The sequence below is a fragment of the Achromobacter sp. DMS1 genome (assembly GCF_001270295.1).
Window position 1 is genome coordinate 1 of sequence record NZ_LHSJ01000005.1, and the last position, 48,271, is coordinate 48,271.

Annotated in this window: 35 protein-coding genes and 18 pseudogenes; 37 read left to right on the forward strand and 16 right to left on the reverse strand. The window is 67.4% G+C overall.

The genetic code is table 11. The annotated features are described in order from the left end of the window. The coding region (locus tag AD428_RS01170; protein WP_235488730.1) for an NAD(P)H-binding protein at nucleotides 1–418 on the reverse strand (418 nt) is incomplete at its 3' end. Nucleotides 419–874: 456 nt separating this feature from the next. On the opposite strand from AD428_RS01170, the gene AD428_RS27330 reads away from it, so the two are divergent. The 7 genes and pseudogenes from AD428_RS27330 to AD428_RS25875 all read left to right on the forward strand — a co-directional run. Beyond that, on the forward strand, nucleotides 875–1,624 hold the full coding sequence (locus tag AD428_RS27330; RefSeq protein WP_255352161.1) for a CSS-motif domain-containing protein: 750 nt from the start codon (nucleotides 875–877) through the stop codon (nucleotides 1,622–1,624). Then, entirely contained in the window at nucleotides 1,611–2,324 is a 714-nt protein-coding gene (locus AD428_RS01180) for an ABC transporter ATP-binding protein (RefSeq protein WP_053243809.1), read from the forward strand. Before AD428_RS27330 ends, AD428_RS01180 begins: the two co-directional genes overlap by 14 nt. A 3-nt stretch (nucleotides 2,325–2,327) precedes the next feature. Then, nucleotides 2,328–3,135, forward strand: a pseudogene (locus AD428_RS01185) (N-acyl homoserine lactonase family protein). Nucleotides 3,136–3,205: 70 nt separating this feature from the next. Then, nucleotides 3,206–3,903: pseudogene (locus tag AD428_RS01190) on the forward strand (glutathione S-transferase N-terminal domain-containing protein). A 193-nt stretch (nucleotides 3,904–4,096) separates the two neighbouring features. Continuing rightward, nucleotides 4,097–5,440, forward strand: coding sequence for a cytochrome c (locus AD428_RS01195; RefSeq protein ID WP_053243806.1), 1,344 nt, complete (start codon nucleotides 4,097–4,099; stop codon nucleotides 5,438–5,440). Beyond that, nucleotides 5,437–6,336 (forward strand): c-type cytochrome, encoded by a 900-nt coding sequence (locus AD428_RS01200; RefSeq protein WP_053243805.1) that lies wholly within the window; start codon nucleotides 5,437–5,439, stop codon nucleotides 6,334–6,336. Before AD428_RS01195 ends, AD428_RS01200 begins: the two co-directional genes overlap by 4 nt. 54 nt (nucleotides 6,337–6,390) lie before the next feature. Continuing rightward, nucleotides 6,391–6,493, forward strand: a pseudogene (locus tag AD428_RS25875) (LysR family transcriptional regulator); the annotation flags it as partial. Here the strand turns inward: AD428_RS25875 and AD428_RS25880 are convergent. Continuing rightward, nucleotides 6,481–6,678 (reverse strand): annotated as a pseudogene (locus AD428_RS25880) (phosphoenolpyruvate carboxylase); the annotation flags it as partial. The pseudogenes AD428_RS25875 and AD428_RS25880 sit on opposite strands and share 13 nt — an antisense overlap. Before the next feature lie 180 nt (nucleotides 6,679–6,858). Between AD428_RS25880 and queC the strand changes: the two are divergent. From queC to AD428_RS01230, 5 genes and pseudogenes are all read left to right on the forward strand, one after another. Continuing rightward, nucleotides 6,859–7,443: pseudogene (gene queC / locus AD428_RS29185) on the forward strand (7-cyano-7-deazaguanine synthase QueC); the annotation flags it as partial. 538 nt (nucleotides 7,444–7,981) lie between these two features. Beyond that, a pseudogene (locus AD428_RS29900) lies at nucleotides 7,982–9,576 on the forward strand (phosphoenolpyruvate carboxylase); the annotation flags it as partial. 293 nt (nucleotides 9,577–9,869) lie between these two features. Further along, nucleotides 9,870–10,799 carry a 3-hydroxyacyl-CoA dehydrogenase family protein gene (locus AD428_RS01220; RefSeq protein WP_053243847.1) on the forward strand — a complete coding sequence of 310 codons (930 nt, stop codon included), beginning with the start codon at nucleotides 9,870–9,872 and terminating at the stop codon, nucleotides 10,797–10,799. 190 nt (nucleotides 10,800–10,989) lie between these two features. Next, a complete protein-coding gene (locus tag AD428_RS01225; protein ID WP_053243848.1) occupies nucleotides 10,990–12,330 on the forward strand; it encodes a short-chain fatty acid transporter in 1,341 nt (446 codons plus the stop codon). Nucleotides 12,331–12,439: 109 nt separating this feature from the next. Continuing rightward, a pseudogene (locus tag AD428_RS01230) lies at nucleotides 12,440–13,167 on the forward strand (SDR family NAD(P)-dependent oxidoreductase). 44 nt (nucleotides 13,168–13,211) lie between these two features. Here the strand turns inward: AD428_RS01230 and AD428_RS01235 are convergent. Beyond that, nucleotides 13,212–13,991 carry an IclR family transcriptional regulator gene (locus tag AD428_RS01235; protein ID WP_053243849.1) on the reverse strand — a complete coding sequence of 260 codons (780 nt, stop codon included), beginning with the start codon at nucleotides 13,989–13,991 and terminating at the stop codon, nucleotides 13,212–13,214. A 195-nt stretch (nucleotides 13,992–14,186) separates the two neighbouring features. Here AD428_RS01235 and AD428_RS01240 point away from each other — a divergent pair. The 6 genes and pseudogenes from AD428_RS01240 to AD428_RS01265 all read left to right on the forward strand — a co-directional run bounded on the left by AD428_RS01240 (nucleotide 14,187) and on the right by AD428_RS01265 (nucleotide 18,035). Then, nucleotides 14,187–14,875 (forward strand): annotated as a pseudogene (locus AD428_RS01240) (3-oxoacid CoA-transferase subunit A). Continuing rightward, entirely contained in the window at nucleotides 14,872–15,516 is a 645-nt protein-coding gene (locus AD428_RS01245) for a 3-oxoacid CoA-transferase subunit B (protein ID WP_053243850.1), read from the forward strand. The pseudogene AD428_RS01240 and the gene AD428_RS01245 overlap by 4 nt, the downstream one beginning before the upstream one ends. A gap of 58 nt (nucleotides 15,517–15,574) precedes the next feature. Then, complete coding sequence (catC, locus tag AD428_RS01250; RefSeq protein WP_053243851.1) at nucleotides 15,575–15,850, forward strand: muconolactone Delta-isomerase; 276 nt, start codon at nucleotides 15,575–15,577, stop codon at nucleotides 15,848–15,850. A gap of 17 nt (nucleotides 15,851–15,867) precedes the next feature. Further along, nucleotides 15,868–16,164, forward strand: a complete 297-nt coding sequence (locus AD428_RS01255) for a YciI family protein (RefSeq protein WP_053243852.1) — start codon at nucleotides 15,868–15,870, stop codon at nucleotides 16,162–16,164. Nucleotides 16,165–16,210: 46 nt separating this feature from the next. Next, nucleotides 16,211–16,990 (forward strand): 3-oxoadipate enol-lactonase, encoded by a 780-nt coding sequence (gene pcaD / locus AD428_RS01260; protein ID WP_053243853.1) that lies wholly within the window; start codon nucleotides 16,211–16,213, stop codon nucleotides 16,988–16,990. Nucleotides 16,991–16,994: 4 nt separating this feature from the next. Beyond that, the gene (locus AD428_RS01265) at nucleotides 16,995–18,035 is read left to right on the forward strand and encodes a cyclase family protein (protein ID WP_053243854.1); all 1,041 of its coding nucleotides are present in this window, start codon (nucleotides 16,995–16,997) and stop codon (nucleotides 18,033–18,035) included. Nucleotides 18,036–18,091: 56 nt separating this feature from the next. Here the strand turns inward: AD428_RS01265 and AD428_RS01270 are convergent. Beyond that, a pseudogene (locus AD428_RS01270) lies at nucleotides 18,092–18,414 on the reverse strand (PsiF family protein). A 259-nt stretch (nucleotides 18,415–18,673) separates the two neighbouring features. Here AD428_RS01270 and AD428_RS01275 point away from each other — a divergent pair. After that, complete coding sequence (locus AD428_RS01275) at nucleotides 18,674–19,012, forward strand: FxLYD domain-containing protein (RefSeq protein ID WP_053243855.1); 339 nt, start codon at nucleotides 18,674–18,676, stop codon at nucleotides 19,010–19,012. Nucleotides 19,013–19,195: 183 nt separating this feature from the next. After that, nucleotides 19,196–19,846, forward strand: coding sequence for a carbonic anhydrase (locus AD428_RS01280; protein ID WP_053243856.1), 651 nt, complete (start codon nucleotides 19,196–19,198; stop codon nucleotides 19,844–19,846). 13 nt (nucleotides 19,847–19,859) lie between these two features. Here AD428_RS01280 and AD428_RS01285 read toward each other — a convergent pair whose 3' ends face one another. Beyond that, nucleotides 19,860–20,567, reverse strand: coding sequence for a GntR family transcriptional regulator (locus AD428_RS01285; RefSeq protein ID WP_235488761.1), 708 nt, complete (start codon nucleotides 20,565–20,567; stop codon nucleotides 19,860–19,862). Nucleotides 20,568–20,729: 162 nt separating this feature from the next. On the opposite strand from AD428_RS01285, the pseudogene AD428_RS01290 reads away from it, so the two are divergent. The 11 genes and pseudogenes from AD428_RS01290 to AD428_RS26645 all read left to right on the forward strand — a co-directional run bounded on the left by AD428_RS01290 (nucleotide 20,730) and on the right by AD428_RS26645 (nucleotide 31,047). Further along, nucleotides 20,730–21,514 (forward strand): annotated as a pseudogene (locus AD428_RS01290) (SDR family NAD(P)-dependent oxidoreductase). Nucleotides 21,515–21,581: 67 nt separating this feature from the next. Beyond that, nucleotides 21,582–22,787, forward strand: a complete 1,206-nt coding sequence (locus tag AD428_RS01295; RefSeq protein WP_053243857.1) for an ABC transporter substrate-binding protein — start codon at nucleotides 21,582–21,584, stop codon at nucleotides 22,785–22,787. Between the two features lie 35 nt (nucleotides 22,788–22,822). Further along, nucleotides 22,823–23,725 carry a branched-chain amino acid ABC transporter permease gene (locus AD428_RS01300; RefSeq protein ID WP_053243858.1) on the forward strand — a complete coding sequence of 301 codons (903 nt, stop codon included), beginning with the start codon at nucleotides 22,823–22,825 and terminating at the stop codon, nucleotides 23,723–23,725. Continuing rightward, the gene (locus AD428_RS01305; RefSeq protein ID WP_053243859.1) at nucleotides 23,722–24,696 is read left to right on the forward strand and encodes a branched-chain amino acid ABC transporter permease; all 975 of its coding nucleotides are present in this window, start codon (nucleotides 23,722–23,724) and stop codon (nucleotides 24,694–24,696) included. The genes AD428_RS01300 and AD428_RS01305 overlap by 4 nt, the downstream gene beginning before the upstream one ends. Before the next feature lie 25 nt (nucleotides 24,697–24,721). Continuing rightward, nucleotides 24,722–25,520: pseudogene (locus AD428_RS01310) on the forward strand (ABC transporter ATP-binding protein). Next, a pseudogene (locus tag AD428_RS01315) lies at nucleotides 25,513–26,233 on the forward strand (ABC transporter ATP-binding protein). Before AD428_RS01310 ends, AD428_RS01315 begins: the two co-directional pseudogenes overlap by 8 nt. Nucleotides 26,234–26,269: 36 nt before the next feature. Then, nucleotides 26,270–26,419, forward strand: a pseudogene (locus tag AD428_RS24165) (hypothetical protein); the annotation flags it as partial. Next, nucleotides 26,419–26,937 (forward strand): annotated as a pseudogene (locus AD428_RS01320) (helix-turn-helix domain-containing protein); the annotation flags it as partial. The pseudogenes AD428_RS24165 and AD428_RS01320, both read left to right, overlap by 1 nt. A 2-nt stretch (nucleotides 26,938–26,939) precedes the next feature. Continuing rightward, nucleotides 26,940–28,049, forward strand: a complete 1,110-nt coding sequence (gene dnaN / locus AD428_RS01325; protein ID WP_053243875.1) for a DNA polymerase III subunit beta — start codon at nucleotides 26,940–26,942, stop codon at nucleotides 28,047–28,049. Nucleotides 28,050–28,144: 95 nt separating this feature from the next. Further along, a complete protein-coding gene (gene gyrB, locus AD428_RS01330; RefSeq protein WP_053243860.1) occupies nucleotides 28,145–30,592 on the forward strand; it encodes a DNA topoisomerase (ATP-hydrolyzing) subunit B in 2,448 nt (815 codons plus the stop codon). A gap of 26 nt (nucleotides 30,593–30,618) precedes the next feature. Further along, nucleotides 30,619–31,047 carry a hypothetical protein gene (locus AD428_RS26645; RefSeq protein ID WP_053245966.1) on the forward strand — a complete coding sequence of 143 codons (429 nt, stop codon included), beginning with the start codon at nucleotides 30,619–30,621 and terminating at the stop codon, nucleotides 31,045–31,047. A 269-nt stretch (nucleotides 31,048–31,316) separates the two neighbouring features. Here AD428_RS26645 and lptB read toward each other — a convergent pair whose 3' ends face one another. The 5 genes and pseudogenes from lptB to AD428_RS01355 all read right to left on the reverse strand — a co-directional run bounded on the left by lptB (nucleotide 31,317) and on the right by AD428_RS01355 (nucleotide 35,046). Beyond that, complete coding sequence (gene lptB, locus AD428_RS01335; protein WP_053243861.1) at nucleotides 31,317–32,111, reverse strand: LPS export ABC transporter ATP-binding protein; 795 nt, start codon at nucleotides 32,109–32,111, stop codon at nucleotides 31,317–31,319. 32 nt (nucleotides 32,112–32,143) lie between these two features. Next, on the reverse strand, nucleotides 32,144–32,797 hold the full coding sequence (gene lptA / locus AD428_RS01340; RefSeq protein ID WP_053243862.1) for a lipopolysaccharide transport periplasmic protein LptA: 654 nt from the start codon (nucleotides 32,795–32,797) through the stop codon (nucleotides 32,144–32,146). Next, nucleotides 32,794–33,424 (reverse strand): annotated as a pseudogene (gene lptC, locus AD428_RS01345) (LPS export ABC transporter periplasmic protein LptC). Before lptC ends, lptA begins: the two are co-directional and overlap by 4 nt. A gap of 25 nt (nucleotides 33,425–33,449) precedes the next feature. Next, nucleotides 33,450–34,058 (reverse strand): KdsC family phosphatase, encoded by a 609-nt coding sequence (locus AD428_RS01350; RefSeq protein ID WP_082308204.1) that lies wholly within the window; start codon nucleotides 34,056–34,058, stop codon nucleotides 33,450–33,452. Beyond that, a pseudogene (locus AD428_RS01355) lies at nucleotides 34,055–35,046 on the reverse strand (KpsF/GutQ family sugar-phosphate isomerase). Before AD428_RS01355 ends, AD428_RS01350 begins: the two are co-directional and overlap by 4 nt. A gap of 105 nt (nucleotides 35,047–35,151) precedes the next feature. Between AD428_RS01355 and purT the strand changes: the two are divergent. The 4 genes and pseudogenes from purT to cydB form a co-directional block, all read left to right on the forward strand. Next, nucleotides 35,152–36,367 (forward strand): annotated as a pseudogene (purT, locus tag AD428_RS01360) (formate-dependent phosphoribosylglycinamide formyltransferase). A gap of 319 nt (nucleotides 36,368–36,686) precedes the next feature. After that, a complete protein-coding gene (locus AD428_RS01365) occupies nucleotides 36,687–37,232 on the forward strand; it encodes a GbsR/MarR family transcriptional regulator (protein WP_053243864.1) in 546 nt (181 codons plus the stop codon). Between the two features lie 121 nt (nucleotides 37,233–37,353). Then, nucleotides 37,354–38,928, forward strand: a complete 1,575-nt coding sequence (locus AD428_RS01370; protein ID WP_053243865.1) for a cytochrome ubiquinol oxidase subunit I — start codon at nucleotides 37,354–37,356, stop codon at nucleotides 38,926–38,928. Between the two features lie 14 nt (nucleotides 38,929–38,942). Further along, a pseudogene (cydB, locus tag AD428_RS01375) lies at nucleotides 38,943–39,551 on the forward strand (cytochrome d ubiquinol oxidase subunit II); the annotation flags it as partial. Here the strand turns inward: cydB and AD428_RS24175 are convergent. From AD428_RS24175 to AD428_RS01405, 6 genes are read right to left on the reverse strand one after another with little or no spacing between them, the layout of a single operon-like run. Further along, entirely contained in the window at nucleotides 39,538–40,401 is an 864-nt protein-coding gene (locus tag AD428_RS24175) for a DUF1932 domain-containing protein (protein ID WP_235488778.1), read from the reverse strand. The pseudogene cydB and the gene AD428_RS24175 sit on opposite strands and share 14 nt — an antisense overlap. A gap of 46 nt (nucleotides 40,402–40,447) precedes the next feature. Continuing rightward, a complete protein-coding gene (locus AD428_RS01385) occupies nucleotides 40,448–41,737 on the reverse strand; it encodes a cation:dicarboxylate symporter family transporter (protein ID WP_053243867.1) in 1,290 nt (429 codons plus the stop codon). A 51-nt stretch (nucleotides 41,738–41,788) separates the two neighbouring features. Continuing rightward, entirely contained in the window at nucleotides 41,789–42,766 is a 978-nt protein-coding gene (locus AD428_RS01390) for a Bug family tripartite tricarboxylate transporter substrate binding protein (RefSeq protein WP_053243868.1), read from the reverse strand. A 37-nt stretch (nucleotides 42,767–42,803) separates the two neighbouring features. Then, nucleotides 42,804–43,499: a 4-carboxy-4-hydroxy-2-oxoadipate aldolase/oxaloacetate decarboxylase gene (locus tag AD428_RS01395; protein ID WP_053243869.1), complete on the reverse strand. Its 696-nt coding sequence runs from the start codon at nucleotides 43,497–43,499 to the stop codon at nucleotides 42,804–42,806. After that, the gene (locus tag AD428_RS01400; protein WP_053243870.1) at nucleotides 43,500–44,525 is read right to left on the reverse strand and encodes an amidohydrolase family protein; all 1,026 of its coding nucleotides are present in this window, start codon (nucleotides 44,523–44,525) and stop codon (nucleotides 43,500–43,502) included. After that, nucleotides 44,522–45,643: a 4-oxalomesaconate tautomerase gene (locus AD428_RS01405; RefSeq protein WP_369798670.1), complete on the reverse strand. Its 1,122-nt coding sequence runs from the start codon at nucleotides 45,641–45,643 to the stop codon at nucleotides 44,522–44,524. Before AD428_RS01405 ends, AD428_RS01400 begins: the two co-directional genes overlap by 4 nt. Before the next feature lie 118 nt (nucleotides 45,644–45,761). On the opposite strand from AD428_RS01405, the gene AD428_RS01410 reads away from it, so the two are divergent. Beyond that, nucleotides 45,762–46,976: a LysR family transcriptional regulator gene (locus AD428_RS01410; protein WP_053243872.1), complete on the forward strand. Its 1,215-nt coding sequence runs from the start codon at nucleotides 45,762–45,764 to the stop codon at nucleotides 46,974–46,976. A gap of 91 nt (nucleotides 46,977–47,067) precedes the next feature. Beyond that, a complete protein-coding gene (locus tag AD428_RS01415) occupies nucleotides 47,068–47,940 on the forward strand; it encodes an amidohydrolase family protein (protein WP_053243873.1) in 873 nt (290 codons plus the stop codon). Nucleotides 47,941–48,271 lie beyond the last annotated feature (331 nt).

Sequence of the window (48,271 nt, forward strand, 5' to 3'; positions counted from 1 at the left end):
TGTCCTGCCAGGCGCTCAGCACGCCGGAAAACGCCGTGAAGAGGCAGATCCAGGCTTTGCGCCACCATGCCAACGGCGCCCGCCTGGCTCGCCGCATGGACCAGGTTGCGCGTGCCGGTTTCACGGATGCGCGCGTTGCGCGCGCCGTCTCGGCGGCCCGGGCGGGGTCGTGCAGCGTGGCCAGATCCGTCAACTGGTGCATGATGCTGGCCGGGCGGATGCGCATCAGCGCGACGGCAAGCGCCTCGGCGTCGAACACATCCACCACCACCGGGTGCACGCCTGCCGTTTCCAGCCGGGCGGCCCGGTCCGCATGCCGGGTGCTGCCGTATACCTCGTAGCCGGCCGCGCGAAGCAGCGGGATGAGCGCCGTGCCGATGGCGCCGGTGGCGCCGGCGAGGAAAATTCTTTCTTGCATGACAGGTCACCGATCAAAACCGAGAGGCTTGCAGCGTAGGCCGACGCATGGCCCAGCAAAAAGAACCATGAATGAAATAAAAAACCAGGACATGGAGCCTGCCCCCGGACTGCCGTCGGCCGGGCCGCAATGCCGGGACGCCGCGCCATCCGGTATTTCCCTGGTTTTCCAGGATGCGCGAGGCGGCAAAATTGCCTTACTCGGACGCATGAAAAAGTGTAAAAATGTATGACTTTCGCCGTCGCTGCGAAAATCCTGGGGACGAGCGTCGATGACGCGCAAGTATGTAATCGGAATAACCGTAATCCTGGCCGCCGCGGGAGCCCTGCTCCCCATCGGCTTTGTCCTGCACATGTCCTGGAGCCGCGCCGTCGCCCAGGAGCAGCATCACCTCGATAACCAGGCCGAGCGCGTGCGCGCCCACGCGCAAGGCGTGCTGGACAATACGGCGGCGCGCTGCGCGGGCTCAACGCTCTCGCGCTGGAGCCTTGCAGCCGGCAGCACGTGCGGCACATGCAGACCCTGGCGCTGCGCGACCGCGCCATCGACGAGATCGCATACGTCGAGGGCGGCCTGGTGCGATGCACCACCTGGGGCGTGCCCGATGCGCAGACGTCGCTGGCGCCACCCGACCTCAAGCTGTCCAGCGGCGCCAGCCTCAAGCTCGACGCCGTGCCGGTGGTCAGCGCCGCGCTGCGCATGGTGGCCGTGCGCGACGGCGCCTACAGCGCCCTGATCGAACCGGGCCGCTTCACCGACGTGGTGCTGCCCGACGGCGTGCAGCTCGCGCTGGTGTTGCCGGGCGTGGGCCTGCTGGGTTCGGTGGCCAATCCCGATCTGGTGCTGGTGGCCCAGGCCCTGGGCGGAGGCACGCTGCGGCTGGAGGAAGACTACCTGACCTCGGTCGCGCGCAGCAGCGACCTGGCCGTGGTCATGCTCGAACCGCTGTTGCTGGACGAGCCGGCGGCGGGGCTGAATCACGAGGAATGCAACGAGCTGGGCCGCCTGCTGCGCCGCCTGCGCGATGAGGAGGGCCTGACGCTGCTGCTGGTGGAGCACCACATGGCGCTCGTCATGGCCCTGTGCCAGCGCATCGTCGTGCTGGTGCAGGGAGAGAAAATCGCGCAAGGCGCGCCGGATGCGGTGCGCGCCAATCCCGCCGTCATCGAAGCCTATCTCGGAGCGCCGGACTATGCCCATGCTTGAAGTCGATGCCTTGACCGTGCGCTACGGGCGGCTGGAGGCCGTGCGCAATGCCAGTTTCGCTGTGGACGCCGGCCAGATCGTGGCGCTGATCGGATCGAACGGCGCGGGCAAGAGCTCCGCGCTCAAGGCCGTGATCGGGCTGGCCCGGGCGGCGGACGGACGCATCCGGTTCGACGGACGGGACGTGACGGCGATGCCGGCCGCGTCGCGCGTGGCGGCCGGCGTGGCGCTGTCGCCGGAAGGCCGCCGCCTGTTCGGGCGCATGTCGGTGCAGGAAAACCTGCTGGCCGGTGCGCACGGCGTGCGCTCGCGCGCCGTGCGCCGCCGCACGCTGGAGGAGATCTATGCGTTGTTTCCGAGGGTGCTGGAACGACGGCGCCAGCTTGCCGGGTCGCTGTCGGGCGGCGAGCAGCAGATGGTGGCCATCGGGCGGGCGATGATGGCCAACCCTAAGCTGCTGATGCTGGACGAGCCGTCGCTGGGCATCGCGCCCAAGATCGTCGCCGAGATCGCGGCCGCCATCGAGCGCATCAACCGGGACAAGGGCCTTTCCATCGTGCTGGTGGAGCAGAACGCGCGCCTGGCGCTGCGGCTGGCGCACCAGGCCTATGCGCTGGAGCACGGCGAAATCGTGCGCTCGGGGCGGGGCGGCGATCTGCTGGCCGACCCTTTCGTGCAAAAAGCCTATCTGGGAGTGTGACGCATGGCCGCATCCGGCGAGACCTTGCCCCGGTTCGAAGTGTATGCCCTGCGCTATGCGCACATGCCGCGCCGCCGGTCCGACAACTTCCTGGGCGGCGACCCGCACGACGGCCCCATGCCCATGGATTTTTTCGTCTGGCTGGTGCGCCGGCCCGGCCGCGTGGTGCTGGTCGACACCGGCTTCAATGCCGAGAACGGCGCGCGCCCGGCGGCGCGATCTGCTGCGCTGCCCCATCGGGTTTCTGGCGGCGCTGGGCGTGGCGCCCGCGGACGTGGACGACGTGGTGCTCACCCATCTGCACTACGATCACGCGGGCAACCTGGACAAGCTGCCGCGTGCGCGGCTGCATGTGCAGGACGACGAAATGCAGTACGCCACCGGGCGCTGCATGTGCCACGAGCCGTTGCGGCACGCCTATGCCGTGCAAGACGTAGTGACGCTGGTGCGCCGCGTGTACGAAGACCGCGTCGTGTTCCACGACGGCGACGGCGAACTTGAGCCGGGCTTGCAGCTCTTGAAGATTGGCGGCCATACGAAGGGCCTGCAGGCCCTGCGGGTGCATACCCGGCGCGGCTGGGTGGTGCTGGCTTCCGACGCCAGCCACTATTACGAGAACATGGACGACGGACGTCCGTTTCCCATCGTCTACAACACCGCCGACATGCTGGCGGGATACGGCAGACTGCGCGCCGCGGCCGACTCGCCCGGCCACATCGTGCCGGGGCACGATCCGGAGGTGCTGCGGCGCTATCCCGCGCTGGCGGCGGAGGCCGATATCGCCTGTCTGCACGAGCCGCCGGCCGGGTAGGGCGCGTGCGCCGTTTCCGCGCCCGTCGCCTTGCGCTACAGTGGGCGCCACCCCAACCAGGAGCCCTTGCATGAGCGCACTCGATTCCTTTGCCGTCACCCGCAAATGGCCGGCGCGGCATCCCGACCGCATCCAGCTCTATTCGCTGCCCACGCCCAACGGGGTGAAAGTGTCGATCATGCTGGAGGAAACCGGCCTGCCCTATGAGGCGCACCGCGTTTCGTTCGACGCCCAAGACCAGTTCTCGCCGGAATTCCTGTCGCTCAGCCCCAACAACAAGATTCCCGCCATCCTGGATCCCGACGGGCCGGACGGCAAGCCGTTCGGGCTGTTCGAGTCGGGAGCCATTCTCCTGTATCTGGCCGGCAAGCGCGGGCAGCTCCTGCCGGCCGGCACGGCCGGACGCTACGAAACGCTGCAGTGGCTGATGTTCCAGATGGGAGGCATCGGGCCCATGTTCGGGCAGGTGGGCTTTTTCCACAAATTCGCGGGCAAGGACTACGAAGACAAGCGCCCGCGCGACCGCTACGCGGCCGAGGCCCGCCGCCTTCTGGGCGTGCTGGAGCAGCGCCTGGAAGGGCGCGACTGGGTCATGGGCAAGGAATACACCATTGCCGACATCGCGATCTTTCCCTGGGTGCGCAACCTGGTGGGCTACTACGGCGCGGGCGAGCTGGTGGCGTTCGACAGGTTCCGCAACGTGGCGCGCGTGCTGGCGGCGTTCTGGCCCGGCCGGCGGTGCAGCGGGGCCTGGGCATTCCGGGCTGAGCCGCGCCGCCGGCACCGGCGCGCCGGCCGGGCCCACGAACCGGCCCCTTTTTGAGCCGAATCAAAAAGGGGTCGAATAAATATTTCCTCAAGTAATTAGCTTATTACTTATAGAACTAAGATTTCCTCCAGAGCTGGACCCCGATGCGCGAATACCCCGACGTGCACGCCGTCCAGCGCACTCGGAGGGAATATGAAGAAGTTCGGGATCAAGGCGGTGGCGGCGCTGGCCGTGCTGGCGGCGGGCGCCGTGGGCGGGGCGCACGTGCTGACGTCGGCGCGCAAGACGGACGCGGCCGGGGTCGATCTGGCGGATCGCAGCCTGGCCGAGGCTGGCGCCTATATCGCCCGCACGGGCGATTGCGTGGCCTGTCACAGCGCGCCCGGCGGCAAGCCTTTTGCCGGCGGGCTGGCGATGCAGACGCCGGTGGGCACGATTTATTCGTCCAATATCACGCCCGACAAGACGGCGGGCATCGGCTCCTACGCCTACGCGGATTTCAAGAATGCCGTGCAGTACGGCATCCGCAAGGACGGCACGCCGCTGTATCCGGCCATGCCCTATCCCTCGTACGCCATCATGCCGGACGAGGACGTGCGCGCGCTGTACGCCTATTTCATGACGCGGGTGCAGCCTGAGGCGCAGCCCAGCGCCGGCTCCACGATTCCCTGGCCGCTCAACATGCGCTGGCCCATGGCCTGGTGGCAGGCCCTGTTCGCGCCCAAGCGCGGCTTCGCGGCGCCGTCCGGGGCGGACGAGCAGGTGGCGCGCGGCGCGTACCTGGTGGAAGGCCCCGGCCATTGCGGCGCCTGTCATACGCCGCGCGGGCTGGCCTACCAGGAAAAGGCGCTGTCGCTGGCCGACGGCGACGCGTTCCTCAGCGGCGCGGTCATCGACGGCTGGCGCGCCAAGAGCCTGCGGGGCGAGGCCCAGGGGCTGCAGTCGTGGAGCGAGGGCGAAATCGGCATGTTCCTGAAGACGGGGCGCACCGACAAGGTGGCGGCTTTCGGGGCGATGGCCGACGTGGTCGAGCACAGCACGCGCCATTTCACCGACGGCGACATCGCGGCGGTGGCGGCCTACCTGAAGCAGTTGCCGCCGGCGCAGGGCAAGCTGCCGGCGTTCCCGCCCAAGCAGGACGCCACCACGGCCATGCTGCGGGAGGGCCGCTACGACTCGCGCGGCGCGGTCATCTATATGGAGCAATGCGTGGCCTGCCACCGGGCCGACGGCCAGGGCATGCCGCGCATTTTCCCGGCGCTGGCGGGCAACTCGGCGGTATACGCGCAGAACGCGCAGTCCATCATCCAGATCACGCTGGAAGGCGGACGGATGCCGTCCAGCGGCCAGGACGCCATGGCGTTCGCCATGCCCGGCTTCCGGCGGCTGAGCGACCGCGATATCGCCGACGTGATCAATTTCATCCGCACCGCCTGGACCAACCAGGCGCCGGCCGTGGCCGAATCCGACGTGGCGCATATCCGCGCCTTCCTGGCCGGCAAGCAGCCCAACATCGTCGCGGGAGGCGCGCAATGAGCAAGAAGAAGATCGGAGCGGCGCTGGCCGCGCTGGGGGCTGCCGGCGTCTTGACGGCCCTGGCCGCGCCGGGCGGCTCTGCGCCGCAGACGTATCCCGTGCTGGACAAGGACGGCAAGCCGCTGCCGGCCTACGCCATTCCCGCCGATACGGAGATCGACAGGGAGCCCAACGCGGACCAGATCCGGTACGGCCAGCGCTTGCTGAACGAGACGCGCCGCCTGCTGCCGCAGAACACCGGGGCCAGCATGAACTGCAACAGCTGTCACGTGCAGCAGGGCAAGAAGCCGCTGGGCGCGCCCTACATCAACACCTACAACGCGTTTCCGCAATACAACCCGCGGGCGGACAGGGTGGTGAGCCTGGAAGACCGCATCAACGGCTGTTTCATGAGGTCGATGAACGGCAAGCCGCTGGCCAGGGATTCCGGGGAAATGCAGGCCATGATCGCCTATATGAAGTGGCTGGCGCAGGATGTGCCCCACGGCGCCCAGGTCCAGATCAAGAATGCCTGGCCCATCGATACGGGCATCGTGCCCGACCCGGCGCGCGGCAAGACGCTCTATGCGGCGCAGTGCGCGTCCTGTCATGGCGCCAACGGCGAGGGCAAGAAGGACGGCGCCGGCAACGTCGTGTTTCCGCCGCTGTGGGGCGACGAGTCGTTCAACATCGGGGCGGGCCTGGCGCGCACATACAAGGCCGCGGCCTTCATCCGCAACAACATGCCCATGGGCGTGGCCACGCATGGCCGCTGGGGCGAGGGCCGCGACGGCACGCTGTCTGACCAGGACGCGGTGGACATCGCCGAGTTCTTCACCCACATGCCGCGGCCGGACTTCCCGGGCAAGGAGAAGGACTGGCCCAACGGCAAGAAGCCCAAGGACGCGCGGTACTGAAGCCGGGCCGGCCCTACAATCGGAGCCGGGTATCACTCCGGGTGCGGGGCCGTCATGGAATTACGCCAGCTACGTTATTTTGTGCGCGTCGTCGAGGCGGGCAGCATCGGCCGCGCCGCCATGTCGCTGGGCATGGTGACGTCCGCGCTGCTCCAGGAGCTTGCCGTCGGCCTGCCGGCCCTCGCGGCGGAACTTCACGGCGGTGCGGCGCAGGGTTTCGATGGTGTCGAACACGCGCTTGCCTTCGCATTCCGCGATGACTTCGCCCAGCAGCCGGCCCAGCAGCCGGATGTCGTGACGCAAGGGTTCGTCGGAAGCGGACTGCGGGCGTAGGGCTTTCATCGGGCGGGAATCCGTCGGGAAAGAAATGGCAGGAAGGGGTGCGGTATTCGGCTTGGGGTGCGGCAAACGGAAAAACGACCCGACGATTGTACGCAGGGCTTGCGCGCGGAAAACGCCCGCCGCTGCGTTACATTGCCGATATCGGCGCTTGCCGCCTTCGCATTTCCGTAACCCCCCTTTATGCAAAACCATCAACGCCGCGCGCTCGTGCTGTTCTCGGGCGGCCAGGACTCCACCACCTGCCTGGCCTGGGCGCTGGAGCGCTATGCCCATGTGGAAACCGTGGCCTTCGACTACGGCCAGCGCCACCGCATCGAGCTCGATGCGCGCCGGCAGGTGCTGGCCTCGCTGCGGGCGCGCTTTCCGCAATGGGCCGCGCGCCTGGGCGAAGACCACCTGCTCGACCTCAAGGTGCTGGGCCAGGTGGGCGACACGGCCATGACCAGCGAGCGCGAAATCGAGATGCAGGCCAACGGCCTGCCCAACACCTTCGTGCCCGGACGCAACCTGCTGTTCCTGACCCTGGCCGCCGCGCTGGGCTACCGCCGCCAGCTCGACGTGCTGGTGGGCGGCATGTGCGAAACCGATTTCTCCGGCTACCCCGACTGCCGCGACGACACGATCAAGGCGCAGCAGGTGGCGCTGGGCCTCGGCCTGGGCGCGCGCGTCACCATCGAAACCCCGCTGATGTGGATAGACAAGGCCGAGACCTGGGCGCTGGCCGAGACGCTGGGCGGCCAGGCGCTGGTGGACATCGTGGTCGAGGACACCTGCGCGGCGTTCAGATCCTGCACCCCGGCATGCGGCGCAGCGCAGGGCCGCGCCGCCGGCTGCACAGCAAAATCGGCATGCACGGTGGGGTGCAGGCACGCATCGCCTGCCGGGGCCGGCTCAGCAGGCGCGCCAGGCTCGGACGCACGCCCAGGGCGTATCCGACCGCAGCGCCAGCGGCGGAGCTCCGTGCCCGGCGCCGTCCGGCCGCGCCGCGTCGCCGGAAGGGGGCGCCGCGGCGCGCAGCACCGGCGCTTCGGGCGGCCCGCAGCACGAGCTCGCCGCCGGCCCGGACCGGCAGGCCACGCAGACGGGCCGGCCCACGGCCTGCGACAGCAGGGCGGCATCGGCCACGGCGTCCAGCAGGTCGGAGCGGATGCGCGAACATGGGCCCGTCGCCGGGCAGGCCGCGGTCCGGCCCGGCGTCTTGCCAACTGTCCAGGCTGATTGCGGTTTCGGGCTGCCGCAGCAAGGCGGCCAGCTCGCGCCGCGCCTGCGCCGCGCATCCGGCGGGCAGGGCGGCAGCCACCANGAGCGCGTGGCGCTGCTGCGGGCCGAGCTGGCGCAGGCCCGGCCCCTGGCCTCGCCCTGGATCGCCTACAGCGAGGAAACCACCCGCGAGCTGGCCGTGCTGCGCGCGGCCGCCGAAGGACGCGCCCGCTACGGCAGGCAGGCGGTGCGCCAGACCATTGTTTCGCACACCGAGACGCTGAGCGACCTGCTCGAAGTCATGGTGCTGCAGAAAGAGGCCGGGCTCATCGCGCCGGCCGGCCAGGAGATTCCGCCCGAAGACGGGCTGATGGTGGTGCCGCTCTTCGAAACCATACCCGACCTGCAGCGCGGCCCGGAGATCATGGCCGCCTGGCTGGACCTGCCCGAAATCCGCGAGCGCATCCTGCGCGCCCAGGGCGGCACGCAGGAAGTCATGCTGGGCTATTCCGACAGCAACAAGGACGGCGGCTACCTCACCTCGAACTGGTCGCTGTACCAGGCCGAACGCGCGCTGGTGCCGGTCTTCTCGGCGCGCGGCGTGCGGCTGCGGCTTTTCCACGGCCGCGGCGGATCGGTGGGCCGCGGCGGCGGCTCCAGCTTCGACGCCATCCTGGCCCAGCCGCCGGGCACGGTGGCCGGGCAGATCCGCCTCACGGAACAGGGCGAGGTCATCCAGAGCAAGTACAAGGACGCCGAGGTGGGCCGCTGGCACCTGGAGCTGCTGGTGGCCGCCACGCTGGAATCCAGCCTCGCCCCGCGCGCCGAGGCCGACAGCGCGGAAGACGCCCACATGGCGCGCCACGGCGACGCCATGGCCTATATGTCGGAAGTGGCCCAGCGCACGTACCGCGGGCTGGTCTACGACACGCCGGGCTTCGCCGACTATTTCTTCGCCGCCACGCCCATCAGCGAAATCGCCGGCCTGAACATCGGCTCGCGTCCCGCCTCGCGCAAGAAGATTTCTTCGCCGCCACGCCCATCAGCGAAATCGCCGGCCTGAACATCGGCTCGCGTCCCGCCTCGCGCAAGAAGGGGCAGCGCATCGAAGACCTGCGCGCCATTCCGTGGGGATTTTCCTGGGCCCAGTGCCGGCTCATGCTCACGGGCTGGTACGGCATGGGCTCGGCCATCGAAGCCTATCTGGAAGAAGGTGCGGCCGGCTCAGGTGCGGCCGGCTCAGGTGCGGCCGGCGTGCCGCGTTCGCGGCCGCGCCCGCCTGGACCAGTTGCGCGAAATGGCCCGCGACTGGCCCGGCTTCCGCACCCTGCTCTCCAACATGGAAATGGTGCTGGCCAAGTCCGACCTCGCCATCGCGGCGCGCTATGCGCAGCTGGTGCCGCGCCGCGCCCTGCGCGAGCGCGTCTTCGGCGCCATCAGCGCCGAGCATGCGCGCACGCTGGCAGATGCTCAAGCTGCTGACGCGGCGCGAACTGCTGGCCGACAACCCCTCGCTGCAAGCCTCGCTGCGCGAGCGCTTCGCGTATATCGATCCGCTCAATTACCTGCAGATCGAGCTCATCCGCCGCCACCGCGCCACGCTGCGCCGGCCCGACGCCGCTGCGCGACGAACGCGTGCAGCGCGCCATCCACCTCACCATCAACGGCATCGCCGCCGGCCTGCGCAACTCGGGCTGAACGCGGCAGGGCGACCCGTTTCCGGCACGGCCGCCGCCCCGGTTCCACCGGGGCTTGGCCCGCCCACCACCGTCCACGCAGCGGACAGGCTTCCGGGCGATTTGTCCACCCCTGGCCACTTTTAGTACTATCCCTGACATAAATTCTATATACGCACAAACGTTCGCATATAGAACAAATAATTTTCTGGCCCCGCGCACAGAAGGCACGCACGGAAGAGACGCCTGCAACAGATGCCCGGTTTCCCGTTCCGCCCGTCGCCGCATGCCGTGGCCTGGCTCTAGCGAACCGTCATGGAAACTCCCCTCAAGAATCTGGCCGTCGTCGGCGCGGGCGCAATGGGCAGCGGCATCGCCGCCCTGTTCGCCTCGAAGGGACTGCAGGTCGTCCTGATCGACCCGGTGGAAGGTGCCCTGCCGCGCGCCCTGGCCGTCATCGAACGGCAGCTCACGGTCTACGCGCCGGACGGCATCCGGCAGGCGCTCGCGCGCATCCGCACCTCGCCCGACCTGCAGGCCGCCGCCGGCAGCGAACTGGTGATCGAAGCGGTGCCCGAGAAGCTGGAGCTCAAGCGCGACATCTTTTCCCGGCTGGACGCCATCTGCGGCCCGCGGACCCTCTTCGCCACCAACACCTCCGGCCTGTCCATCAACGCCATCGCCAGCGCGGTTTCGCGTCGCGACCGCTTCGTGGGCACGCACTTCTTCACGCCGGCCGACGTGATTCCTCTGGTGGAAGTGGTGCGCAACGACGACACCTCGCCCGAAACCGTGGACCGCGTCATGGCGGCGCTGCGTTTCGCCGGCAAGCGCCCGGTGCTGGTGCGCCGGGATATCCCCGGCTTCATCGCCAACCGCATCCAGCACGCCCTGGCGCGCGAGGCGATCTCGCTGCTGGAGAAGGGCGTGGCCAGCGCCGAGGACATCGACGAAGTGGTCAAGTGGAGCCTCGGCATCCGGCTGGCGCTGTCCGGCCCGCTGGAGCAACGCGACATGAACGGCATCGACGTGCACTACGCCATCGCCAGCTACCTCTACAAAGACCTGGAAAACCGCCAGGAGCCCTCGGCGCTGCTGAAGCAGAAGGTCGAAAGCGGCCAGATCGGCGCCAAAAGCGGCCAGGGCTTCTACACCTGGAGCCCCGAACGCCGCGAGCGGGTGCTGCGCGAGAAAAGCGCGGCGCTGGCCGAACTGGCCGAGTGGCTGCAGCGCAAGGCCGGCTGAACGCGGCCGCGCCCCAGGCACAGACCGCGAGCATTCATTTCCTACAAAGGCGCGGGGCACCGCCACCGCGCGCCCGGCCAGGCCATCCGGCCCGGCCCCGTCCACGCAAAGAAACCGACCGTCCGCCGCGCGGCCCGCCGCGCCCGGACCCAGAGAGAAACACGCCTTACCGGAGTTTGTTGGAGGCAACATGAATAGACTGGCTTCATTTTTCACGGAGCTGATGCGCAAGTATCTGCCCGATCCCTTTGTGTTCGCGATCGGGCTGACGCTGCTGACCGTGCTGCTGGCCATGGGCATCGAGGGCCAGAGCCTTTCGGCCATCACCACCGCCTGGGGCAAGGGCTTCTGGAGCCTGCTGGCCTTCACCACGCAGATGGCGGTGATCCTGGCCATGGGCTACGTACTGGCCACCGCGCCGCTTACCGACCGCCTGCTGGACCGCATCGTGAGCCACGTGCACCGTCCGCGCACGGCCATCATCGTGGCCACGCTGGTCGGCGGCATCGGCAGCTACCTGAACTGGGGCTTCGGGCTGGTGATCGGCGGCATCGTCGCCAAGAAGCTCGCGCTCAAGGTCAAAGGCGTGCACTACCCGCTGATCATCGCCGCGGCCTACAGCGGCTTCACCATGTACGGCCTGGGCCTGTCGGCCAGCATCCCGGTGCTGATCGCCACGCCCAATCACCCCACCGCCGCCCAGATGGGCATCGTGCCGCTGACGGAGACGATCTTCTCGGCGCCCATGCTGCTGACCAGTCTGGTCATCATCGTGACGCTGCCGCTGCTCAACGCCTGGCTGCATCCCAGGCAGGGCGAGAAAGTGGTGGAAGTGGACCCCGCCATCGACCGCGACGCGGCCGCCGCCAACGCCGGCGAGGACCTGCTCGAGAAGAACACCATTGCCTCGCGGCTGAACAACAGCCGCATCCTGAGCCTGCTGATCGGCCTGATGGGCGTGGGCTACGTCGTGCTGCACTTCTCCAATGGCGGCGCGCTGGATCTGAACCTCATCAATTTCATCATCCTGTTCCTGGGCATCCTGCTGCTGGGCACGCCGGCCGCCTACGTGGCCAAGCTCACCGAAGGCATCAAGACCATCTCCGGCATCATCCTGCAGTACCCGTTCTACGCCGGCATCATGGCCATCATGGCCGCCTCGGGCCTGGTGACCACCATCTCCAAGGTCTTCGTGGACGTGGCCACGCCCGCCACGCTGCCCTTCTGGGGCCTGGTGAGCTCCTTCGTCATCAACTTCTTCGCGCCCTCGGCCGGCGGCCACTGGGTGATCCAGGGTCCGTTCATGATCGACGCCGCCAAGGAAATCGGCAGCGCCATCAACCAGACCTCCATGGCCGTCATGCTGGGCAACGCCTGGAACGATCTCGTGCAGCCCTTCTGGATCCTGCCCGCGCTGGCGCTTTCCAAGCTGAAGCTGCGCGACGTGATGGGCTATACCGTCATCATGATGCTGTGGGTGGGGCTGATCCACATCACGGCGGTGCTGGCCTGGGGGTATGCCACGCATTGAGGGGCCCGCCCCCGAAGCGCCTTCGGCGGCGCCCTGCCCGGGGGAGGGCGCCGGAAGGCGGAAGGGCCGCGTTCTCTTGGGTGTTTGAATTCTGGGAAAGGAAAGCGACATGAGCAAACCTGCTGCGTATCTGGTGACGGGCGGAAGCGCCGGGATCGGGGCGGCGATTGTGCGGATGCTGCTCGATGCGGGGCATCGGGTGGTGAATATCGACTACAAGCTGCCGGAGAATCCGCCGGAAGGTCTGGTGTCGTACCAGGCGGACCTGACGGACGAGGCGCGCACGAAGGAAGTGGCGCGGGAAGTGACCGGGGCCTACAACATCGTGGGCCTGGTGAACAACGCGGGCGCTACGCGCCCGGGCACGGCCGACACAGCCACGCTGGCCGACCTGGACTACGTGGTCAACCTGCATCTGCGCACGGCGCTGATCCTGGTGCAGGCGGTGCTGCCGGCGATGCGCGAGGCGGGTTTCGGCCGCATCGTGAACATGTCTTCGCGCGCGGCGCTGGGCAAGCCGGACCGCGTGGTCTATTCGGCCACCAAGGCCGGGCTGGTGGGGCTGACGCGCACGCTGGCCATGGAGCTGGGCGGCGACGGCATCACCGTCAACGCCATCGGCCCCGGCCCCATCGCCACCGAGCTGTTCACCAAGAGCAACCCGGCCGCGCCCCGCAGACCGAGCGCATCATCAAGAGCATCGTGGTCAAGCGCCTGGGCACGCCCGAAGACGTGGCGCGCGCCGCCATGTTCTTCCTGTCGCCCGACAACGGCTTCGTGACCGGCCAGATGCTGTATGTGTGCGGCGGCACGACCCTGGGCGTGGCCCCCATCTGAGGCCCGCGGCCATGACTGCCCGCCCGAACGCCTCCGCGCGCCGCCTAGCGGCGCAGCAGCGCGTGGTTGACCTGGTCGGCCGCGCGGCGCAGCGGCGGCAGAAAGGCCCGCAGCATTTCCTCGCGCGTGTAGCGGTTGGAATGGCCGCTGACGTTCATGGCCGCGATCACGCGGCCGCTGCGGTCGACGATGGGCACGGCCACCGATTGCAGGCCGGGCTCCAGCTCCTGCGCCACGCAGGCGTAGCCGTCGGCCCGCACCTGCGCCAGGATGCGCTTGAGCTGCGCGGCGTCGGTCACGGTGTCGGGCGTCAGCTTTTCGATGGCGCTTTGCGCCAGCACGCGGTCGAGCTCGGCTTCGGGAAGGCCGGCCAGCAGCACGCGGCCCATGGACGTGACCCAGGCCGGCAGGCGGCTGCCCACGGCCAGGTTGATGGTCATGACCTTGTGCGTGGACAGGCGCAGGATGTAGACGATGTCGGCGCCGTCCAGCACGGACACCGAGCACGATTCGCGCGTCTGCTCGGCCACCTCTTCCATGTACGGCAGCGCCAGGTTCCACAGCGGCGTGCCCGACAGGTAGGCGTAGCCCAGCTCCAGGATGCGCGGGGTGAGCGCGAACTTGCGGTCCGCGACCGTGACGTAGCCCAGGTGCGCCAGCGTCAGCAGGATGCGGCGCGCGCCGGCGCGCGTGAGCCCGGCGACGGCCGCCACTTCGGACAGCGTCATCTCGGAGCGGCCGGGGCCGAAGGCGCGTATCACGGACAGGCCGCGCGCGAACGATTGCACGTAGCTGTCGCTGGGTTGCAGGGAAGGCTCGGTCATCCGGAATGTGCGCAAAACAGAGGAAACACGCCCGTCTATCGCGGGCTGGGGACTGCAGGCGGGCAACCGCCAAACCGTGGACGATCGGGGAAGCCGGCGATTGACGCTCCCTGCTCGCCATGAAACGATGTTCTTCAGAAGAACGGAAGTTCTAAAGAAGAACAAATTATGACACGCCACCTATGAGCGAACACCATGATTTCTAAGCTTGTTGCAAGTGCGGCCGCCGCCCTGGCCGACGTGCCCGACGGCGCCACCGTCATGATCGGCGGGTTCGGCACGGCGGGCCAGCCCATGGAACTGATCGACGCCCTGCTCGAACAGGGCGCCAAGGATCTCACCATTATCAACAACAACGCCGGCAACGGCACCACCGGCCTGGCCGCCCTGCTGGGCGCCAACCGCGTGCGCAAGATCATCTGCTCTTTCCCGCGCCAGGTGGATTCGCAGATTTTCGACGGCCTGTACCGCAGCGGCAAGATCGAGCTCGAACTGGTGCCGCAGGGCAACCTGGCCGAGCGCATCCGCGCCGCCGGCGCCGGCATCGGCGCGTTCTACACGCCCACCGGCTACGGCACGCCGCTGGCCGAGGGCAAGGAAGTGCGCGAAATCAACGGCCGCCACTACGTGCTGGAGTATCCCCTGCACGCCGACTACGCGCTGATCAAGGCGGAGCGCGGCGACCGCTGGGGCAACCTGGTCTACCGCAAGACGGCCCGCAACTTCGGCCCCATCATGCCAGCGCCGCGCGCGTGGCCGTGGCGCAGGTGCGCGAGGTGGTGGAACTGGGCGAGCTGGATCCCGAAAACGTGGTCACGCCCGGCATTTTCGTGCAACGCGTGGTGCAGATCGGCGCCACCCCGGCCGCCAAGGAGCAGCAATGAGCAACAAACTGACCCGCGACGAAATCGCCGCCCGCGTCGCCCAGGACATTCCCGAAGGCGCCTACGTGAACCTGGGCATCGGCCTGCCCACGCTGGTGGCCAACCACCTGCCGGCCGGCCGCGAAGTCATCCTGCACACCGAGAACGGCATGCTGGGCATGGGCCCCGCCCCCGCCAAGGGGCAGGAAGACTATGACCTCATCAACGCCGGCAAGCAGCCCGTGACCGAACTGCCGGGCTGCTCGTTCTTCCACCACGCCGACTCCTTCGCCATGATGCGCGGCGGCCATCTGGACATCTGCGTGCTGGGCGCCTTCCAGGTTTCGCAGCACGGCGATCTGGCCAACTGGCACACCGGCGCGCCCGACGCCATCCCGGCCGTGGGCGGCGCCATGGACCTGGCCATCGGCGCGAAATCGGTGTTCGTGATGATGGAGCTGCTCACCCGCGACGGCCAGAGCAAGCTGGTCCAGACCTGCTCCTATCCCCTCACCGGCGTGCGCTGCGTCTCGCGCGTGTACACCGACGTGGCGGTGTTCGACATCCGCGCCGACGGCGTCACCGTCATCGACATGTTCGGCGACATGACCGCCGACGAGCTGCTTCGCCTGACCGGCCTGCCGCTCAAATTCTCCAACTGACCGCACCATCCCTCGCCCCGCCCGCCGCGGGGCGCTTCTTTCACAGGAGACGACCCTCATGCTGTTCATGGTCCAAATGCAAGTGAATCTTCCGCCCGACATGCCCGCCGAGCGGGCCGACAAGCTCAAGGCCGACGAAAAGGCCCTGGCGCAGAAACTGCAGCGCGACGGCAAGTGGAAGAACCTCTGGCGCGTAGCCGGCCGCTACGCCAACGTGAGCATCTTCGACGTGGAAAGCAACGACGAGCTGCATACGCTGCTGTCCTCGCTGCCGCTCTTCCCCTACATGGATATCCAGGTCACCGCGCTGGCGCGCCACCCCTCCGCCCTCTGACCGCACAGGAGCCCCGCATGCCGTACATCATCGAAACCTTCGACAAGCCCGGCCACCAGGACGTCCGCCAGCGGCACCGCGCGGAGCACCTGGCGTTCCTGGAAGCCAACAAGCAGTTGTTGCTGGCTTGCGGGGCCAAGCTGCGCGACGACGGCAAGGACGCCGGCGGCGGCCTGTACGTCGTGGACCTCGACACGCGCGAGGCGGCGCAGCAGTTCATCGACGCCGACCCGTTCTCCAAGGCCGGGCTCTTCGAGCGCGTCAGCATCACGCGCTGGCGCAAGGCCTACGTGGACGGCGCCTGCTATCTGTAATCCCGGGGCGGCCGGCTGGCCGCCCCATCCGCATCAGGAATTCCCCATGTCTTACGCCGATCTCAGCCAGGCCAGGCTGTATTACGTTATCGATGGCCCCGCCGACGCGCCGGCGCTCGTGCTCTCCAATTCGCTGGGCACCTGCGCCGACATGTGGGCGCGCCAGGTTCCCGAACTGAGCAAGCATTTCCGCGTGCTGCGCTACGACACGCGCGGCCACGGCAAGTCTTCGGCGCCCGCCGGCGAATACACCTTCGCCCAGCTCGGCAACGACGTGGCGGAACTGCTCGCACACCTGGGCATCGCGCGCGCGCACTTCTGCGGCCTGTCCATGGGCGGCCCCACCGGCATGTGGCTGGCCCTGGAGCGCCCCGAGCTGATCGACAGGCTCGTCCTGTGCAACACCGCCGCCCGCATCGGCACGGCCGAAGGCTGGAGCGCGCGCATCGCCGCCGTCGGCGAGCAGACGCTCGAGAAAATGGCGCCCACGCTGGTGGAGCGCTGGCTCACCGACGGCTACCGCGCCGCCGAGCCGGGCCTGACCCAAGTCCTGGTCGACATGCTGCGCCGCACGCCCGACGCCGGCTACCAGGGCAACTGCGCCGCTCTGCGCGACGCCGACCTGCGCGACCGCGTGAGCGGCATCCAGGCGCCCACTCTGGTCATCTCCGGCACCCACGACCTGGCCGCCACGCCCGCCCAGGGCCGCGAACTGGCCGAGGCCATTCCCGGCGCCCGCTACGTGGAGCTGGACGTCTCCCACATTTCCAATTGGGAACAGCCCGAGGCGTTCACCCGCGAAGTGCTGGGCTTCCTGACGGAGTAACGCCATGCAGCGCTGGAAACACCGCCCCGAGGGCTCCAACTGGGGCGACTTCGGCCCCGACGACCAGCTCGGCCGGCTCAACCTCATTACCGAGGAGCAGGTGCTCAAGGGCGCCCGCGAGATCCGCGCCGGCAAGACTTTCTGCCTGTCGCTGCCCCTGGACCTGCCGGGCGGCAACGTGCTCAACCCGCGCCGCCATCCGCCGCAGCTCAGTCCGACGCGGCTGCAGGACACGCCCTATCTGAACTTCCCCCTGCGCAACGTCAACCCCGATGCGGTGGACGTGCTCAGCGACGACCAGGTGCTGCTGTCCATGCAGTACTCGACCCAATGGGACGCGCTGGCCCACGTGGGCGCCCTGTTCGACGCCGACGGCGACGGCCGCGCCGAGCTGCGCTACTACAACGGCTATCAGGCCGGCGTGGATATCGTGGGGCCGGCCGACGCCGAACACGCCGGCTGCGGCTGCGGCAGCGGCGGCGCGTCGGCCGCGCTGAAGCTGGGGGTGGAAAACCTGGCGCAAAAAGGCATGCAGGGCCGCGCCGTGCTGGTGGACCTGCTGCGCCATTACGGCGAGGGCCGCACGCTGGTGGGCAAGGCCGAACTCGCCCGCGCCATGGAAGCGGACGGCATCGAGGTGGAGCCCGGCGACATGCTGGTGCTGCGCACCGGCTACGCCGAGGCCGTGGTCGCCATGAACGGCAAGCCCGACGCCGAGACGCTGCACCATTACGGCGCCGCCCTGGACGGCACCGACGAGGCCCTGCTGCAGTGGATCACCGACAGCGGCATCGCCGCGATCTGCGCCGACAACTATGCGGTCGAGGCGTACCCCGCCCGCGAGAAGACCGGCCAGCGCCCCATGCTGCCGCTGCACCACCACTGCCTGTTCAAGCTCGGCCTGCCGCTGGCCGAGCTCTGGTACCTGAAGGACCTGGCCGAATGGCTGCACGCCAACGGCCGCCATCGCTTCATGCTGACCGCGCCGCCGCTGCGCCTGCCGCACGCGATCGGGTCGCCGGTGACGCCCATCGCCACCGTCTGACGGCGCGCCCTCGTCCGTCTGGCGCGCAGACGAGGAGGCGCACGCGGGCCGGACGTTCAGCCCTTCAGGCAGGTGCTCATGAAAGTCTTGCGCTTGTCGCCCGTGAGCTTTTGCTCGCCAGCCTTGGCGTTGCAGTCCTTCATTTTCTGCTGCTGGGGCGTGAGGGACTTGGCGGGCGCCTCGCCCTTCAGGCAACTGCTCATGAAAGTCTTGCGGTCGTCGCCCTTCTTGCCCTCGGCCGCCTTGTTGCACTCCGTCATGCGCTGCTGCTGCGCGGTGGGCGCCTTGGCGGGTTGGGCGGCGTCTGCGCCAGCGCTGCGCCGCCGAATCCCACGGAAAGCGCGAAAGCCAGAGCCAGCTTGCGATTGCAGGAAAGCATGGGGTTTCTCCCTTGAACGCGCCCGCCCGCGCCGCACGGCCGGGCATAGGCTGGATCGATGCGCCGGCCTCTTGCCGGCGTAACGATCATCTGACAATCGGCAACGCCGCGCAAGCGGCGAAAGGCCAGGAATTGCAAGGACTTGCAGCCGGCTGCATTCAGCTCGCAGACAGTTGCGTGCCGGCCCGTTGCGGCCGGGCGCGGATTCGGGTGAGATAGGCGGCAACGCGGCCGCCGCGCCGCCCCCCGGGAGATCCCCATGAGAACCGCCATGGCCGTCCTGGCGCTGCTGGCCGCGCTCGCCGGCCCTCTCCACGCGCAAAGCCTGGCCTACGGCGTCACGCTGGGCAACCTGCAGGCCGTGCGCGACGCCTCCCGCAACGAATCCGTCATCACGGCGGTGCTGGCCAACCAGAGCGGCCGCGACATCCGCAACGTGCGGGTGACGCTGGTGCTGTACGACGCCGCCGGCCGCGAGGTCGGCCGCGTGCACGAAGACCGACTCGGGCCGATGGCCGACGGCGAAATCAAGCAGCTCAAGGCCGTGACGCCGCTGGAATTCTCCCGCGTCACCGCCCTGGACGTGCAGGCCGATTGAGGCCCCGCGGGCGGGCCAAAACCCTGACGCATGCAGGGTTTAGCGGGGGGTGCGGCAGGGCAAGTGTGGGAAAATTCTGATCAGTCGACGCGATCAACCGGGGGCTTCCACAGAAGCCCCTTGTTGTATCCGCCGTCCGCACGCCCGCCATCCGAGACGGGCCCCGATATAGGAAGGCACATCATGTTCCCCAAAAGACTCTCAGAAGGCTATCAATCGTTCCTGGAAGGCCGCTTTCCTTCCGAACGCAGCCGCTACGAAAAACTCGCCGAGTCCGGCCAGAGCCCCGAAATCCTCATCATCGGCTGCTGCGATTCGCGCGTGTCGCCCGAGGTGATCTTCGACGCGGGCCCGGGCGAGATGTTCGTGGTGCGCAACGTGGCCAACCTGGTTCCGCCCTGCGACCCGGATTCCGAGTCCTCCTATCACGGCACCAGCGCGGCCATCGAGTTCGCGGTCAATGCGCTGAACGTCAAGCACATCGTCGTGCTGGGCCACGCCTCCTGTGGCGGCATCCGCGCCTTCTACGACGACGCCAAGCCCCTCACCAAGATCGACTTCATCGGCAAGTGGATGTCGCAGATCGCGCCCGTGGCCGAGCGCCTGGGCCCCGGCACCGGCGACCGCAACGCCAACATCAAGCGCCTGGAGCTCGCCGTCATCGAGCACAGCCTGCAAAACCTCATGACCTTCCCCGCCATCCGCCGCCGCGTGGAGAAAGGCGAGCTGGAACTGCACGGCACCTACTTCGGCGTCGCCACCGGCGTGCTGTTCCTGCGCGATCCCAAGACCGGCGAATTCCACCCCTGCCTGGAAACCGGCGCCCCCGCCTGAGGCGGACAGGCCGTCAGGGCCTGGCCTGCTGCGCGGCTCCCCGCGCCAGCCGTTCATAGTTGTTCTTGAGGATGATGCCGGCGTAGTACACGTGCTCGCGCATCAGATCCTCCGCGCGCGCGCCATCGCGCGCGACGATGGCGTCCACGATGCGGTGGTGGTCGTCGTGCGAACGCAGGATGATGCCGTGGTCGTCCCACAGGATGATGCGGTCCGAGGCATACGGAATGGCCTGCGCCTGCGCGGCGAAACGCTGCACCCAGGGATTGCCGGCCGCTTCCAGGATGCGGTTGTGCAGCGTGATGTTCACCCGCTGGTACGGCAGGTGGTCTTCCGGCAGCAGCACGCCCTTGCCCAGGATGCGGTCGCCCTCGTCCAGGCAGTTGCGCAGCACCGCCACCGTATCGTGCGTCAGGCCCCGCAGCGCGGCCTGGCGGCAGGCCAGCCCTTCCAGCACGGCCCTCACCTCGTATGCCGCCACGATCTCGCCCAGGTCGTAGGCCCGCACCGTGTAGCCGCGCTTGGGCAGGTGGTCGAGCAGCCCTTCATTGCCCAGCGTGGCCAGCGCCGCCCTCACGGGGGTGCGCGACACGCCCAGCATCTCCGCCAGCGGGATCTCTTCCAGCCGCGAGCCGGGGCTGAATTTCCCGTGCAGCACCCAGTCGCGCAAAGTGTCGGTAACGTGTTGCGATAGCGTGTCCATGGGCATCATTGTATACATGATGAATCCATGAGCAACGAAACCGGAACTGTCACTCCGGAAAAAGGCTGATAAATCCACTTGTCGCGGGTAAACCCGGATATCTCCTCATCATCCATGTATACATAATCGTCGAAAAATAGCGATGCCCGACCGAAAAACGCGGGCAGCGGAGGAGACGAGATGGTCAATGTATCCAAGGATGCGGCCGGGACGCGGCTGGCCCTGGTCACGGGCGGCGGGGGCGGCATCGGCGCCGCCGTTTGCCGGGAGCTGGCGCAGTCCGGCTACCGCGTCGTGGTTTCCGACCTGGACGCGCACCGCGCGGCCGCCGTGGCGGCCGGGCTGGGCGCGCCGCATGCCGCCCACGCCTTCGACGTAAGCGACGAAGCGGCCGTGGAGAACGCCTTCGACGATATCGAGCGCCGCCACGGGCCGGTTGCCGTCCTGGTCAGCGCGGCCGGCCTGCTGCTGTTCCAGGCCGACGGCGAACGCCCGCTCATCAAGAACACCACGCTCGACATCTGGGAGCGCAGCTTCGCCGTGAACGCGCGCGGCGTGTTCCTGTGCGGCCGGGCCTACCTGCGCCGCCGCGAGGCGCGGCCCCTGGTCCACGGCCGCGTCGTCACCTTCACGTCCGTGGCCGCCCAGCTGGGCGGCTACCGCTCCAGCGCTTCCTATATCGCGGCCAAGTCGGCCGTGCTGGGCCTGACCAAAGCCATGGCGCGCGAGTCCGCGCACCTCGGCATCACGGTCAACGGGGTCGCGCGCGGCCTCATCGACACGACATGCTGAGCAGCACCGTCACCAGCAGCGGCGCGCTGGAGGCCGCGGCGCGGGCCATCCCCCTGGGCCGCATCGGCGCGGCGCAGGACGTGGCGGCGGCGGTGCGCTTCCTGGCTTCCGAAGAGGCCGGGTACATCACCGGCAGCATCATCGACGTCAACGGCGGCTACCGCATGCAGTAACGGCGCGGCCCTTCATACGAGACAAGCGCCACGGACGAGGGCGCACATCCATCACGGGAGACAGACCATGAAGCATTTCCGCCGCCATGCGGCCGCCGTGCTTTGCGCCCTGGCGTTCGGCGCCCAGGCGCAGAACGAGCCGGGCATCACCGGCAAGACCATCAGGATCGGCCTGTTCGCGCCGCTTTCTGGCAGCGGCATGGCCTACGGGTTCGACGTGCTGAACGCCGCCAGAATGTGGTACGACAAGGTCAACCGCGAAGGCGGCGTCAACGGGCGCCGCATCGAGCTGGTCATCGAAGACGACCGCTGCAACGCCAACGACCTGGTGGCCGCCGTGAAGAAGCTCGCCGAACAGGACAAGGTGTTCCTGCTCAACGGCGGTTCGTGCTCGGCCGCGGTGGTGGCCGCGCGCGAATACGTGGAACGCGAGAAAGTGCCGCTCGTCATGCTCAACGCCTCCGGCGACGGCGCGCTGTACCCGCCGTCCCCATACATCTACGGCGCATTCTCGATCTCGCAGCACGCCGTGGGCGGCTCCATGGTGCAGTTCGCCGCCGAACGCCTCAAGGCGAAGAAAATCGGCTACATCAACCACGACGACGCCTACGGCGGCTGGAACCTGGAGGCGGCGCGCGCCCAGGCCGCCCACCTTGGCGGCGTGGACCTGCAGGTGCAATCGGTGAACCCCAACATCACCGACGTCACCGCCCCCATGCTCAAGATACGCGCCGCCAACCCCGACGTGCTGCTGCTCACGACCTACGCGCGTCCCGCCGCGCTCATCATCAAGAAGGCGCACGAACTGGGCTGGAGCAAGCCCATCGTGCTGGCCGTCAACGGCACGGCCGACCTCAAGCAGCTCGTGGAAAACGTGGGCGCCAAGGACGCCTTCAAGAACGTGTACATCCAGGACGTGCTGGCCGACCTGCCGGGCAGCCCCAAGCTGCGCTGGGTGTACGACATGTATCGCGAGGCGTATCCGGACCTCGCCGCCAAGCCCGGCCATCCGCAGACCTACATGCCCTACGGCATCCCGCCGGCCATGGCGGTGGTCAACGCGCTCAGGGCCGCCGGCCCCGAGCCCACCCGCGCGAAGGTGCTCCAGGCCCTGGAATCCATGAAATTCGACTCGGGCGTCATGGCCGGCCCCATCGAGTTCGGCCCCCGGGACCGGGCCGCGCAGGAAGCCGCCATCTACATCAAATTCGACGGCACGAACATGACCCTGGTGCCCGGCGCGTTCAAGAGCGTCTGGCAATACAAGCAATAGCGCCGCCGCGCGCAACGGGCCGGCCGGAGAACATCATGAGCCTTGCCGAAATCTGGTTGTTCCTGCAGCAGGGGGTGCTGTCGGGCATGGTGACGGGCAGCGTGTATGCGCTGCTGGCGATCGCCGTGGTCATCATCTTCAAGACCACCGACGTGCCCAACTTCGCCCAGGGGGAGATCTTCATGCTGGGCGGCTACGTCGCGCTCTTTCTCACGCTGGTGCTGGGATGGCCCTATCTTGCCGTCATCCCCGTCACGCTGGCGCTGGTGGCCGCCGTGTCGGGCCTGTTCCAGCGCATCGTCATGGAGCGCGTCCTCGCCTCGCGCGGCGTGGGCGTGCAGCTCGTCATCGCCACCCTGGGCCTGGCCTACGCGCTAAAGGGGCTGGTGCGCCAGACCGGGCTGGGCGACACCCCGCGCTCGCTGCCGCCCCTGGCCCCGACCGACGCCGTCGTCATCGGCGACGCCGTTCTCACCCGCCTGGACCTGGTGATCTTCGCGGTGGCCGTGGGCGCGATGCTGCTGCTGTGGCTCATGTTCGCCCATACCCGCGTGGGCAAGGCCATGCGCGCGGTGGGCATGAATCCCAAGGCGGCCCGCCTGGCGGGCGTGAACCTGGCGCGGATCCGCGCCCTGGTGTGGAGCCTGTCGGGACTGATCTCGGCCGTGGCCGCGCTGCTCATCACGCCCAAGATCCTGATCACGCCGGACATCGGCCATATCGCGATTCTCGCGTATGCCGCGGCCATCGTGGGCGGCATCAGCAGCCTGCCGGGCGCGGTGGCGGGCGGCTTCGTGATCGGCGTGGCCGAGAACCTGGTGGGCCTGTTCATTTCGACCAACGCCATCGTGGTGGCGCCGTTCGTCGCCATCATGGTGGTGCTGCTGTTGCGCCCGCAGGGGCTGCTGGGCGGCAGGCTGCAGGTGAAGAAAGTATGACCAAGCCCATCGACCGCATCCTGCTGGCGTTCCTGGCGGCGGGGCTGGCCGCGCTGCCTTTCGTGGGCACCGGCTACGTCATCTACGTGGCGAACCTGCTGCTGGTATTCGTGGTGCTGGCGCTGGGGCTGCACGTGGTCATCGGCGAAACCGGGCAGTTCGCCCTCTCGCACGCCGCGTTCTACGGCGTGGGCATCTACACCGCCGGCCTCATCAACAACGCCTGGCATCCGCCTTTCTTCCTGTCCATTGCCGCCGGCGGCCTGCTGGCGGCCGCGCTGGGCTATGTCATCGGCGCGCTGTCGCTGCGCATGCGCGACATCTATCTCGCCCTGTCCACCTTCGCCTTCGGCGAGGCGATGCAGTGGGTGTTCCTGAACTGGCAGTCCGTCACCAACGGCTCCAACGGCTACCGGCTCTCGCCCGCCTCGCTCTTCGGCTACGAGCTGGTGTCCGACATCCGGGCCTATCCGTTCGTGGCGCTGATCGCCGCCCTGCTGCTCTGGGCCACGGTAGCCCTGTCGCGCTCGCAGTTCGGGTCGGCCTTGCGCGCCGTGCGCGAAAGCGAGGTCGCCGCGCAGGCCATGGGCATCGACGTCAACGCCGTCAAGCGCGCCGCGTTCACGCTGTCGGCCGCCTACGCCGGCATCGCCGGCGGCATGTACACCACTTTCGCGTCTTTCATCCACCCCGAGAGCCTGGGCTTCCAGACCACCATCCTCATTCTCACCATGGTCGTGGTCGGCGGCATCGGTTCGGTGCGCGGCGCGGTCGCCGGCGCGCTGATCTTCGGCCTGATCTCCGAACTGCTGCGCCAGGCGCTCTCGTTCCAGGAAATCATCTACGGCGTGATTCTCATGGGCTTCATGATGTTCGCGCCCAAAGGGCTGTTCGCGGACCGGGCCCGCGCCAAGCGTCCGGCAGCCGGGCCGGCCGCGGCTCCGGCGCGCCGGCAGAGGAGAATTGCATGAACCCGCCGGAGCATGCCAGGAGCGGATACGGGAACACGCCGCGCGAAGAGCGCGCGCGGCGGGCGGCCATCCCTATCTCGACGTGCGCGGACTCACCGTGCGCTTCGGCGGCCTGACCGCCATCGACGGCCTGTCGCTGCAAGTGCGGCGGGGCGCCATCCACGCGCTGATCGGCCCGAACGGCGCGGGCAAGTCCACGACCTTCAACTGCATTTCGCGCTATTACCAGCCCAGCGGCGGCAGCATCTGGTTCGACGGCGCCGACATCACACGGTGCAAGCCCCACGAGATGGCGGCGCTGGGCATTGCGCGCACCTTCCAGAACCTGGAGCTGTTCGGCGCGCTCACGGTGCGCGAAAACGCGCTGCTGGGCGCCTACGCGCAGGGCGCGGCGGGGTGGCGGCGCGCGCTGCGCCCGGCGGGCGCCGAGCAGCGCGAGCGCGTTGAGCACCTGCTCGAGCGCATGGGCCTGGCCGACCACCTGGACACGCCCCGCCTGCAGCCTGGATTTCGGCCGCCAGAAGATGCTGGAGCTGGCGCGCGCGCTGGCCATCTCCCCGCGCCTGCTGCTGCTGGACGAGCCCGCGGCCGGCCTGCGCAATCGCGAAATCGAAGTGCTCGACCGGCTGCTCAAGGAGCTCTGCGCGAACGAAGGCATCACGGTGCTGCTGGTGGAACACGTCATGCAGCTGGTGATGTCCATTTCCGACCGCATTACCGTCATGTCCTTCGGCGAGAAGATCGCGGAAGGGTCGCCCGCCCAGGTGCGCCAAGACCCGCGCGTCATCGAGGCCTATCTGGGCAAGGGAGCCGCCGATGCCTGATGTCCTGCTTGAAATCGACGCCGTATCGGCCGCCTACGGCAACATCCAGGCCCTGCGGGACGTATCGCTCGCGGTGCCGGACGGCGCCATCGTGGCGCTGCTGGGCGCCAACGGCGCGGGCAAGTCCACCACCCTGAACGTCGTATCGCGCCTGGTGCCGCCCACGGCGGGCAGCGTGCGCCTGGCCGGCGAGCTCATCCACCGCCTGCCGGCCGACGCGGTCGTCGGCCGCGGCATCGTGCAGGTGCCGGAAGGGGCGCGAAATCTTCCGCGACATGAGCGTGCGCGAAAACCTGGAAATGGGCGCCTACCTGCGCGCCGACCGCGCGGCCGCCCGCGCGGACCTGGACAGCGTATGCGACCTTTTTCCGCGGCTGCGCGAACGCCTGGAACAGAAGGCCGCCACGCTGTCCGGCGGCGAACAGCAGATGCTGGCCACGGCGCGCGCCATGATGGCGCGCCCGCGCATGATCCTGCTCGACGAGCCGTCGATGGGGCTGTCCCCCATCGTCGTCGAGCAGATCTTCGACATCGTGCTGCGGCTGAACCGGGAACAAGGCATCACCATCCTGCTGGTGGAGCAGAACGTGAAGCTCGCGCTGTCCGTATCGAGTTACGCCTACATCCTGGAAAACGGCGAAATCGCCCTGGAGGGAGACTCCGGGGCGCTGGCCCGGGACGAAGGCGTGCGACGCGCCTATCTGGGCGCCTGACTTCGGGAACATGCCATGACTTTGCACCTGCAGGACTCCAGCTTCGGCGACGACCGCGTGCTCATCGAGCGCTACCTGCAGAAGCCGCGCCACATCGAAATCCAGGTGTTCGCGGACACGCACGGCAACTGCGTGTACCTGTTCGAGCGCGACTGCTCCGTACAGCGCCGCCACCAGAAGGTCATCCCGAACTCGAAATGCGGGTGGCGATCCTGTTGCGCAAGGCCGAATCCGAGGGCGTGCCCATGCCCGAGGAGGTGGCGTTCTTCATCGCCAAGCACCTGCGCAGCAACGTGCGCGAGCTGGAAGGCGCGCTGCGCAAGGTGCTCGCCTACGCGCGCTTCCACGGCCGCGACGTGCTGACGGTGGACGTCTGCAAGGAGGCCCTGAAAGACCTGCTGTCCGTGTCCAACGGCCAGATCACGGTAGAGAACATCCAGAAGACGGTCGCCGACTTCTACAAGATCAAGGTGGCCGACATGTACTCGAAACGCCGGCCCGCCAATATCGCATTGCCGCGCCAGGTCGCCATGTACCTGGCGAAGGAGCTGACCCAGAAAAGCCTGCCTGAAATCGGCGATCTCTTCGGCGGACGGGACCACACCACGGTGCTGCACGCCGTGCGCAAGATTTCCGATGCCCGCGCCAAGCAAGCGGAACTGAACCATACCCTGCACGTGTTGGAACAAACTCTAAAAGGATGAACATGCAACTCGTACAAACCACACGCGATGCATTGCTGAAACCGCTGTCGACTGTGGCGGGCATCGTCGAAAGACGCCATACCCTGCCCATCCTGGCGAACATCCTGATGCGCAAGGAAGGCAACAAGGTCGCGTTCATCGCAACCGACCTCGAGGTGCAGATCACCACGCATGCAGATTTCGGCGTGGGCGCGGAGAACGAGTCCACCACCGTGTCGGCGCGCAAGCTGCTCGACATCCTGAAGGCGCTGCCCGACACCGGCGACGTGAAGCTGGCGCTGGCCAGCAACAAGCTGTCCGTGCAGTCGGCCAAGAGCCGCTTCGCGCTGCAGACGCTGGCCGCCAGCGAGTTCCCCACCGTGGCCCAGCCCGAGCAATGGGACGTCTCGCTGACCATGCCGCAGCGCACCCTGCGCCACCTGTTCAACATGGTGCACTTCGCCATGGCCCAGCAGGACATCCGCTATTACCTGAACGGCATGCTGCTGGTGTTCGAACCCGGCCGCGTGCGCGCCGTGGCCACTGACGGCCATCGCCTGGCGCATTGCTCCACGGCGGCCGACGGCATCAGCGAACGCCACGAAGTCATCGTGCCGCGCAAGACGGTGCTCGAGATGCAGCGCCTGCTGGAGGACTCCGACGAGCCGGTTTCGATCGACGTGGCCCCGGGCCAGATCCGCTTCCGCTTCGGCGACGTGGAGCTCGTGTCCAAGCTGGTCGAGGGCAAGTTCCCCGATTTCACGCGCGTGATTCCCACCACGTACACCCGCCATTTCCTGGTGGGCCGCGAGGCCCTGCAGGGCAGCCTGCAGCGCGCCGCCATCCTGACCACCGACAAGTTCAAGGGCGTGCGCCTGCAGCTGGCGCAGAACCAGATGAAGATCTCCTCCTCCAACGCCGAGCAGGAAGAGGCCCAGGAAGAGATCGACATCGACTACGGCCACGAGCCGCTGGACGTGGGTTTCAACGTCGGCTACCTGCTCGACGTGCTGGCCAACGTCAAGGTGGACAACGTGAAGTGGTCGGTCATGCCCGATGCGAACGCGTCCGCGCTCATCACCCTGCCCGAAGACGACGAATTCAAATACGTCGTGATGCCCATGCGCATCTGATCCGCCGCAACGCGGATTTGCGCCGCTCGCGGACCTTTGCCGGCCGCGAGCGGTCCGGCCGCCAGGCCGCTCTTTAAAGCCTTATCGATATCCACATGTCAGATCAGCAGAACACCACTCCCGAGAACAACGGCTACGGCGCCGATTCGATCAAGATGCTCAAGGGGCTGGAGGCAGTACGCAAGCGCCCCGGCATGTACATCGGCGACACCTCCGACGGCACGGGTCTGCACCACATGGTGTTCGAGGTGGTGGACAACGCCATCGACGAGGCGCTGGCCGGCTACTGCGACGACATCGTCGTCACCATCCACACCGACAACTCCATTTCGGTGAGCGACAACGGCCGGGGCATTCCGACCGACATCCACAAGGATGACGAATTCCACCGCAGCGCCGCCGAAATCGTCATGACGGAGCTGCACGCGGGCGGCAAGTTCGACCAGAACTCGTACAAGGTGTCCGGCGGCCTGCACGGCGTGGGCGTGTCCTGCGTGAACGCGCTGTCGGAATGGCTGCGCCTGACCATCCGCCGCGACGGCAAGGTGCACCAGATGGAGTTCCGCCAGGGCGAGCGCGTGGCGCCCCTGACGGTCACGGGCACGACCGACAAGCGCGGCACCGAGGTGCGCTTCCTGGCCGACCCCATCATCTTCACCAATATCGAGTACCACTACGAGATATTGTCCAAGCGCCTGCGGGAACTGTCGTTCCTGAACAATGGCGTGAAGATCCGCCTGATCGACCAGCGCCAGGGCAAGGAAGAGAACTTCGCCTTCTCCGGCGGCGTGAAGGGCTTCGTGGAGTACATCAACCGCAGCAAGACCGTGCTGCACCCCAACGTGTTCGCGGTATCCACCGAATCGTCGGCCGGCGGCGTGCCGGTGGGCGTGGAAGTGGCCATGCAGTGGAACGACAGCTACAGCGAAAGCGTGCTGTGTTTCACCAACAACATTCCGCAGCGCGACGGCGGCACGCACCTGACGGGCCTGCGCGCGGCCATGACGCGCATCATCAACAAGTACATCGTCGACAACGAGCTGGCCAAGAAGGCCAAGGTCGAAACGTCCGGCGACGACATGCGCGAGGGCCTGGCCTGCGTGCTGTCGGTGAAGGTGCCCGAGCCCAAGTTCAGCAGCCAGACCAAGGACAAGCTGGTGTCCAGCGAAGTGCGTCCCGCGGTGGAAGAGGCCGTGGCCCGCACGCTGGAAACCTGGCTGCTCGAGCACCCGAACGACGCCAAGGCGCTGTGCGGCAAGATTATCGAAGCCGCGCGCGCGCGCGAAGCGGCGCGCAAGGCGCGCGAAATGACCCGCCGCAAGAGCGTGCTGGAGGGCGCCGGCCTGCCCGGCAAGCTGGCCGATTGCCAGGAAAAAGACCCCGCGCTGTGCGAGCTGTACATCGTGGAGGGCGACTCGGCGGGCGGCTCGGCCAAGCAGGGCCGCGACCGCAAGTTCCAGGCCGTGCTGCCGCTGCGCGGCAAGGTGCTCAACGTGGAGAAGGCGCGCTTCGACCGCCTCATCGCCAGCGAGCAGATCGCCACGCTGATCACGGCCCTGGGCACCAGCATCGGCCCGGACTTCAACATCGACAAGCTGCGCTATCACCGCCTCATCATCATGACCGACGCGGACGTGGACGGCGCGCACATCCGCACCCTGCTGCTCACGCTGCTGTACCGCCAGATGCCCGAGCTGGTGCAGCGCGGCTACGTCTATATCGCCCAGCCGCCGCTGTACAAGGTGAAGGTCGGCCGCGAGGAGCGCTACCTGAAGGACGACGCGGAAGAAGCGCAGTTCATGCTGCAGCTCTCGCTGAAGGAGGCCGAGATCATCTCGGGCGGCAACATCATCCGCGGCGAGGAGCTGGCCGAGCTGGCGCGCCAGTACGTGGCCGCCGACGGCGTCATCGGCCGCCTGTCGCGCGTGTTCGACGTGGCGGCCCTGTCGGCCATGGCCGAGGGCGTGGAGATCAACCTGGATTCCGAACAGGCCACGGCCGAATCCGCCGAACGCCTGAAGGCCGCCATGCGCGACCCGGTCTCGGGCAACGGCGTGGAAGTGGTGCCCGAGTTCGACCCCGTTACCGAAAGGCACCGCCTCTCGGTGCGGCGCATGCACCACGGCAACGTGCGCGTCAGCATCATCGACGCGGACTTCATCGGCGGCTCCGACTACGCCGTGCTGTCCAAGGCGGCCCAGAGCTTCTCGGGCAAGGTGTTGCCCGGCTCCATCGTCGCGCGCGGCGAGGGCGACAAGCGCAAGGAACAGACCGTGGCCGACTTCCGCGAAGCCATGGCCTGGCTGCGCAGCGAAGCCGAGCGCGGCATTTCCAAGCAGCGCTACAAGGGCCTGGGCGAAATGAACCCTGAGCAGCTCTGGGAAACCACCATGGACCCCAAGGTGCGCCGCCTGCTGCGCGTGCAGATCGAGGACGCCATCGCGGCCGACGAAGTCTTCACCACGCTCATGGGCGACGACGTCGAGCCGCGCCGCAACTTCATCGAGACGCACGCGCTGTCGGCGGGCAATATCGACGTGTAGGCCGCGGACCCTCCCATACCCGGTACGTGCGCTTCTCCGCCGCACGGGAGAAGGCTGCCTTCGGGCAGCCTTTTTGCCGCCTGGCGCGATGCGCCAGCCTGTGCCGGCAAGCCGGCCTTGCGCGGGCCGGGGTCGAGGCGGAGCAGGGCGTCCATGGCGCGGCGCGCGTCGGCGGCGCGGCAGGCTTTTTCTACCCAGGACGAGGCCGCGTCGAAGTCGCGCAGGAAAAGGTGGGCGGCGGACATGCCGGCCTGCATCCGGTACAGCTCGGGGTCGAGGGGGCTGAAGCGCATGGCGCGCGCGAAATGCTCGATGGCGGCCTCGGTGTCGCCGTGCCACAGCCGCAGGAAGGCGCCGAGGAACCATGCGGCCGCGAGATCGGGTTGAGCACCAGCGTTTTTTCCAGCAGGGCGATGCCGCCCGGGAGGTCGCCCGCCAGATGGGCCAGCGCGTGACCGGCCGGATGGCCGGGGTGACGTCGAGGTGACGACCGCAGATGCTCAGGTTCATAGCTTGCTCTCCTTTCTAAAGAGGAAAATGGGTGCGCAATGCGCGCGTTGAAGTCGTTAGGCGTTCTCCTTGGTTCAGTGATTCGGGTTGTGTAGTACTAGTGTATAGACTCGGGCCGATAAAACAAGCTGATCTGCCGCAAGTCCATGACACTTTTATGGATGATCCCGGGCCGTGACGAAGGGGGGCGGATGCCGCCTCGCGAGGGCGCGCGTTACATGCGGAAATGCTCGCCCAGGTAGACCCGGCGCACGGCGGGGTCGCCCACGATTTCATCCGGATGGCCGTCGGTGAGCACCTTGCCTTCGCTGATGATGTAGGCGCGGTCGCAGATGCCCAGGGTTTCACGCACGTTGTGGTCGGTGATGAGCACGCCGATGCCCCGTCCCTTGAGAAAGCGCACAATGCGCTGGATCTCGATCACGGCGATGGGGTCCACGCCGGCGAAGGGTTCGTCCAGCAGGATGAAGCGCGGGCTGGTGGCCAGCGCGCGCGCGATCTCCACGCGGCGGCGTTCGCCGCCCGACAGCGAAATGGCCGTATTGCTGCGGATATGGCCGATCTGCAGTTCTTCCAGCAGCAATTCGAGCTGTTCGTTGATCCGGGCCGTGGACAGGTTCTTGCCGTGCGCGTCGAACTGCAGTTCGAGCACGGCGCGGATATTCTGCTCCACCGTGAGGCGTCGGAACACCGAGGCGTCCTGGGGCAGGTACGACAGACCCATGCGCGCCCGCTTGTGGATGGGCATGGCCGTGATGTTGCCGTCGTCGATTTCGATGCGGCCGGCATCGGCGGGAACCAGCCCGACGATCATGTAGAAGCTGGTGGTCTTGCCCGCGCCGTTTGGCCCGAGCAATCCCACCACTTCGCCGCTGTTGACGGACAGGGACACATCCTGCACCACGGTGCGGCCGTTGTAGGTCTTGCGCAGTCCGGTGGCGCGCAGGCTGCCTTGTTTGACGCCCAGCGGCGCGGAGGTGACGGGAGACGGCACGGAGGGTTGGTTCATCGTGGCTGCAAATGGGGGTTGGGAAAGCGCGCTTAACGCCCCTTCTTGGTGGTGTTCTGGGTCGGCTGCTTGCCTTGCTGCTGCTTGGCGCGGCATTCGGCGACGAGGGCGTCCGACTTGGCGCGCGGCTCGGCCAGCGAGCGTACGCGGCCGCCGGCGGCCGCCGAATTGGGGCCGCCTTGCGCTTCGTAGGTGCCGCTTTTTTCGTTGTAGCGCACCCGCTCGCCGCGTATGGTGTCCAGCGGCTTGCCACAGACGTAGCGCACCACCACGGCCTGGCCGATCAGGTCGAACGTGCTCTTGGTGCCATCGTATTCGGCGCGCAGGCCCTTGCCCTCGATGAGTTCGAAATTCTCCGGACGCTCCTGGCGGATGGTGACGACCTTGCCCTTGTCGGCCGTCGCCGTGCCGTACTGGTTGCCGTCCTTGTCTTCGTGCATCTCGAGCGTGTCGGACGTCAGCGTCATGAGGCCGCGCGTCATGTGGACGTTTCCGGTGAAGATGCTCTGGCGCTTGACGTCGTCGTAGTGCAGCGTGTCCGACAGGATCAGCGTGCTCGGCTCCTCGGCCGGCGCGGCGGGCTTCTTGGCGTCCGCGGCGCAAGCGGGCGCGAGCGCCGCCGCCGTCAGCAGGGCGGCCGCCATCAGGCGCGCCGTCGGGGCGAGGACAATCCGGAGATCGGTCATGGTTTCTTCTGGTCAGTGTTGTGGGCGGGAATCTCGGTCTCGCGGCGCTTGCGGGTTTCGTCGCCCGAGATCTCCACGTCGGTGGAGGAGGAAACCTGCAGTTGGCGGGTCTTGTTGTTGTAGCGCATGCCGGTGCCGTTCATCCGCGAGCGGCCTTTCAGGACCTGGGCGGCAGGTCGGTGTAGACCAGGTCTTCGTCCGGCAGCAGGATGAGCTGCTGGCTGCGCACGTCCAGCACGTCGTTGTTGGCGTCGGGCTGGCGGTGCACGTGGGCGTCGCCGTTCATGACGATGCGCTTGCCGCCTTCTTCCATGACGCGGTCTTGGAGACCGCCACGGTGATGGGGCTGTCTTCGCGCTGGCCGACCGCGCGCGGCGTGGTGATGTGGTAGGAGTCGTCGTCCGGGAAATGTTCGGCGTAGACGCCTTCCAGGCGGTTGATGGGCTTGCCGGTGGGGTCGGTGCGCAGCATGACGAAATCGCGCGACCAGGCGTCGATTTCGTGGGTGATGCGGCGCGGCGGGTCGACCTGCACGGCGCGTTGGGCGTAATCGGCCGCCCACCAGCTGCACAGGACGAGCACCAGCAGCAGGAACAGCGCGATGAGGGAGGGCAGGCGGTCTTTCATGGGCAGGGGAACTCGGTGGGGCGCGTCACTGGATGGCGCCCGGGCCGAGCACGCCAGGCGCGGCCAGCAGCGCGCCCAGCCGGCCTTGCGACGCCAGCAGCAGGTCGCAGCACTCGCGCACCGCGCCGCTGCCGCCGGGCTGGCTGGCCACCCAGTGCGCCGCCTGGCTGACGTAGCCCGGGGCGTTGGGCACGCTGGCGGCGAAGCCCGCGCGCTGCATCGCCGGCAGGTCGATGATGTCATCGCCCATATAGCCGGTCTGGTCGAGTTGGACCGACGAACGCTGCGCAAGTTCGGCCAGCGCCGCGCCCTTGTCGCGCACGCCCTGTATCACCTCGGCGATGCCCAGCTCGGCGGCGCGGCGCGCCACGATGGGGCCGGATCGGCCCGTCATGAGCGCGACCTTGAAACCGCCTTCCAGGAGCAGGCGCAGACCGTGGCCGTCCAGCACGTGGAAGCGCTTCTGCACTTCGCCGTTGTCGCCGTAGTAGAGGCTGCCGTCGGTCAGCACGCCGTCCACGTCGAACACCATCAGGCGCACGGCCGCGGCGCGTTCGCGCACGGCGGGCGCGATCCGCGCGAGGACCAGGGCCTCGGCGGGGTGGGGCACGGAGCGGGGGAGATTCATTGTCATACCACCTTTGCGGCCATCAGGTCGTGCATGTGCAGCGCGCCGAGCAGCTTGCCGTCGCGGTCCACCACGAGCATGTGATTGAGCCTTTGTTCGTCCATTTGCTGGGCGGCCTCGACCGCCAGCGCATCGGGGTTGATGGTGCGCGGAGAGCGGGTCATGCCGGCGTCCACCTGCAGGCTGCGGATGTCGCCGTGGCGCGCGATCAGGCGGCGCAGGTCGCCGTCGGTGAAGATGCCCAGCGGCTGCTGCCGGGGATCGGTGACCACCGTCATGCCCATGCCCTTGGCCGACATGACCTCCAGGGCGCGGGAAACGGGCGTGCCCGCCGTGACAATGGGCAGGGCGTCGCCCTTGCGCATGACGTCGCGGACGTGGGTGAGCAGCCGGCGGCCCAGCGCGCCGCCCGGATGCGAGCGGGCGAAGTCCTGCGGACTGAAGCCCGCGCGCCTCGAGGCACGCCCTCGGCCAGCGCGTCGCCCAGGGCCAGCGCGGCGGTGGTGCTGGCCGTGGGGGCCAGGTTCAGCGGGCAGGCCTCCTGGGCCACGCTGGCGTCCAGGTGGATGTCGGCCAGCCGCGCCAGCTCGGATTGCGGATTGCCGGTAATGGCCACCAGCCCGGCGCCCATGCGGCGCACCACGGGCAGCACGGTCAGCAGTTCCTGGCCCGTGCCGGAATAGGAAATGGCGATCAGCACGTCGTCGCGGGTAATCATGCCCAGGTCGCCGTGCACCGCCTCGGCTGCGTGCATGAAGAAGGCCGGCGTGCCCGTCGAGGCCAGCGTGGCGGCGATCTTGCGCGCGATGTGGCCGGTCTTGCCGATGCCGCTGACCACCACCCGGCCGCGGCATGCGAGCAGCATGTCCACGACACGGGCGAAACGCTCGTCCAGCCGGGCGGCGAGGTCGTGCAGGCCCTGGCTTTCGATTTGCAGCGTTCTGCGCGCAGATGCCAGCGCGGTCTCGGAAGTTATGGTGGGATGGTCGGTCATGGCGGGATTTTAATATCAGGCGGCGGGTTTGCCCCCGCCTGGGGGGTATGGCATGCTGGCGGCTCTTTTGCCGCCCGTCTTAATTCACACGTTCAGGTCCGATCCATGTCCCGCATTCCCAGCCCCGTTCTTGGTACGCCGCTTTCTCCCCTGGCCACCCGCGTCATGCTGCTCGGCGCGGGCGAATTGGGCAAGGAGGTCGCCATCGCCCTGCAGCGGCTGGGAGTGGAAGTCATCGCGGTGGACCGCTACGCGGACGCGCCCGGCCACCAGGTTGCGCACCGCGCGCACGTGGTGCCCATGACCGACGCCGAGGCCCTGCGCAAAATCATCGAGCAGGAGCGGCCGCACGTCATTGTCCCTGAAATCGAGGCCATTGCCACCGACCTGCTGGTCGCGGGAGGCCGCGGGCGCGGCGCGCGTGACGCCCACGAGCCGCGCCGCCCATCTCACCATGAATCGCGAAGGCATCCGCCGCCTGGCCGCCGAAACCCTGGGCCTGCCCACCTCGCCCTATCGGTTCGTCGATTCCGAGGAGGCGTTGCGCGAGGCCATCGACGGGGGCGTCGGCTATCCCTGCGTGCTCAAGCCGGTCATGTCGTCCTCGGGCAAGGGCCAGTCGGTGCTCAAGAGCGCCGACGACATTCCGGCCGCCTGGCGCTACTGCCAGGAGGGCGGCCGCGTGGGCAAGGGGCGGGCCATCGTTGAGGGCTTCGTGCGCTTCGACTACGAAATCACCCTGCTCACCGTGCGCGCCCGCGGCGCCGACGGCCAGATCGAAACCCGCTATTGCGAGCCCATCGGCCACAAGCAGGTGGACGGCGATTATGTCGAAAGCTGGCAGCCGCACCCCATGTCGCCCGCGGCCCTGGAGCGGGCGCGCGAGATCGCGCTGGCGGTCACTTCCAACCTGGGCGGCCTGGGCATTTTCGGCGTGGAGCTTTTCGTGGCGGGCGACGACGTGTGGTTCTCGGAGGTCAGCCCGCGTCCGCACGATACGGGCATGGTCACCATGATTACCCAGGCGCAGAGCGAGTTCGAGCTGCATGCGCGCGCGCTGCTGGGCCTGCCGGTCGATACCCGGCTGCGCCAGCCGGGCGCCAGCTGCGTCATCTACGGCGGCGTGGATGCCGGCGCGGTCGGCTTCCACAACGTGGCCGAGGCCCTGGCCGAGCCTGGCACCGATATCCGCCTGTTCGGCAAGCCCGAATCCTACGTGAAGCGCCGCATGGGCGTGGGACTGGCGGTGGCCGACGACGTGGCCGAGGCGCGCGCCAAGGCCAAGCGGGTGTCGGCCGCGGTGTCGGTCAAGGCCGGTTGACCCCATTCCGGCGGCCGGCGGGACCGCATCCGGATTTCTCGGGAAACGGGCGCCATGGCGCCCGTTTTTTTTTCGCCATCGGAAGGCTGCCCGGGGGCGGCGCGCTTTTTTCTTGCGCCAGATCAATAAAGCCGCGAATCGGGGACATAAAGCCGGGTCCGGCCCGCCGCCCGGCCGATACACTGCGCGCCGTCGCATGCCCATTTTCGCGGAATGGATTTGCGCTTCATCACAGTTTGTTCGATAATTTCAAAAAAAACTAGAACCAGCGTAACTAAAATTGTCAGAACGGCCCTGCGGGGCCATCGCACAGGCGGTCATGGAACTTTCACCTCAAAACGAGCGTTTCGTCCTGCACTTCGGCGAAATGGGCAGCCGATGGGGGGTGAACCGGACCGTCGGCCAGATCTATGCGCTGCTGTTCCTGTCGCCCACACCGCTCAACGCGGACGACATCGCCGAGACCCTGGGCTTTTCCCGTTCCAACGTCAGCCTGGGCCTCAAGGAGCTGCAATCGTGGCGGCTCGTGCGGCTGATGCACCAGGTGGGCGACCGCCGCGACTATTTCGAGACGCCCAAGGACGTGTGGGAAATCTTCCGCATCCTGATGGAAGAAAAGCGCAAGCGCGAAGTCGATCCCACCCTGACGCTGCTGCGCGATTCGCTGCTCGAGCCGGCCAAGGCGCCGGGCGATAGCTACGCGCAACAGCGCATGACCGAAATGCTGGAGCTCATCGAACTGTCTACCGGATGGTTCGATGAGGTTCAGCGTCTGCCGCCCGAAACCCTGCAGAGCCTGATGAAGCTCGGCTCGAAAGTGCAGAAGGTGCTGGGTTTCGCCGGCAAACTCCGGGGCAAGAGCTGATCCGCCCCAATTTTTCAGGAAACCTCTATGAAGTTGTATCCAACGCCCGTATCATGGCGCGAGAGACGGCCTGGGAACCACGCCGGTTGCTGCGGCATCTCGAATCCTTGGGAGCGCAACAATGATTGATCTCGACGTCGTCAACCTGTCGCGATTCCAGTTTGCCGCGACGGCGCTTTATCACTTTCTCTTCGTTCCCCTCACGCTCGGCCTCTCTTTCATCCTGGCCATCATGGAGAGCGTGTACGTCATGACCGGCCGCCAGATCTGGAAGCGCATGACCATGTTCTGGGGCACGCTCTTCGGCATCAACTTCGCGCTGGGCGTGGCCACGGGCGTGGTCATGGAGTTCCAGTTCGGCATGAACTGGTCGTACTACAGCCACTACGTGGGCGACATCTTCGGCGCGCCGCTCGCGCTCGAAGGGCTGATGGCCTTCTTCCTGGAAGCCACCTTCGTCGGCCTGTTCTTTTTCGGCTGGAATCGCATGTCCAAGGTGAGCCACCTGGTCGTGACCTGGCTGGTGGCCTTCGGCACCAACCTGTCCGCGCTGTGGATCCTCATCGCCAACGGCTGGATGCAGAACCCGGTGGGCGCGGTGTTCAACCCCGACACCATGCGCATGGAGATGACCGACTTCGCTTCGGTGCTCTTCAATCCCGTGGCCCAGGCCAAGTTCGTGCACACGGTGAGCGCGGGCTATGTGGCCGGCGCCATGTTCGTGATGTCCATCAGCGCCTGGTACCTGCTGCGCGGCCGCCATACCGACCTGGCCAAGCGCTCCATGGCCGTCGCCGCCAGCTTCGGCCTGGCCTCGGCGCTGTCGGTGGTGGTGCTGGGCGACGAAAGCGGCTACCTCACCACCGAGCACCAGAAGATGAAGATCGCCGCCATGGAGTCCATGTGGCACACCGAGCCGGCGCCGGCGGACTTCAACCTCATCGCCATTCCCAACCAGGCGGAGCGCAAGAACGACTTCGCGATCCAGATCCCGTACGTGATGGGGATCATCGGCACGCGCTCGCTCACCACGCCGCTGCTGGGCATCGACGACCTGGTCCTGCGCGCCGAGAACCGCATCCGCGACGGCATGGTGGCCTACGAGGCCCTGCAGAAGATCCGCGCCAATCCCAAGGACACCGACGCGCGCATGACCTTCGACAAGACCTGGCCCGACCTGGGCTACGCGCTGCTGGTCAAGCGCTACCAGTCCGACATGAGCAAGGTCACCGAAGAAGACATCAAGAAGGCCGCCTGGGACACCGTGCCCAACGTGGCGCCGCTCTTCTGGACCTTCCGCGTCATGGTGGCGGTGGGCATGTACCTCATCCTGTTCTTCGCCGTGGCGTTCTGGCTGGCCTCGCGCGGCCGCCTCGACAGCCGGCCTGGCCTGCTCAAGGTCGCCCTGTGGAGCCTGCCGCTGCCCTGGGTCGCCATCGAATGCGGCTGGTTCGTGGCCGAGTACGGCCGCCAGCCCTGGGTCATCGAAGGCGTGCTGCCCACCTACTACGCGGCGTCGGGCCTGACCATTCTGGACCTCGCCATCAGCCTGGCGATCTTCCTGGTGCTCTACACCGCGCTGTTGATCATCGGCGTGAAGGTCATGCTGCATGCCGTGCGCAAGGGCCCCGCGTCCGATGCGCCGCCGCCGGCCGAAGCCGCGGCCGATCCCGTGCACGCCGCCGTGCGCGCCTGATGGAGAGATAGCAGATGGATACCCTTATTCCTTTGGACTACGCGACACTGCGCGTGATCTGGTGGGTGCTGCTGGGCGCGCTGCTCATCGGTTTCGCCATCATGGACGGTTTTGACCTCGGCGTGGCGGCCCTGCTGCCCGTGGTGGCCCGGACCGACACCGAACGCCGCATCGTCATCAACGTGGTGGGGCCGGTCTGGGAAGGCAACCAGGTCTGGCTGATTACCGCGGGCGGCGCCATTTTCGCCGCCTGGCCGCTGCTGTACGCCGCCTCGTTCTCGGGCTTCTACCTGGCGATGATGCTGGTGCTGATCGCGCTCATCCTGCGTCCGGTGGGCTTCAAGTACCGCAGCAAGATGGAAGGCACGCGCTGGCGCAGCCGCTGGGACGCCGTGCTCTGTTTCTCGGGCGTGGTGGCCTCGCTGGTGTTCGGCGTGGCCATGGGCAACGTCATCCTGGGCGTGCCCTTCACCTTCGAGAGCGGAACGCTGCGGCCCATGTACGAAGGCCATTTCTACCAGCTCTTCGCGCCCTTCGCGCTGCTGGCGGGCGTGCTGAGCGTGGTGATGCTGGCCATGCACGGCGCGGTGCTGCTGGCCTGGCGCTGGCTTAGGCCAGCAAGCGGCGCCATGCCGGCAGGCTGCCCCTGTCGTCCATCTCGCCCAGCCAGCCGCGTCCGCGCCTTGCAAAGGCCTGGTGCACGTCGGCAATGGCGGTAGCCAGGCCGGAATCCTGCCCCAGTTCCTCCAGCATGGCCGCGGCCTCGCGCATTTCCTCCGACCGCCTCTGTCCGTGCTCTGCCACGCGGCCGATCAGGTAAGCCTCATACCCCTTGTCCCAGCCCACGCCGGGAAAGCTGGCCGCCAGGGAAGCCAGCACGCGACGATCCACGCCGAAATGCAGCGCCGCCTGCATGGATTGCACACACAGGGCCTCGGTGCCCTTGATCATGATGCTGCGGCAGAGCTTGATGGCCGACGCCAGCCCGACCTCATCGGCGACAGCCTCGGTGCGCATCCCCATGGCATTGAGCGCTGGCGACAGCTCGCGAGCGCGCCGGCCACCCAACAACATGGGCACTCGCACCCCCTGCGGCGGCACCGGCGCCATGACGGCGGATTCGACATAGTCCGCCCCCGCCGCCTCGATATGCGCGCAATTGTCCTGCTTTGCCTTCGGCGACACCGAGTTCAGGTCGATGAATGTCTGGCCTGTTTCCAGATGCGCGGCAGCGTCGCGCGCCACGATGCCGGCCTGGCTGGCCGTGACTGCGGAAAATACCCATTGCGGGCCCCTCAGGCAGTCGGCCAGGCTCCCCGCCACACGGGCGCCCGCTCGCTCGGCCTTGTCCCGTATCAGGACGGCAGCCGCCGGATCGTCCAGCTTGATGTCATAGACGGCAACGGCACAGCCGCGGGCGCCCAGCGCCTGCGCAAAGATCGGGCCGACTTCTCCAAAACCGATGACGGCCACGGACGGAATGTTTTCTTGCATGAGTCGCTCCAAAGAAATGCGGTGCTCAAGACGAGCTTGCCTTGAGCGTCGCGCGCGAACCTGAATCGTCGCGGCGCGCGCAGGCGTTGAATTTCTGGCGGTCGAACAGGCCTTCCCACTTGGCAAGCACCATCACCGCTACGCTATTGCCTATCACATTGGTGGTGGAAGTCGCGATGGCAAGGATCCGGTCGATTCCGAACAGCAAACCCACGCCGGACAAAGGCAACGCCCGGGTGGACTGCAGCGTGGCCGTCAGCTTGACCAGGGCGCCTCCAGCCGCGCCCGCGCCACCCTTGGATGTCACCAGCATCACGGCGAGCAAGGCCAATGCCTGCGACCAGGGCAAGGGCGTGTCGGTTGCCTGGGCGATGAAACCAATGCCGCAGGCCATGTACAGAGAGGCGCCGTCGATGTTGAAGCTATAGCCCGCCGGCAAGACGAAACCCACCACCGCTTCATCGCACCCGGCCTGGCCGAGTTTGCTGACCAGCCGGGGAAAGGCGGCTTCGCTGGCCGCCGTGCCCATGGCGAGCACGGCCTCGTCGCGGATCACATACAGGATCCGGAAGATGGAAAGACCGGCGCTGGCGGCGACGAGGCCCAGAACGACGAATACGAAGAACAGCGCCGCGGCGTAATAGGTCAGGATGTAGCGCAGCAGGTAGATCAGGGTGTTTCCGCCATGGCTGCCCACGGCCGCCGCCATGGCGCCGAAGGCGCCCAGCGGGGACAGACGCATGATGAAGCCCAGCATCTTGAACACCAGCGTCTGCGCCTCGTCCAGCAGCTTGAACGCCACCCAGTCGGGTCTGGCCGCCACGGCAAGAGCGCCGCCGGCCAGCAAGGACACGAAGAGCACCGGCAGAATGTCGCCGGTCACGAAGGCCGAGACCAGCGTGCGCGGAATGATGGACAGCAAGAAATGCGTCAGCGAAAAGTCCGCCGCGCCGGCCTCGATCACCTTGTCGACCCCGTGGCCGGCCTCGGCCAGGACAGACGCATGCAGACCGTCGCCCGGTCTGAGCCAGCTCACAATGCCGTAACCCACGACCATGGCGATGGTGCTGACGACCTCGAAATATAAGAACGTTTTCAGGCCCAACCTGCCGAGCTTGCGAAAGTCCTTGATATGGCCGATGCCATGCACCACTGTACAAAAGATGATGGGTCCCAGCATCAGCTTCAGCAGCGCGATAAAACCCTCGCCCAGCGGTTTCATCGCCCTGGCGTGCTGCGGATCGACCAGACCGAAAACAATTGCCAGCGCGATCGCCGCCAATACCTGCACATAAAGTTTCTTGAACGCTTTCAAGCAATGCTCCCCGGTCGGCCTCGGCCGACCTCCCGTCCGTATTCCGTCGATCTATTCCGGCCGGATGCCGGCGCGCTGGGCGGCATCGCGGGAGCGGGCGTATTCCTCTCGGAGAAAAGCTGCAAACCCCGCGGAGGTTTCCTGCTGCGAGGAGGCGGCCTCCACGCCGAAGTCCCTGAGCTTGCCCTCGATCGCCGGATCGTGCGCGCCATCGGCCACGGCCCGCTGCAGCCGCGACAGGACATCGACCGGCGTGCGCGCCGGCGCCAGCAGGCCGGCATAGCTGGCCGCCGCCAGGTCTTTGTAGCCGGCTTCGGCCAGGGTTGGCAGTTCGGGCGCCAGGGCAAGCCGATGATCTGCCGCGATCGAGACGATGCGGACCTTGCCCGCTCTGTGCAAAGGCAGGGCCGTTGAAAACTCCGTGACCGTGGCCTCGATACTGCCGCCCATCAAGTCCGGAATCAGCGCTCCGCCGCCCCGGTAGGGCACATTGACCAATTTCGCGCCCGTCGCCGCGTTGATGCGCAGCAGGGTGAGGTGAGTGGCGCTGCCCACGCCCGAGGTTCCGGTATTGATGCTTCGCTTGCGCGACAGGGCCACCAGTTCCTCAAGGTTGCGCGCCTCAACCTGCGAATTGACGACCAGGACATGCGGCACATAGCCCACCATGGCCACCGGCGCGAAGTCCTTGAGAGGGTCATACGGCATCTTGGCCTGGATGAAGGGATTCACCGTCAATGGCCCGTTGGAACCGACCAGCAGCGTGTACCCATCGACCGGCGCGCGCGCCACCATGTCGGCGCCCATGCTGCCGCCGGCCCCAGGCTTGTTCTCCACGACAGCCGGCACGCCGAGTCTGGGACCGATGGCCGCGGCAATGATGCGCCCCACCGCATCGATGTTGCCGCCCGCCGCAAAAGGAACGATCAGTCGCAAGGGCCGATCCGGATAAGCCGCCAGCACCCGCCCCGGCAAGGCCAGCGAGCCCAGCGCCAGGCCGCCGCTGCGTAAGAAGTCGCGTCGCTTCATAGTCTCCTCCATATTGTTTTCGTTGCGCGAGACAGACTCAGTCCAGATAGCGCAGTCCCGCGCGCGCGAGGGACTCGCGCATTCCGTAGATATCCAGTCCCAACTCGCCGGCGGCCAGGCGCTCGCGCTTGCGGGCCTCGTTGGCCAGCCGCTCATCGGCGCGGTCGGCGATCTGTCCGACCCGGACAGCCGGCACCACGACGACGCCGTCCGCGTCAGCCAGCACCACATCGCCCGGCCGCACCAGGACGCCTGCGCACACCACCGGGATGTTGACCGACCCCAGCGTCGCCTTGACCGTTCCCTGGGCGCAAATGGCCTTGCTGAAAACGGGAAAACCCATTTCGCGCAACGCCAGCACGTCACGCGCCCCGCCGTCGATCACCAAGCCTTTCGCCCCGCGTGCACGGAAACTGGTGGCAAGCAGTTCGCCGAAGAAACCATCGCGGCAATCGCTGGTGCAGGCCGCCACCACCACATCGCCCGGCTGCAGTTGTTCGGCGGCCACATGCATCATCCAGTTGTCGCCCGGCTGCAGCAGCACGGTAACGGCCGTGCCGCACAACCGCGCCCCTTCGTACACGGGCCGGATGGCAGCGTCCAGCAGTCCTGCCCTGCCCATGGCCTCATGCACCGTGGCCACCCCATGGGCCGACAGGCGCTCGACCATTGCCGGGTCGGCTCTTTCGATCCGGCGTTTGACCACTCCCACCGTATTCAACAGTTCTTCCATTCAAAGCCCCTTGAGCGCCAGCGCCGCGTCCAGCCGCGGATACACGCGCCGCGCATTGCCTTCGTAAATCATCTGCCGCTCATCCCGGCTCAGTCCGGCGGCCTCGATGTAGCGGCGCGTATCGTCGTAATGAAATCCGGTTTGCGGATCGATGCCCCGTACCGCGCCTATCATCTCGCTGGCGAACAAGACGTTCTTCACCGGGATGACGCGGGCCAGAAGATCGATACCAGGCTGGTGATAAACGCAAGTGTCGAAATACAAGTTGTCCAACAGCCACGTTTCCAGCGGCGGCTTCTTCATTTCCTGCGCCAGGCCGCGGAATCGGCCCCAGTGATAAGGCACGGCTCCTCCGCCGTGCGGAATGACGAACCTGAGATCCGGGAAATCCTTGAACAGATCCGAACCGAGACATTGCATGAAGGCCGTCGTGTCCGCGTTCAGATAGTGCGCGCCGGTTGTATGAAAGCAGGCATTGCAGCTAGTGCTGACGTGGATCATGGCCGGGATGCCGTACTCCACCATGCGCTCATACAGGGGATACCAGTAGCGATCGGAGAGCGGGGGCGAGGTCCAATGGCCGCCGGAGGGATCCGGATTGAGATTGAGCGCCACGAAACCGTATTCCTCGACGCAACGCCTGAGTTCGTCCAGGCTGGTTTCAATCGGGGCGCCGGGCGACTGCGGCAACATCGCCGCGCCGACGAAATGATCGGGAAACAGCGCGGCCACGCGGTAGCACAGCTCATTGCAGATAGCCGCCCAGGTCTGGCTGGTAGCCAAACTGCCGATGTGATGCGCCATGAAACTGGCGCGGGGAGAGAAAATGGTGAGGTCGCACCCTCGCTCGCGCATCAGGCGCAATTGATTCATCTCTATGGATGCGCGAATCTCGTCATCGCTGATGCGCAGATCGCTGACGCGAGGCGCTGCCGACGGGTCCTTCAAGCCGGCGATCTGGCGTTTTCTCCAGTTCTCGAGCGCCTGGGGGGCCGTGGTGTAGTGGCCATGGCAATCGATAATCAAATTGATTCTCCAGAAACGGCGCGCGGCGCGTAGGCCACGCCGCGCATCAACAGGCGCGCCGTGCGAAGCAGCGCGGCGCGAACCACCTTGCCCGATGCGTCCAGGTCGAGCTCGACGCTGAACTCCCCCGAAGGGTGTTCCACCGATATGCGCTGCCTCGTGCCGCCGGGCGGGCACGCCAGGCCCTGGACCACGGAGCCCGGCAACACGCAGGCCGTGGCCACGGTCACCGCCGCCAAGACCCCTATGGCGTCGTGGCAGACATGAGGAATGAAGCATCGCGTGGATACGCTGCCGCCACGAACCGGCGGCGAAAGCAGGCACATCTTGGGATAGGGCTTGCGGCGCACGTCGCCCAGGCCCATCAACTCGCCGGCATGCAGGCGCAAAGCTTCCAGGCGCGTCTTGAGTTCCTCGTCGGCGTTGAGTTGCGCCACGCTTTCGTCGCCGCGGCGCCCGAGATCGGCAGCGCGCATCAGAACCATGGGCATGCCATTGTCTATGCAGGTGACGTCGATATCGGGCATCCCGGCTGGATGCAGGCGGTCCAGGACATTGCCGGTGGGCAGCAGGCTCCTGCATACCGAACCCGCCGCGTCCAGAAAACTGATGGCAATGGGCGCCGCCGTTCCCGGCACGCCGTCGATGCGCGCCGAGCCGTGATAGCACAGGCGGCCTCCCGGCGTCTGCACCTCGATGTCGCACAGCATGCCGGTATTGAGGGTCAGCACGCGATAGCTGCTCACCTGGCCTCGCGGCGCCACCATGCCCGTCTCCAGAGCGAAAGGCACGACGGCGGCCAGCATATTGCCGCAGTTGGGCGTGGTATCGACCTTTGCCTCATCGACCGCCACCTGGGCGAACAGGAACTCCAGGTCCACGCCCGGCTCGCGGCCCGGCCCCACGATGCCGGCCTTGCTCGTCAAGGGATGGGCTCCGCCCAGCCCATCGATCTGGCGCGCATCCGGCGACCCCATGACCGCCAGTAACAGGGCGTCCCGGCTGGCACGGTCAGCGGGCAGGTCCTGGGCCCTGAAGAAGGGCCCGCGGGACGTCCCGCCCCGCATGAACAGGCAGGGCACCGCGTGCTGCATTTGGTTTGTTTCAGATGTCTCCATTCCCAGCCATCCAGCAGTATGTTTTTTGCGAAAGTATGGGCTTTCCGGCAATGGGCCGGGTTGCCTTGTGCCTGAATGACCGTTCTAATATTTTTATGAGCCCTGATTCTCCGTCGATATGGAACCTCGCGATCGCCCGCCCCTGAGCCTGCGCCACCTCCATGTCTTCAATGTCGTGGCCGCCGCCGGCGGCGTGCGACGCGGAGCCGAGGCGCTGTATCGCGCCTCTTCCGCCGTCACCCGCGCCATCAACCGGCTGGAGGCGGCCTTGGGCGTCGCCCTGTTCGAGCGCAAGGGCACTGGCATGCTCCTGACGGCCGCCGGCGAAACGGTGCGCGTGCGCACCGAACGCATCCAGACGGAGCTCGCGGCCGTACTTGACGAAGCGCGGCAACGCGGCGGCCGGACAGGCAATCCGGGCGTTCTGTATCACACGGGACGGCTGACCAATGCCGCTCTGCTGGCCGACGTGCATCACATGTCCACGGTCGCCCACCAGCAGGGCTTGACCCAACCCGCCGTCAGTGCGGCGATTTCGCGGCTGGAGCAATGCCTGGCGCAGCCGATTTTCCAGCGCACGCCGCGCGGCATGATCCCCACGCCGGCCGGCGAACGCTGGGTAATGCGCTTCAAGCGCGTCCTGGCCGAACTGCGCAATATCGAGGCCGATGTCGCCGCCCTGAATGGCGCCATCGAGGGCGTGGTGACCGTCGGCGCCCTGCCCCTGATACGCACGCTGGTGCTGCCGCGCGCGATCGCCGAGGTGCTGGCCCGCCATCCTCGCCTGCGCATACGGACGCTGGAGAGTCCGTATGGGGATCTTTGCGCGGGGCTATTGAGCGCGGAGGTGGATTTCATTCTCGGCGCGCTTCGTCCGCTGCATGACAAGTCGCTCAGCACCGAAGTCCTGCTGCATGAAGACATCGTCCTGCTGGCCCGCACCGGCCATCCCCTCGCCGCACGGCGCGATATCGGCTTTGACGACCTGCGCGCCTATCCCTGGGTTCTGTCGCGCGCCTCCTCGCCGCTGCGCTATCAATTGAACGATTTCTTCCGCGCCTACGGCCAGCCCCTGCTCGAGCCATCGGTCGAAACGGCCGACCTGGCCACGCTGCGCGGACTGTTGCTGCACTCCAATATGTTGACGGCTCTGTCGCGCCATCAGATGCACTATGAAGTCGCCAGCGGGGGCCTGCAGGCGCTCGATTTCCCTCTGGATGGCATGCAGCGCGAGATTGGCGTCACGGTGCGTGCGGGCGCTCGGCTGTCGCCAGGCGCCCACGCCCTGCTCCAGGAAGTGCGGGCTCAGGCCCTGCTGGCCGTCCCCGCATAAACGGATTCGATCGCCCCGGCTCCTCAAACGCAACCCCGTCCTGCCGCGGCGCCGGCATACTCGACGCACGTCCCCCGAGAGGAGATCTTTCATGAAGCGCGTTCCGCCGCCCCATCCCGCGCCGCATGCGCCCGCCTTCGCCCTGCCGCCGGGCAGTTGCGATGCCCACGTCCACGTCTACGGACCCGCGGCGCGCTTTCCCTATGCCCCCGAACGGCGCTATGACCCGCCAGATGCGCCCATCGAAACATTGCAGCGACTGCACCGTCATCTGGGCGTGGACCGGGCAGTGCTGGTGCAGGCTACCGTCCATGGCACCGACAACCGCGCCATGCTCGATGCCATCAGCCGCGATCCCTCGCGCTACCGCGGCGTGGCCCTGGCCGCCGATGACGCGGACAGCAAGGAACTCGAAGCGCTGCATGCGGGGGGGGTTCGAGGCCTGCGCTACAACTTCATGCCCCACCTGGGCCCTTCTGCGGACCTGGATGCGGTGATGCGCATGGCGCATCGCATCGCCGGTCTGGGCTGGCATGTGCAACTGCATGCCCATGCGGAAGACCTGGCATCCATGCAAGACTTTCTGCATGCGCTGCCCGTGCCATTCGTCATCGACCACATGGGCCGCGTCATGGCGGAGCGCGGCCTGGGTCAACCTGCGCTGGCCAGCTTGTTGCGCGTGCTGGAACATCCGCGCGCCTGGATCAAACTCAGCGGTCCGGAAAGGCTGTCGGCCGCCCTGTCCCGAAGCACGCCGCCCTATGCCGACGTTGTTCCCATTGCGCGCCGCATCCTCGACGTGGCGGGCGACCGCGCCGTATGGGGACTGGACTGGCCACATCCCAATGTGCGCGAAGTTCCCGACGACGGCGACCTGATCGACATCCTGCCGTCCTACGGCGATGCGGAGACGCTGCGCCGATTGCTGGTGGAAAATCCCGCGCGCCTGTATTTCGGCCCGTAAACCGCCTCGCGGCTGGGGCCGTCTCCTGAACCTCCCCCGGGCTGCGCCGCATTATCGACAATTCCGGAAACATGCCCGCCAGCGCGGGCTACGAAATCGCGCAGAACATTACCGGGCGGCCTCCCGGGCGCCCCCGGGGGCGCGGCCGCGGCCGTGGTGGCCCGCCGACACAGGAAAACACATCGGGAAACTTGCAGCGGCGCGCAATCGCTTGCCATCATGGATGCACGGTATTGCCATGCAACAAGGAGATCTCATGCAGCGTTCCCTCAAGACCGGGCTCACGTCCGCCGCCTTCGCCGCCGCGCTTGCCGCCGCCCTGAGCGCCGCG

Excerpts from the sequence above, each read along its gene's own strand:
- AD428_RS01415 (WP_053243873.1), top strand. The coding sequence starts at position 47,068 with ATGAAGCGCGTTCCGCCGCCCCATCCCGCGCCGCATGCGCCCGCCTTC.
- AD428_RS01280 (WP_053243856.1), top strand. The coding sequence starts at position 19,196 with ATGTTCCCCAAAAGACTCTCAGAAGGCTATCAATCGTTCCTGGAAGGC.
- AD428_RS01300 (WP_053243858.1), top strand. The coding sequence starts at position 22,823 with ATGAGCCTTGCCGAAATCTGGTTGTTCCTGCAGCAGGGGGTGCTGTCG.
- AD428_RS01225 (WP_053243848.1), top strand. The coding sequence starts at position 10,990 with ATGAATAGACTGGCTTCATTTTTCACGGAGCTGATGCGCAAGTATCTG.
- lptA (WP_053243862.1), bottom strand. The coding sequence starts at position 32,797 with ATGACCGATCTCCGGATTGTCCTCGCCCCGACGGCGCGCCTGATGGCG.
- AD428_RS01255 (WP_053243852.1), top strand. The coding sequence starts at position 15,868 with ATGCCGTACATCATCGAAACCTTCGACAAGCCCGGCCACCAGGACGTC.
- AD428_RS01365 (WP_053243864.1), top strand. The coding sequence starts at position 36,687 with ATGGAACTTTCACCTCAAAACGAGCGTTTCGTCCTGCACTTCGGCGAA.
- AD428_RS01235 (WP_053243849.1), bottom strand. The coding sequence starts at position 13,991 with ATGACCGAGCCTTCCCTGCAACCCAGCGACAGCTACGTGCAATCGTTC.
- AD428_RS01305 (WP_053243859.1), top strand. The coding sequence starts at position 23,722 with ATGACCAAGCCCATCGACCGCATCCTGCTGGCGTTCCTGGCGGCGGGG.
- AD428_RS01395 (WP_053243869.1), bottom strand. The coding sequence starts at position 43,499 with ATGGAAGAACTGTTGAATACGGTGGGAGTGGTCAAACGCCGGATCGAA.
- AD428_RS01285 (WP_235488761.1), bottom strand. The coding sequence starts at position 20,567 with ATGTATACAATGATGCCCATGGACACGCTATCGCAACACGTTACCGAC.
- AD428_RS01180 (WP_053243809.1), top strand. The coding sequence starts at position 1,611 with ATGCCCATGCTTGAAGTCGATGCCTTGACCGTGCGCTACGGGCGGCTG.
- gyrB (WP_053243860.1), top strand. The coding sequence starts at position 28,145 with ATGTCAGATCAGCAGAACACCACTCCCGAGAACAACGGCTACGGCGCC.
- AD428_RS01405 (WP_369798670.1), bottom strand. The coding sequence starts at position 45,643 with ATGGAGACATCTGAAACAAACCAAATGCAGCACGCGGTGCCCTGCCTG.
- AD428_RS01245 (WP_053243850.1), top strand. The coding sequence starts at position 14,872 with ATGAGCAACAAACTGACCCGCGACGAAATCGCCGCCCGCGTCGCCCAG.
- AD428_RS01265 (WP_053243854.1), top strand. The coding sequence starts at position 16,995 with ATGCAGCGCTGGAAACACCGCCCCGAGGGCTCCAACTGGGGCGACTTC.
- AD428_RS01410 (WP_053243872.1), top strand. The coding sequence starts at position 45,762 with ATGGAACCTCGCGATCGCCCGCCCCTGAGCCTGCGCCACCTCCATGTC.
- AD428_RS01370 (WP_053243865.1), top strand. The coding sequence starts at position 37,354 with ATGATTGATCTCGACGTCGTCAACCTGTCGCGATTCCAGTTTGCCGCG.
- pcaD (WP_053243853.1), top strand. The coding sequence starts at position 16,211 with ATGTCTTACGCCGATCTCAGCCAGGCCAGGCTGTATTACGTTATCGAT.
- lptB (WP_053243861.1), bottom strand. The coding sequence starts at position 32,111 with ATGAACCAACCCTCCGTGCCGTCTCCCGTCACCTCCGCGCCGCTGGGC.
- AD428_RS01390 (WP_053243868.1), bottom strand. The coding sequence starts at position 42,766 with ATGAAGCGACGCGACTTCTTACGCAGCGGCGGCCTGGCGCTGGGCTCG.
- AD428_RS01295 (WP_053243857.1), top strand. The coding sequence starts at position 21,582 with ATGAAGCATTTCCGCCGCCATGCGGCCGCCGTGCTTTGCGCCCTGGCG.
- catC (WP_053243851.1), top strand. The coding sequence starts at position 15,575 with ATGCTGTTCATGGTCCAAATGCAAGTGAATCTTCCGCCCGACATGCCC.
- dnaN (WP_053243875.1), top strand. The coding sequence starts at position 26,940 with ATGCAACTCGTACAAACCACACGCGATGCATTGCTGAAACCGCTGTCG.
- AD428_RS01220 (WP_053243847.1), top strand. The coding sequence starts at position 9,870 with ATGGAAACTCCCCTCAAGAATCTGGCCGTCGTCGGCGCGGGCGCAATG.
- AD428_RS01195 (WP_053243806.1), top strand. The coding sequence starts at position 4,097 with ATGAAGAAGTTCGGGATCAAGGCGGTGGCGGCGCTGGCCGTGCTGGCG.
- AD428_RS01200 (WP_053243805.1), top strand. The coding sequence starts at position 5,437 with ATGAGCAAGAAGAAGATCGGAGCGGCGCTGGCCGCGCTGGGGGCTGCC.
- AD428_RS01350 (WP_082308204.1), bottom strand. The coding sequence starts at position 34,058 with ATGACAATGAATCTCCCCCGCTCCGTGCCCCACCCCGCCGAGGCCCTG.
- AD428_RS01275 (WP_053243855.1), top strand. The coding sequence starts at position 18,674 with ATGAGAACCGCCATGGCCGTCCTGGCGCTGCTGGCCGCGCTCGCCGGC.